The following is a 57,671-nucleotide window of genomic DNA, read 5'->3' on the forward strand; positions in this document are numbered from 1 at the left end:
AACGTGAAGTGCGGAGCGCCTAAGAGCTCTAAACAAGCGACGGTCATGGAATGTAAATCTAGTAAATGCACAAAGTAAAAGAGACCAAGCTATGCTTAGTCTCTTTTTATTTTTTGAGCGAAGTACTTTGTTACAGCACTGCTTTCTCTTTATCGCGTAATAGCTTATCCATTTCATCTCTGTTCGCGACAAAGGTTGCCATCTCTTTCTTAGGAACAGAGCTCGCCATTGGGATGTTTGCTCGCATAGCGTTAACTGGACGGCCGTATTCAATCAATTCATAGTGAAGGTGTGGCCCTGTCACTCGACCTGTTTTGCCGGAAAGACCGATACGCTGGCCTCGAGAAACCTTTTGCCCTTTCTTCACCAGAATCTTACTTAGGTGTAAGTAACGGGTTTTGTATTTGCTGCCGTGCTCAACAACCACGTAGTTACCCGCATAAGGGTGTTTACGAGTCATGATCACTGTACCGTCACCAGTAGAAACGACTGGAGTACCGGTTGGTACGGCAAAGTCAGTACCGTTGTGTGGCGCGACACGCCCCGTTACTGGATGTAAGCGATTAGGATTGAAGCCAGAACTGATACGCCAACGGCTACTTACAGGATAACGCTGGAATGCGCGCTGCAAGCTCTCGCCTTTAGCATTGTAGAATTGACCATCGGTATGAAGGTAAGCTGTGATTTCACGTCCGCGATTGTAAATCTTAATCGCCTCAATTTCGTTCTTGCCCGTTGGTATACCATTGATGCTTTGCGAACGACGAACGACTTCAAATCGATCACCTGCACGAAGATCACGCCCAAAGTTGAGCTGCTCTTTGAGTAAGCTCACAACTTGACTCACTTCTGCCGACGTTAGACCTAATCGACTTGCAGAAGAAGAGAAACTGCCTTGAATAACACCAACCAATGGTTCTTGGCGCCACACGCCAGGAATCGAGATATCGGTAAAGTCATAGCTACCATCACTATTTAGTTGGTAGACCACTTTATCTGCAATAGAAAATTGCAGTTCCATTTTCTCTAACTCGCCTGTCGCATCATCACGCCAAAAGCGGAGCGTGTTGCCCGGCTTTAGTGTATCAAGTGCAAGGTAGTTCAAATCCGTTTCCATTACTTTCATTAACGAGCTGTAACCGAAACCGAGCTGGCTAAAAATAGTGCTTAGGTTGTCACCTGCTTGGATTTGATATTCGAAGTTCGGGGGAGTGACAACTTCGGCAGTTGTCGCATCAAGAATTTTTTCAACGACCTGAGATTCAGGCAGGTTCAATGCGATGGTTTTGGTTAAAGATGACTCTTTGAGAGAGTGAGAAACACCAATCGCAACTAAAACTGGCAAGGAGTATAACAGCAGCGCTCTACGACTTGTCAGATTCGGCAACCGTCTTGTAATTTCATTTGTAGACACGGGAATTACTATCTCCTTTCAAACAAGGCTCATAGCTTATGCATTCCCGTATAAGAAATCACTATGAAATTTCGAGATCTAGCGCAGAAAACACTGAATTTTTACAGAACTCAAAAAAAATTCATCACTGTTGCATATGTAAGTTATTCCCTACACGCTTTAATGTGGATGAATTTAATTGATTTGGCGTATCTGCCATTGCTTGATCGTCACCATGCGCTAAATATGAAAGCGCGATAATGGCATCACTTTCCCATGTAATTTGGGTAAATTTAACGCGGTCACCGACAAAAATACTGTCTAAAAGGACAACTCGGCTCGGCACGGGGTCAAACTTAAACAAGCCAACATAGTTAAACGAACCGCTACCTTGTGTCGTTACAATCATCGGTGCAGTAATCCATGAAACACCCTCAATCTCACGCTGACTAATAAACGCAGTTGGAACGAGTACCTGACCTTTTGTCGCACCTGCGTCATAATCACCTATCAAATAGCCGTTTTCTTTATCCCACTCATCAAGAAAAGTGACCGCTCCCTGCTCTGGTACTTGAATCGTCCATGGGTTGCGTGAAGTAATTCCCAGCGTCTCTTGCACAATAACATTGGTTTCTACTTCCGTTTGAGGGAACTTAGCCATGATCTCTTCATCAGACAAACTAAAGCGATAAACACCCGCGATCACAACCACGACCAATAATACGGTCGGAATAAGAAGAATAAGTGGTATCGGCAGGATTCTTTTGTGAGCCATGAAGACTTCCTTGTTTAAAGGTATAAATGAAAAAGCGAGTATAGCATTGTATACCCAAATGATTTCATCCCTTCAGTGTTTCAAAATTAAACTAAACTGACTGTATCCAAATGATTTTCAAGCCCAGAGTTCATAACTGGCCACTGACACTGCTCTCAGTGTTCCAAATTCATTGGTGTATTGGGAAGAATAGGTAATCACGATGACAACAACCATTCATACATGCGAATGCGCTTGCGGTTTAGTTGAGCTCCGTTGTAAGGGAGAACCCATCCGTACGTCTGTCTGCCATTGTTTTGAATGCCAAAAGCGGACAGGCAGTGTGTTTGGGGTACAGGCTCGCTTTGATAAAGAGCACGTAACTTTAAACGGTGAGGTCACCTGCTATACGCGAATGGGGGATGATGGCAGCGAGGTTCAGTATGAGTTTTGCCCTTCTTGCGGCACGACAATGCGCTTATTGGTCTCTACATTTCCTGAAATCATGATCATTCCCGTCGGTCTTTTTACTGATAAAGAGTTCCACCAACCAACGGTTTCCATCTATGAGCAGAGGAAACATGGATGGGTGAGTTTCGAATGTACAATGGAACACATCAGGTAGGGGAAATCCCCCTCTATGTCGTTATCATGGTCAACGCAAAAGCTCGATAAATGAGATTTTTTTGAGAATGATCAACCGAGTTTTACTGTAAGGGGTTTCGTAACGCGGTGTGAGCGTTATAATCGGCTCCTAACATTTGGTGGGGTTTTATTGTGATTTCCAGACTTCCTCGTTGGGTGGAATATGGCGCGTTTCTACTTGCCCTTCTCGCGGGCTGCGTCAATGCCGTTGGTCTTCTCGGCTTTCAACATCAAGCGATAACACATCTTTCGGGAACCGTAACTCAGCTAGGGAACAGCTTGCTAAAAGGTGTGGATAGCTCCATTCACCTGCTCTTCATCGTATTTAGCTTTTTGATCGGTGCTGCCTTTAGCGGCTTTTTTATTGAGAGCAGTGCGTTAAAACTAGGGCGAAGATATGGTGTTGCACTGTGCATAGAAGGGAGCTTGCTCCTACTCAGTTTGGGCTTTTTGGTGCAAGGGGATTTGTACGGCCAATATCTAGCGTCAGCAGCATGTGGATTACAAAACGCAATGATCACTACATTCAGCGGCGCAGTAGTCAGAACCACACATATGACTGGAATCATCACCGATCTGGGGATTATGATTGGAGAAAGCTTAAGAGGTCGTCAATTTGATCGACGTAAAGCAAAGCTATTCCTATTCATTTTCTTCGGATTCTTGCTGGGCGGTGTCGCAGGAGCCGCACTATTCGTGGTATATGGATTATATACGCTCGTTTTCCCTGCAATATTGACTTTCGCTACGGCTCTGATCTACTGGAGTTACCTTTACGTGCTTAGTCGCCAACAAAAAGCATAAAATCTCGAACCGATTGAGGCCGAATGCTTCAATCGGTTATAGCTCAACTCTCTCACCGCTGCACATCATAATAAACGTTTTATCGTGTTGTAACGCAGCTAAAAAAACCTTATAACAGCTAGGGCTAACAGGGCTTCCGGCAAAAAGTTAGTTAGATCAAAGTCACATTTGTTTAGCGTTTTATTATTCCAGTCACAATGCGCCCCATAATTCTCTGCGCTGCCCGCGCTCCGTGCTACAATTTTCTAACACAAGCAACATATTCGTATACACTTATACGTTATTTGACCAATTACCCGACAAATCGGCTGAATAACTAGATGTATTTAATGAATAGTATTGCAATGGATGCAGTTTGCGGGTACCCTCCGCAAAACTGTGATTAAATACGGATGTTTAGTGAATATTTATGTCATGGAAATGGCAAGTATTGACTAGTAGTAACACGAGACAACTATGCATAACACCACTAATGCTACTGAAGCTCCTAAGGGCAACTTTTGGATGTTTTTCATCCCTTCCCTAATCGGTCTTCTACTCTTTATGGCTCCGATCTCATACGATGGCGGCCTAACTATCCCTGTTGCGGTTATGGCAAAAGTCATCCCGGCAGTATTAGGCGATACCTTGATCGCTATCGTCACCAGTATCATCGCTTTCATGGCAGTCGCTTCTGTTCTTTGCAAAATTTTCAAGCCTGCAGCGATTTTACGTAATGGATTTTTAAACGGTCTTTTCAATCCATCGCCACTATGGCTTGTTGTTCGCTTAATCGGCGGTGCAGCCGTATTAATGACATTCTTCCAAGTGGGTCCAAAAGCGATTTGGGAAGAAAATACAGGTGGCCTTGTTCTTACCGGTCTTCTACCAACTTTGTTTGCGGTGTTCATTTTTGCGGGCCTACTCCTTCCGCTTCTTCTGAACTTTGGTCTTCTTGAGCTGTTTGGCGCGTTACTGAGTAAAATAATGCGCCCGGTATTCAACCTGCCTGGCCGTAGCGCAATTGACTGTATGGCGTCTTGGTTAGGCGACGGCAGTGTTGGTATCTTGCTAACCAGCAAACAGTACGAAAATAAATTCTATACTCAGCGTGAAGCCGCTGTTGTCGGGACAACGTTCTCAGCAGTATCGATCACGTTTAGCTTAGTGGTTATCGCTCAGGTACAGTTAGAGCATCTGTTCCTACCTTTCTACGGCGCAATCTGTTTAGCAGGTATTGTCGCTGCGGTTATCATTCCTCGCTTACCGCCGCTAAGCCTGAAGAAAGATCGTTACATTGATGGCAGCAACCCAGATAAAGATGCTGACGCCGTACCAGAAGGCCACACCACATTCTCATGGGGTATGGATCTAGCACTTAAGCGCGCGGGTCAGGTAACATCTGTTCAGTCGGTATTTAAAGAGGGCGTACATAACGCAATCGACATGGTGTTTGGTGTACTGCCTGTGGTTATGGGTCTGGGTACCGTGGCATTAGTGATTGCAGAGTACACTCCTGTATTTGAAATTCTAGGTCAGCCATTCATTCCATACCTAGAGCTACTGCAAATTCCAGAAGCTGTCGCCGCATCACAGACTATTGTTGTTGGCTTTGCGGATATGTTTATCCCGGCAATTTTAGCGGCATCAATTGATAATGAAATGACACGTTTTGTTATTGCAGCAATGTCAGTAACTCAGCTTATCTACATGTCAGAAGTTGGCGCCCTACTACTAGGCAGCAAAATTCCAGTAAACATTGTAGAACTGTTCGTTATTTTCATTCTGCGTACGCTAATCACATTACCTGTGATTGCTGGTGTTGCTCATCTGATTTTCTAAAATCAAAGCATCAATCAACAAAGGCTCCGCATTGTCGGGGCCTTTTTTATGTCTAAACCTCTATCTACAGCTCTATTCAGATCACTTAATTAGCAAAGGCTCATAACTTACGACGAACAGCTCCAATCACGCCCCCTTTTACGACAGTTAAGTCGCTCTCATCTCACCAATAACGCCAACCTGAAACACTATTCTTTACGCAATTAGTTTCATTATGACGCTTTCATTAACAGAGCGCACAAATCTGATCAAACTCACGGTTTTTGTCGTAACTTACCGTTTTGTTTAAATTTGGTTAAAAGGGACAACAAATAGACTCATGTTTTTGACAAAGATGTCGATAAAAAAGATAACCAAACACAATAGGTTTCTCTTGATGCCGAATTCGCCCGTTTAAAAAGAGGTGAAAGCATAGTGAAGCCAACCGGGAGAATCAGAGGAAAGCTCATGAAATTTAGACATAAGGTTGTCACAGCCTCGTCATTTTTGCTGCTAATTACCGTGTCACTACTGTCGACGCAACAAGTTATGACGATCCGCTCCCAAACGCAGGAGCACATTGACTCGAGTGTGAATGAGATATTGACCAGTGTTGGCAATACCGTGCAATCAGAAATGAATGCTAAAAAGGATCTCGCTCGTTCTATTACTGAAGTTATCGAACTTAATCCAAGTTCACACAACTACGTTCAGAACATTCTAGAGCGACCAACACCAAAAGCCAGCTTTCTTGCGATTGGCTTTGGTTATGAAAGCAATGGCTTCGTGATTGAAAATGACGACGGCTGGGAAGCAGGACCAGACTACGATCCGCGTCAACGTCCTTGGTTCATCGCAGCTAAAAACAAAGGCGATTTGGTCGTAACAGACCCATACGTCGATGCGTCTTCAAAAAACGTCATCATCTCTGTTGGTACACCTGTAAAAGAAAACGGCCAGTTCTTAGCTGGTATGTTTTATGACCTCGAACTAACTACCCTTTCTGACCTCGTCAACCAAGTGAATCTGTTTAATGCTGGTTACTTATTTTTGGTCACCGCAGATGGGACAACCATTGCCCACCCTCAAAGCAAATACAACGGTGAAAAAGTTGGTAGCTACCTACCACAGGTCGATCTTACACAATCAACGCAACACATTGAGATCGATGGCGATCGTTATATGATTAACTTGACTCACATCCCGGGCGAGAACTGGTACGTGGGTTCAGTTATTGATGAAGCTATCGCCTACTCTGCCGTAGGAGAGCTTCGCAACAGCGCTATTATTTATTCAATCATTGCCGTGATTGCTTCTGTTATTGCACTGACTCTGCTCATTCGCACACTCATGCGTCCGCTAGACACATTAAACAACGCGATTAAAGGTGTTGCGTCAGGGAAAGGCGATCTTACACAGCGCCTTGAAACTGATACTGACCAAGAATTCTCAGAGCTTGCTACAAACTTCAATACGTTCATGGAAAACTTGCAACAGCAAATTATTGAGTCGAAGAGTATTTCTGATCAAATTTTGAATGGCACTCAAATCACCGCTGAGGGTGCAAAAGATTCGGCAGGTGCTATTCAAACTCAGCTACAAGAGCTAGAACAATTAGCCACCGCGATGCACGAAATGTCTGTTACCGCGACTGAAGTTGCCAATAATGCGCAAGGCGCAGCAAGTGCAGCCAAAGAAGCTGATCAAGCAACGGTTGAGGGCTCTTCTGTGGTCGGTGAATCGACACAAACGATCAATATGCTTTCCGATAGCATTGACCTTGCTGTCGAAGAAGTGCAAGTGCTTGAATCGGCAACCGCCAACATCGAAACGATTCTAAAAGTCATCAACGATATTGCGGACCAAACGAACTTACTCGCGTTGAATGCCGCGATTGAGGCTGCACGTGCGGGAGAATCTGGCCGAGGCTTCGCCGTCGTTGCTGATGAAGTTCGTACACTGGCGCAACGAACTCAAGAATCAACAACAGAAATTCGTACTATGATTGAGCAGTTGCAATCTGGCGCATCATCTGTGGCAAATGCTATGCATCAAAGCAAGGGTAGCGCTGTAGAAGCCGTAGAAAAAGCAGACTTGGCAAACAACGCGCTACAACGTATTCGTGATGCGATTCAGCGTATTTCTGATATGAACTTACAAATAGCCTCAGCGGCGGAAGAACAAAGCTTAGTTGCGGAAGAGATCAACAACAATACGGTGAATATTAAAGACCTATCGACCCAAGTCGCCGAATCTGCAAATCGAACTAACGATGCTATGCAGGCACAGCAAGAAGATGTACATAAACAAGATCAAATATTAAACCGATTTACAGTCTAGTCTTCACCTAAACAAAAACAGCGAGCCAATGCTCGCTGTTTTTGTTTTTAGACCTCTATCGCAGTGGTATCTAGACTTAGAGCGCCTAGTTTTTAGTGTTGTCGCCACTCGGCTCAAAACTGTTATCACGCTTGCTATGCTGCCTTTCCCACTCTAGTTGAATTCAACATGGATATAGCGGTCATTGGAGCGACGATAATAACGATCATCCACTTTTAAATAGGTGAAATCTCCAATCTTTATGTAGGTACTATTACGAGGAATTCGGTCGTGGTAGTAGTAACTGCGTCTTGGTCGTCGAGACTCCACATAAATAACGTCACGATGTTTATACTTATGTTTATGCTTGTGCTTGTGCTTGCGTTTATGATGATGGTGATGCTCATGATGGTGATCATATCGATGACCATGCCTATGTTTCGGGTCAGCCATCACTTCTGTACTAAACACACCTAAAGACAATATAACGCCAACCATGGCAAAAGATAATTGCTTTGACACAACAGAGCCTCTTATTCATATCAACATCGATATAATAGAAGGGTGAATCACTGTACATGTCAGCCTTTCGCTAAGGAGTTTTACTTAAAAGTCAGAGCTAACCGTGATTATCAGAGAAACGTCAAACTTCAAAAATGCTGATGACTTTGAGTGGCCTGGATTCGGCTATGAATACAAAAAAACCGCCCGTTATACAACGAGCGGCTCAGTTTTTAAATCAGCTAGCGTGATTTTATACTGCTTGGGCAAACAGCAAGAAACAGCCGAACAGGAAGATCATGCTCATTCCCATTACGCCGCCACCAGCTTCATAAATACTGTCATCTTCTACTGGCACTCGACGCACTTTCATTGTCATTGATAATGGGACAAAGACCGCGAGAAACACAAGAATAATCCCCGCGTAGCTAAGAATAGCCAAGAAGTGTTCTGGCGCAAATACAGCACCTAGTAGTGGTAGCACAAAAGTAGTAACAAAAATCACTGGCTTACTTGCTTTCAGTAAGTCTGCATTTTGATCGTATAGCGCCATTGCCACACCTAAGAACGACGTTAGCAGTGCTAACCCAGTGAACATGGATAGGATAAACTCCAAACCTTCGTATTGCTGACCTAATACCGAGATTAACTCTGTTACATTGGAGTATTGAACAAGCTCATGAGGTGGTAGGTTACCGACAACTGCTAACAACCATAATAGGTAACAAACAAGCGGAATAGTTGAACCCACGATAATCATATTACGCAGTTGTGTTTTGCTCGCCTCTTTGTTGTAAGTTACAAGCGATGGGATCACGACCATAAAACCGAAACTGGTGAAAAGCACCGAGCTTGTCTTAATTAGCGCCATCTTATCGTCACTCACGACTTCATCAAGTCCCTCAAACGAGACGCTTGGTGCAAGCGCAAAAAGTGTCAGGATCAACGCCACGATCATGCCTAGGAACAAACCGCGATTAAGCTTATCTACAACTCCTGTACCTGCCGAAACAATGATACCGACTAAAAGAGTAAAACCGACTTGGCTTGCGATCGTAGATGTTGGCAGCCCAATTGAGGCTGTTACTTTTTGTACGAGATCACCCGCACCAATGATATAAGCCATCAATAGACAAACTAACAGGGCGTAAAGCAAGCTGTTGGTTACCAACTGGCCACCTTTACCTAGCGTTTCGCGAGCAATTGCATTCATGCTAGCGCCGCCGCCTACTTTGCAACTGGCCTCAAGAAGGAGCAGCGCAGCGTAAGTCGTCCCAGCCCAGATGAACAACATAAGAAGAGTGCCCCAGAGGAGGCCAAATTGAGCAAGCACCATTGGTATAGCAAGCATACCAGCGCCAAGAGCAGTACCTGCAACGATCAGGGAGCTGCCGACAAGTTTTAGGTTCACGGTTAATACCTCTAAATTCAATCCGTTTATTTCTCGCCAGTTGTGCTACATCCAAAGCACACCCAACAAAACGCTCTACTCAACCAAAATTTGGTTACAAGAACCCTATATGGCTAAGAAAACATGCAGCAAAAGGTGGTTAATTCAATTGCACATGAACACTTGAGAGTCGTTTTGGGCGATGTCATCGTTGATGAAATGCGCACAACTTTGGGTTCGAAGCAAAATTGTTCATCTTAATTCATCAACCCCATTCGTTGTGAATGGATTTGGTTCGAAAAGATTGTAAGGCATAAGCAGGACGATTGAAAAGCAAAAGGTCAATCTTATAGCGATATATTTTAACAACTCTCCTCATTCACCTAAGATGTGTCGTTATTTTCATCACTATTCAGTCTTTTATCGCCTAATGAGAGTAAGAACGTGCTCAACCGCTCAATTTTGGATGGGTGTACAAATTAATTTACAGTTCAAGTAAAGGTGTTAGATTCCAGGGGCGTAGCCTAGATCGGACAATATCGCTATTATTCGCTGCGTACCGACACTGTTCGGTTCACATACCTCTAAACACTGATTTACGGTTCGAAACTATAGGTAAATTGAGTGTCCGAATGCTGGGTGTGGTTCCCCAGCATTTGCATCCTTTCTTTTTGGTGTTATCCAAACTGTCTAAATCTAAGCTAGCTTGCCCATTCTATTAATACGCTTTATCTAACGCTCCGATGATATAAGTTAATGCTGAAACGCCCATATCCGCGACCTGCTTCTCAGTCACACTCATATTTTCATACGCAATCTGCAACTCTACCTCACCTATCGATTCTTTATGAAGATAAAGCTCTTTGTAGTTCATCAACCTCTGTTGAGACTGTCGAGTCAGAGCGACAACATTTTCTTTAGTTACACGATGCTGCTCATTAAGCTCGCTAAATAATTGATCTAAAATGCGTTGCATTTTGCGAATTGAGGATTTTGTCTCTATTGATTTGTATGATTGATACTTTTCCATTGAGTTTATAACTGACTAAAATATGTACATTTTTATTAGATAGCTATTCTTATACTGATTGCAAAACAGGTAAATATGAGATGGTTAAACTGGTCCACTTCTTGCTTTATTTAGGTCAAAACTGTCCTTTCAGGAGAGCACATGCAGGTCGACCCTATTATTGAAGCACTGATTGCGAGAAGAAAAGCGAGTGGCCTCTCCCGTGAACAAATGGCAAACATCGCAGGGATGAGTGTGAAAACGTATCAACGGATAGAGCGTGGAGAATCCGACCTGAAACTTTCCCAATATCGCTCCATACTGCGCTCTCTGCATTTGACCGATCTCGACATCGCATTGGATATAAGAGACGTTCAACATGTAACAGCGGATGATCTAATGGCCGTTGCACGCTTGCTGTCTCCTGAAGCTCAGTCCCTACTTGTTCGCCTGTTATCGCTCGTTATTGAACAGCGGAACACAAAAAGCGGCTCATAACCTTATGACTGATTAAGAGCAATAAAATTCCCGCTCGTCCTATAATATTCTCGAATTATGGCCTTCGTTCCCTTTTTCATTGATTCTTCTTTTCACGCTTTAAATCACAGTCGAGTTGTTTGTTCTACGCCTCCCCAAAACGAATAAAACCCGCAGCTTGGCGGGTTTTAGGACTGTATAAGAAAATACTTCATTTAATGTGTTTGGGATTTTACTTAGTAAAAATCCTTAAACTCTGAAATCTTCGCCTTACCTCTCAGCAATAAGAAGTTCAAGAATCGGCTCGTCGACGTAGTGAGTATCTTCTCTTCTTCCACACCGTGTTTTTCCAGCAAAGCAATCGCCAAATCTAACTTAGAGATCTCTTCACAGAAGTGCGCATCAGATCCGGTACTGAAGTAAACGCCAATCTCTTTGCCCAGCTCGACAATGCGATCACAACGGGAATCACTACCCTTACGGCTTTTGCCTGTCAAAGATGTATTGTTAACTTCAACCGCAACATTGTGCTCTTTCGCGCAGCGCAGCACCTGTTCCATATCGAATGGGTAATTTGGGTTACCTAAGTGACCAAGAACATCCACTCTGCCGCTTTTAATCGCATTTATTAGAGCGGCAGTATGCTCAGCTTCGGTTGCGGGCTTGAATACGGGTTCATGGAAACTCGCAATCACCCAGTCAAGATGTTGGTCAGAAGACGATGGTAAGTCTATCTCCCCTTTCACATTCAGCGTGTTAGCTTCGACACCACGGAGAATACCTACATCGTGTAAAAAACGGGGCAAAATTCTTTGATTGTTGAAATGCCAGTAGTGAGGGGCTCCTGGCATCTCGGGAGCATGATCAGTGGTACAAAGAAGTTTTAGCCCCTTATTCTTGGCAGACAATGCGTTCTCTAAAATGGTGCTGTAGGCATGTCCACTGGCAATAGTATGGGTGTGGCTATCAACGACGATATCCATGGTGGCCTCCTAAGTTGTGGACGAATTATCGAATTTCGAACGAACCGCTTTGATTGAGAAACAGCGTGAGATCCGCTGGAATTGAGTGATTTAAAACCTTATCTACATTTACGGCATCTGAGTTCAAATAAAACTCCAATGCAGCTTCTGGATCTGTGCCACCACGAATCTTACGATTGACTAAACGCTCTTGTAGAAACTCCGCTTGGGTATCAATAAACACAGTGAAATCGGCCAAGCGATGCAGTTCTTTCCATACTGGTTCATTAAGCAGTAACCAATTCCCCTCAACGACAACCACATTCCGATTTACCAAAATGGCGTCGTCGACTGGATCATGCAAATTGCGGTCGTAGTATGGCCATTTTGTATCTTTCATTTTGAGCTGTTTGAGCTTGTCGATAAGCTCCGTCAGATTAAATGTTTGATAGGCTCCCTTAATACTGCGCAGAGGCACGAGCTCGCCATCTCGTTCAATCGTATTGTTGTCGAGGATCTCATTTGGATAGTGGAAACCATCAAAAGGCAGAACCTGAAGCGGCTCTTGGTTTTCATCTTGTTCGGAGAGATATTCCCAGAACGCAGCAAGGGTTGACTTACCGCTGCCCGGAGGGGCACACAAGAACACCACAATGCGTTCCTGCTTCTCATGATAAAGACGGGTAAATTTTTCGATAAGAGGTTGATGGATTCGCTTTACGTCGGCATCAGGAAAGGTAGCTTCGGTTTCAAAACCACTGACGTTTAAATTCACTTTCATGGTGAACCCTTATTGATTGATCTCCCCTTCGATTCTTTCTATCAACATTTCACACGACAGCTTCAACACTGTTTTGATGAGAGATTCGTATCTCATTTGCGAAAAGGACTCAAACGAAGAGAACTTAAGCTGATTGATCGACTCAAGATAAAAGCTGTCTTGCTGAGAAGAGAGTACCGCTTGGTTTTTGATGAAGTCATAAATCACGTCATCCGCGAATTCGACTTTCTCCGGTTGGCTAACCACATACTCCAACACCTGATCGTACAACCCGATATCGGCGTAAGTTTCCAAAGAGATTTTGCCCATCGCAAACATCAGCTTCGATACCACATCGGTTGTTGCTAACGGACCATCTTCTTTCAATAAAGGATCCACAGCATACTCCTTCACAAGGTCGTCTTGAACGAACACTTTCGGAAGCAGTGCTTTTAACTTGAGGTTAATTATTTTGTTAGAAACCTGAAGAAACGCAGTGGCATTTTCGCACTCGTCCAGTTTCTCCAGTAATTCATCTTCACGTGACAACGTATTATGACCTCTCCATTGTGTGGCAGCGCAAAGGCTACCACACAAATTCGTTGCAACTAAACCGTTAAGCTCACGTCATAAAACTCAAGTAACGCTTTTTCTGCATGTGCGTTCCACACATAGTTATTAGCGTTCAAAATTGCGTCTAATTCGGCGAAGAACGGGTCTTGGTCTACCAACGATAAGAAATCATCAATCGCGGTCAATGGCAGGTCAATATGCGGGTAAATCAACTTCTTACCGCCCGGAATATCCAACTGATTCAAAATCGTATGGGGTGCAGCTTGTAAGCCACCAACATGCGTGATCATGAACGATGGATTGATCTTACCTTGTGAGGAAAGCTCTATAGATTCCACCATGTCACCCTTTGAACCACCGGACGTCCCTACAATATGGGTTGATTCGTAATGCACGTTGTAAAAGTTAAACGGCACTTTGAAGTTCTTATCCGTTGGGCCAGCAAAGAAATTCAAGCAACCATCATTGCCAAGTAGCTCATCCGCTTGCTCAAGCACTTGAGCAACCGCCGCGTAGACCATTACATCGTCATAACCATTGCCACCGTTGAGTGCTTTGAGGTACGTGACCGGGTCGTCGATTTGAGCCGTGTTCACGTAGTGCAGTTCTACGCCCTGCTCTTTGGCTTTTGCAACGGGAATGAGGCTTTCAGCTCGGTCTAAACGCGCGGCGTCGATGTCCGTCACCACGATCAGTTTTGGCTTTACAGGGCCGTTGATCGCATAGTCAATCGCACCAATGCCCATTGGGCCAGCACACGCAAGTAGCGCTAATGCTCCGCCCTCTTTGATGCCCATATCGTGCTCGTACACGTATTGCGTGGTGTGGTAGCTCGCATGGTACGCACCGATAATGCAAGACATTGGCTCAGCCAGCGACGCATCAGCAAAGTAATCGCCGTGGTAAGGCAGCACGCAGCCTAGGTCGATAGCGATTTTAGGAATAATGGAATACGTCGCGTTGCCGCCAAATGTCTCATAGCTGTAGCCCGCCGAGTAGCCTGTTGGCAAGCCCATGGCAGGTTGCAGAACAAAGTAATCGCCAGCTTTGAATCGGTCTTTTAGATTCTCACCGACTTCAACAATCACACCTGCGTATTCATGACCTGTCATCACTGGCACTTCGTCAATGTTTTCAGGAACGCGTTTGTGTTTGCTACCTAACAATGCTGCTTTGTAAGTGGATAGACAAATGCTGTTTGAAATGTTTTTAACCAGAAGTTCGTCGGCTGAAATGTTTGGTAAATCAAAGGTTCTTAATTGAACGTTTTTCTCACCACAGATAACCGCTGCCGTTGTTTGTACCATGATTTCTCTCCTAATTGGGGCGATACCTGCCGCCCCAAACTGCATTGTTAGGCTGGTTGCTCAGTCGCGACCGTTTGTTGCTTAATCTTATCCATCAGCTCGTCAAGCGCTGGGTCGTTGAGGAAGTTCTTGATCGTTACGACTGGTAAACCTGTCGCGTTGACTGCACGGCTTTCTAAGCTCTCGTGTGTCACGACGATATCGGCTTCACTCGGGACTTTCTCGATGGCGAAGTTCTTCACTTCAATGTCTATCCCAGCTTGTACCAGCTTGCGTTTGAAGGTCGATGCGCCCATTGCACTAGAGCCCATACCCGCATCACATGCGAATGCGACAAATGAAATTGGCTTGCTCGGCTCTTGCGTCGTCGCAGCTGCAACTGGCTTAACTGCGCCTTCTGCTTTCATCTCTTTCATGTCAGAAACTGATTTCTCAAACTCGCTTTCTTTTTCTTCTGATTTGCTCACTTTCAGAATCGCACTTGCTACCAAGAAAGAGACAATCGTTGCACTTGTCACACCGGCGATGGTCGCAATGAAGCTACCTTTCGGAGTAAGAGCAAGGTAAGAGAAGATAGAGCCTGGACTTGGACCCGCGACCAAGCCTGCATCGAATAGGTTGAAGGTTGCGATGCCTGTTGCCGCACCAGCAATCATTGCCACAATCATGATTGGTTTCATGAGTACGTATGGGAAGTACAGCTCATGAATACCACCAAAGAAGTGAATGATGATGGCACTTGGCGCAGAACGTTTAGACAAACCCTGACCAAACTTCGCGTAAGCCAGCAGCATACCAAGACCTGGACCTGGGTTAGATGCCACCATAAAGAAGATGGACTTGCCCGTTTCTGCGGCCGCTTGCAGGCCTAGTGGGTAGTATATGCCTTGGTCAATGGCATTGTTGAGGAACAGCACTTTTGCTGGTTCGTTAATGATCGCTAACAGAGGCAGGAAACCCGTCGCAACCAACGCTTCGATGCCTGATTTCACAAACAAGTTTGCTGCGGTGACTGAAGGGCCAACAATCTCGTAGGCGAACAAACACAACAACATACCGACGATACCCAACGAGAAGTTGTTGACCACCATCTCAAAACCAGAAGGGATGCGGTGTTGAATACGTTTATCCACTTGCACCACAACCCAAGCACTCAGTGGGCCCATGATCATTGCGCCAACAAACATCGGTATGTCAGCCCCGACAATCACGCCCATCGTACCGATAGCCCCCACTACCGCGCCACGTTTTTCACCAACAATCTGACCACCGGTGTAACCAATCAAAAGTGGCAGCAAGTAAGTGATCATTGGCCCCACAAGTTCGCCAAAGGCTTCGTTTGGCATCCAGCCCGTAGGAATAAAGAGTGCAGTAATAAAGCCCCAAGCGATAAAGGCTCCGATATTTGGCAGCACCATGGCGGTCAAATGACCTCCGAAGGCTTGCACATTAGCTCGCATGTTTGCTTTCACGTTATGTTCCTTTTAGTATGCTTTTATTATGTCTAGCACTTGTTCTTTGGAAGAGGCTTGTGCCAGTTTTGCAATGTTCTCTTCATCCACAAACATCTCGCTCAACGCTTGAATCACCTCAATGTGGGTATCAGAGTCTTTCGCAGCTAAGGTAATAAGAATATTGGCCGGACCGAGATCCGATCCAAAATCAACAGGTGATGGGAAAATATGAATGCCTAAGCCTGTTTTTAAAACACCAGTTTCAGGTCGGGCATGAGGCATTGCCAATCCAGGGCATAACACATAGTAAGGACCGTTTTCTTCCGTTGAACGGATGATTGCATCAGCATAATGCTGGGAGACGTAACCTTTATTTTCTAGGTATTGCGTTGTCTTTTTAACCGCATCTTGCCATTGGTAAGCGCGATCATTAATTACATCTACTAGTTCGTGGTCGATTAACTCGTACAACATATTTAACCCTATCAACAGTTCGTCATCTGATGGGTTAATTATCAATAACAGAGTCCCAACCGCGCAACCGAGCTACTTTTGCGCTTCGAGTCACACTTTAAAGCCTGTCAATTTGTTTAAATGGACAGAGCTCAAAAATCCCACACGTAAAAAATCTACAAATTTTATTTGAGCAACAAGTCAATAGACGAATTTTGAATACAATCACCTTCTCGAAAATATTCTTAAAGTTACATTATTTAAATCAGATCACATTAGACCTATTGACTCGATATAATTCGTGATTAATTTCAAAGTTCATTTCGGGCTGTTTCTTGATCACTCGCGCTCAAACGTAGATAAGCATCACACTTGTTGGCTAGAAAAAATAAAAACGTCACTGGCTTTCACCAAATTGCAGACACAAAAAACCGCCATTCAGGCGGTTTTGATCAGTCCGCAGACCAAACGGATCGTATGTCTGGCCATCCCCAGTTTGTGAGTGCGACATCTTCCAAGACCCCTTGAAAACGTAGCGTCTGAGTATGGTGAAACATCGGTGCAATCCAATATTCGCTAATCAATGTGGACGCAATCGGCTCTAACGCGCTCAGATAATCTTCAAGCGGTGAGAATGCGCGGACATTTTCCATTTGAGCATCCAACCACGCCGCATTTTGCGCCCCTAAGGTGTGGTAAAGCACGGCATTGCTAAAGAAGTTGCTAAACGCAGACGCATGACGGTTATCGTCCAAGTTAATATTGGTGACAACCAGAGTCTCATCAAGCGTACCGTTTTTGGCTTTCTCGCTCAGTTCACGGTAGGAGTACATAACGATCTCGACTCGGCTGCCCGCATGTTTTAGACGCGAAGAAATCGCTCGTGCACACCGGCGTAGTGCCGTGTAATTGTACCCTGCGATGGTGATCAGCTTTGGCAACTTGACCGCTTCTCCAAATGGACGCAACACCGGTTTCCAGTTAGGCAATAAGTTATAAGCAGGTATGCTCCCAAATATAATGTTTTCATTACGCATCACTTCAGCTAGCTGTTCAGGTTGAATCAATTCACTGATGTATCGGCGCTGGGCCTGAGACAAAGCGTGCTTTGCATGATGGTTAAACAGTGCGAACAAACAACCGTCTTCCGTTCGACTGCGTTTACTCGCTGGTGATACTTCACTGTTTGGCGTCGACATATAGTGGCTGCACATGTCATCAGCAGAATCAGGTTCTGGTTGCAATGTGTTTGCGGCAAGCGATGGATTTTCCATCTGTTCATCGTTGACGATCCATATCGTCACAAAATCCGTTAATACTCGACACGCGTAATAGCCATCAAACGCTTGCAGTTTCAAACGGTTTTCACTGTGCTCAACGACGGAAAATGGACCACTCCCCACCACCAACTTGTTGTTCGCAACGTTCACCTGACTCACGGGCTGAATGCCATATTTCACGCCAGAAATAAGTCCAGCAAAACCCAAGTCTGGTCGGTTAAGCTTAAAAACAACCTTCAATGGATTAAGTGCCGTAATGTTGGCAACATGCGCCAGCTCTTTTTCGTAGTATTCCAAAGAGCTTAATTTGGCGAACAAACTGACAACCGTTTCAGCATCAATTGGGTTGCCATTATGAAAAGTCAGACCCGGACGAAGATAAAATGTCCATTCGTACAAGCTGTCATCATAACGCCAATGATGAGCCAACTCTGGCTGCACCTGTCCGTTGTAATCGCTTGAAACCAAACAACAATAAATTTGGCGAAGCAAAAAACGTTCACTACTTCGCTGCAGTTGATGCGGAACCATACGCTCGAACATACGTTTGTAGGTCAGTTGAATGTTGAGCTGACCTTCTTGAACCGATGCGCCTGACGTTGTTTTCAATAAACGTCCAAACGCAACTTCATCCTCATCTAATATCGCGAGCGCTTTCTCATACTTACCTCGCTTAATACGCGCGAGAGCTAAGCTTTCTTTTAAAGCCTCTAACTCGATATTGAGTACGAGGGTCGAACGCTGATTTCTTCCTGCTTTCGGATACCAACTCAACCACATTTTATCCTGCATTTGCGACAACAGGCTGCGCGCATGCCGAGGAGAGGTAAACAATAAATCGGCGATTTCTTGCAATGTAGTTTTCGTTTCATCACCAACATTAAACGAAAGCAAGCGTTGGTAATAACGAAATAAGTTGAGATCAGACACCGCACGTACCTTAACTCTAGGAGGCCATTGAATAGGTGTATTTTACTGAACTTGGCGGTAATAAAATAAGAAAACTTCCAAACACTTTGTTCCCCTTTTAGTAGCATTTCGTACCTATATTGTAGGAAAACCCCACCTATTCGGTCTTATCAGGAATAAAGTGAAGAAATCTACTCTCTTTTTTGCCTCCCCTTTTTTCACCATACTGGTTTGGCGAACAGGAAATATAGAGAATTGCTCATAACCTAACCCCCAAGCAGAACTTAGCTCCTGATACCACACCCCCTATTCGTCGTATCTTTAAGTTCTGCTTTTTTACTGCCAACAGTTGCGCCTTAGAAAAAGCACACGTACACTTAATCGCAATTCGACGATTAACTATAAAGGTCTGCTCATGAGCAACAAATGCAGCAAAACATGCGAAATTGCTTTTGAAGCCACACAAAAACAACTGGATAAAGAGCAAGCACTCGCCGCTCAAGCAAAAGCGCTGTCTCATCCTGCTCGCTTACGCATTCTGCATATTCTTCACACTTTAGACACTATGGGCGGCTGCTTAAACAGCGATTTAGTCTCTGAGTTAGGTTTAGCGCAATCGACCGTATCAGAACACTTACGTATTCTAAAACAGGCAGGGTTTATCAGTGCAGAACCTAACCCGCCAAAGGTTTGTTACCGCATTCAACGTGAAAAACTGAACGCGTTTAACGCTCAATTTTCCGGTTTATTTAGCTAAGACACGTTGCGCGCTTTCCATGCGCGCAAAGATAAACTATAACCTTATATATCGCCTTTCGACGATAAACGAATAGAGACCACTATGACGACTGAAGTTTTCAATAGTGCCAGCGAAAAAATGAGCTTTCTTGACCGCTACTTAACGGTTTGGATCTTTGTCGCAATGGCCATCGGCGTGGGGATAGGCGCAGCCTACCCGCAAGTAGCAGAATGGAACGAAGCAATGTCCGTTGGCAGTACGAACGTACCACTCGCCATTGGTTTGATTTTGATGATGTACCCACCACTCGCCAAGGTGAACTACGGTCTATTAGGAACAGTAACGAGAGATAAAAAAGCCATCACGCTGTCTCTGGTTATGAACTGGATCATTGGCCCAATCCTGATGTTCGTTCTTGCTTTAACCTTTCTTGGTGATCATCCAGGTTACATGGTCGGTATTATTTTGATTGGCCTTGCACGCTGCATCGCTATGGTTTTAGTGTGGAATGATATTGGCGGCGGCAACAAAGAATATGGCGCGGCCTTGGTGGCATTAAATAGCGCATTTCAAATTCTGACTTACAGCGTTATGGCTTGGCTATTTATCACCGTACTTCCACCGTTCTTTGGCTATGAAGGTTTTGTGGTTGATATTTCCATGGGAGACATTGCGGAAAGCGTATTGATTTACTTAGGTATTCCGTTCCTCGCTGGTTTTCTCAGTCGTAAATGGTTAGTCGCTGCAAAGGGTGAGAAGTGGTACAACGATGTGTTTATTCCTCGAATTTCACCCATTACTTTGATCGCTTTGCTCGCCACCATCGTGCTGATGTTCAGCCTCAAAGGAGAGATGATTTTACAGCTACCAATGGATGTGTTCCGCGTGGCAGTCCCACTAGCGATCTACTTCGTATTGATGTTTTTTACCAGCTTCTTTATCGGGAAGAGAATGGGCATCCCTTACGATAAAAATGCTTCCATCGCTTTTACGGCGACGGGCAACAACTTCGAGCTGGCGATCGCGGTTTCCATTGCTGTATTTGGCCTGAACTCCGATCAAGCATTCGCTGGCGTGATTGGTCCGCTAATCGAGGTTCCCGTTCTGATTGCTTTGGTTAACGTCGCACTGAGGATGAAAACCAAATACCAGAGCTAAAATTGGAAACATAAAGATCGAGCCAAACAGCAATATTAAGTACTAACTGACGACAGTTTTTATGTACTCACTGGGCGTTAAACCAAACTTCCCTTTAAATCGTTGGCTAAAACGGCCTTCCGATTGATAGCCACACAACTGCGCGAGTAACGCAACGTTGTATGAACCATTTTGCATCAGGTAGAGTGCGTGATTTAAGCGCACTTCTGCCAGCACTTCGCGATACTGAGTGCCCTCTTGCTTGAGTTTGCGTACCAACGTTGCTCGGCTCATAGCAAAGCGCTCAGCAACAAATTCCAAAGGGTGGTCATCGCCCGGAGAGCGTGACAGATAGCGGCTGAGTTTCTGACTGAACGAGGTATTGGAACTCGAGAAAAGCCGATGCAATAGTCCTCGCTCTGCTAACTGCTGATACAACCCCATCATCCAATAACGTTGCGTCGCTTCACTTAAACTTTCCCGTTCAAAAGAAAACAAGGCATTTAATGTCGCTTGCAGTGCTTTGTCTGTCTCCACCGCTGGGACGTAATTTCCCAATGCATTACTCATACTCAGCTCTAACATTTCATCGCTAGGTACACAGTGAAAACTGAACATTCGTGAGAGAAAACGCCCTTGCTGAGGAAGGTTTTCAAAATTCAGCGAAGCGTTTGCTTCACAAAGCATGATGTTAGGATGAAGAATATCAAACGCTTCGTCTTTCCAAAACAGACGCTTACTCCCTTTAATGATCTGGATAATACTCGGGGAGTGAATCCTGACGTTACGCAGCTTTTGCTGCTGCTCCGCACGAAACAGCGTCACTTGATATTGATGCCCCATCTTCTCCCCTTAAGTATTTAATTATCGCGTGTAAGTCGCGGTTAACTTCGCTTTGTCCAATGCAACACTATTCAACGTAAATCCTACAACCGCCGCTGGCGTGTTCTCATCCAAGTTCAACTTATCACTCGGCAGCGCCCAAACGGTAAACTGGTAGCGGTGCATACCATCTTTTTCTGGCGGACATGCGCCGCCAAAACCAGTAGTACCGTAATCGATACGAGACTCCTTACCGCCGAGCTTACTGATATCAACGCCACGAGGCAGCTCGTTAACTGAGGCTGGAATATCAAACGCTATCCAATGCCAAAAACCACTGCCTGTTGGTGCATCAGGATCGTACGCGGTAATCGCAAAACTTTTTGTACCCTTTGGAACGTCTTTCCACATCAGTTGTGGAGACTGGTTCGCACCATCACATCCCCAACCTGAATATTCAAATGTCTTCGCCATTGGATGACCTTCTTGAATATCTTTGCTCGTTAGTTCAAAAGCATGGGCAGAGCCGATAACCAAAACGCTAAGGGCCAAAACAGACTTGTGAATCGCTTTCATGTGTTTATTCCTTTCAATGAGTTCAATTCAAGTCTATTCATCAACCCAAGCCAAGATACATCAATAAGTATCACAAAATATAAAACCATCGTCTATTTTGATACTTTAAGATTCAAACATAAATTTCTTATTCTCTGAGTTGCATCTGGTTTATGCTAACCAACCGCTCAGAGAACAAGGAAGACAAAATGGAACTGGATATCTACGTCGTTGACGCATTTACAGACACGCAATTTAAAGGCAACTCAGCAGCAGTCCTACCCTTGCAAGAGTGGTTAGAACCAGAGCTAATGCAAAACATTGCAGCGGAAAACAACCTCTCTGAAACCGCGTTTGTTAAAACGATTGGAACGAATCAATATGAAATACGCTGGTTTTCACCACTTACAGAAATCGACTTTTGTGGACACGCAACGCTCGCCGCTTCCATGGTGTTGTTCGATCAACTCGGCGTTACAGGAAGTATTGAGTTTCACACATTAAAAGTGGGCACCTTAACCGTAATTAAGAACGCACTTGGCAAGATTGAAATGACATTTCCGACAAGAGCGCCACACCCCGTCAACGCCATTCCTACGCAATTGATTGAGGGATTAAACTGCGAAATAACACACGTACTGCTTAGCCCACAAGCTTACTTCGTCGTCGTGGAAGATGAGCAAACCGTTTTTGATGTTCAATATCGATCCGACCAACTGAAACAACTCGCCCCTTACGATGTCGTCGTCACATCAAAAGGCAGTCAATACGACTTTGTATCTCGCTACTTTTGGCCAGCTAACGGCGGAGATGAAGACCCTGTCACAGGATCAATCCACGCAGGCTTAGCACCATATTGGGCGCAAGAGCTCGGCAAAGCATCTTTAGTGGCGTATCAAGCATCAGCGCGTGGTGGCGTTCTGTACTGCGAAGTCAAGGAGGATTGCGTCAATGTATCTGGTGATGGTGTGTTGTATATGAAAGGCAAAATTTACGTCTAACTGTACGTTGAAGATTGGCGTTAACTGTTTTTATCCTGAAAGCCTAGCCGCCCGCTAGGCTTTTCTATTTCCTGTTGTTTCAGCGTTAATCGTTACAAAGGTTGTTCGACAATACACACAGGAGAGCCTATCTCACAGTCATAACCCGTTGGGGTAATTTCACCCGTTTGAGGATTGCGACGAAAGCTCACCACATTGTTGGAATGTTGATTGGCAACCAGCAACCACTTTTGATCACGAGACAACACAAAATCTCGTGGAAAAGCCCCTTCACAGTGAATGGCTGCTCGCCTTTTTGGCGTATCGCCAGACACATCAAACACACTGATTTTGTTCTGAGCTCGGCAAGAGACATACAAAAACGTTTCATCTTGCGAAAGACGAATCGCCGCCGCCGCTTGCTGATTCTCTTCCCCTTCTAATAATTCTGTTTGATTCGAGATAAGCCACTTATCTTGGTGCTTAACCAGAACAATCAAGGTTTCTGACAGTTCGCAAACCACATACGCTGTCGACTCTTGTTGGTTAAACACCACATGGCGCGGTCCCGAACCTGCGGGCAAATGAATCACTTGCGACAGTGAAAAATCCGGCGGCTGGGCATCGTAATCATAAATAAGGACGCTATCGCTGCCTAAGTCTACGACAACCAATTGATCACTGTGCTTTAAAAACGTGACTTGATGAGCATGAGGAGAAGTTTGGCGTTCTAAATTCGGCCCGCATCCATCAACGTATAAATCCGCCAATAAACCTAGCGGTTTACCATCGCGATCCAATTGAAATACGCTAACATTTCCAGAGCCATAATTAGCGACCGCCAACAACGGTTTTTTGATATCCAAATGACACGGATAATCGCCATTAATCGGCAAAGAGACGGATTCACTACCGCGAAAAAACGCGAGCTCTGCACCTTCATTTCTATCCATTTCGCTAAAGGTATACAGCCCGTGTTCGGTGGTCGTGAGATAGGACGGATTACGTTGAACTACAACATCGTCAAGCCGAGTCAGTTCACCCGTTTCAGTGTTCAGCAATAGACGCGCAATGCCCGTGCTCGTACTCGGAGGGTTGGTGTAAGTGCCAATATAAAAATGCACGTGACCAGTTGTTGTCATGGATGGCCTTATATGAGTGATTCGTATTATTCAACACCTTGCCCATTGTCATGGCCGACCGCAATCCATTTTACGAATCAACCACTTAAAATGTGAAGTGATTTCTAATTCAGAATCAATTGACAACTTGCAGCCTCAACTAGCCTAGTGTTTATCGCTGGGCATTTAATTTTACTTATCAGGAAAAACCTGACCTCGTTCAAGGTTTTTTCATTCCACCTCGCGACAAGCTTGTTCCAACGCTAAGCCTCTCTATTTAAAAAGAATCGCTTGTAGATAAAATGCTAAGCTCTAAAAAGAAATCGTCATGGATGGCAGTTAGCGACGGGTTGGCGGGCTCAATCAACACGCTCCCGTTCACAAGTTATCTATTCATGCATTACTTCTTCAAAGGAAGCACCGCACTATGAAGCGAATCATTTTTGGCACATTGGTTATTGCCCTTTTAAGCGCCTGTTCAAAAGATAACACGCATCAAGCGCTTGGCACTCTAGAGCGTGACCGCGTAACGTTTACTGCCACATCTAATGAGATAATTAGAGCCCTTCCAGTCAAAGAAGGCAGCTTGGTCAGTGAGGGGGAAGTGTTGGTTCAGCTCGATACTAAGAATCAACAAGCCGTTCTTGCACACGCCGTTGCCGAGCAAGCCAAAGCGGGAGCGTATTTGCTTAAATTGACCAATGGTGAACGCCCAGAAGACATTGCTGCTGCATCGGCTCGCGTAGCCCGAGCGGAAGCGCAGCTCACCGAAGCGCAGAAAAACTATCAACGCAAAGCAGAACTGGTGCGTAAAAAACTCATCAGCCAATCCGAAAAAGATTCAGCTCTTGCGGCAAGGGACTCGGCGAGAGCCGAATTAGACTCAGCAAAAGAAGAGTTCAGTAAGCTCACCGCAGGTTCTCGCCTCGAAGACATCGAACAAGCTAAAGCCGCTTTAATGGCGGCAAAAGCCGAAGTGGCGTTGCAAGAGCAAAAGCTGGCAGAACTCACCATCACGGCCACGCGTGACGGTACGCTCGATAATTTGCCTTACAATCTTGGCGAACGCGTACCAGTGAACGGTGTGGTTGCCGTGATTCAAGCCAACCGCGTACCGTATGCGCGAGTGTATGTTCCTGCTGATTATCGAATCGGGTTTATTCCAGGTAAAGCCGTGACGGTAAATGTCGATGGTCTTGAGAGTCCATTACAAGGCACCGTACGTTGGGTGGCTAGTGAGCCTTCATTCACGCCCTACTTCGCACTAACCGAAGAAGAACGTTCACGGTTGATGTATCTAGCAGAAGTTGATTTACCTGAGTCTGCAAAAACGTTGCCGTCAGGTGTGCCTGCCCAAGTAGATTTGGTGGAGTAAGCCAATGACCGAGTATGCAATTCAAGCTCAAAATGTGGTCAAAAAGTTCGGCGACTTTACTGCTATCAATAACATCACACTCAACGTGCCCAAAGGCTGTATTTACGGATTTTTGGGGCCAAATGGTTGTGGTAAGTCGACCACCATTCGTGTGCTCACCGGCCTTCTCAGCCCAAGTGAAGGCAGTGTGGATGTGCTTGGGTTAGACATCCCAAAACAATCCGAACAACTGCGGCTCAAAATTGGCTACATGACACAAAAGTTCTCGTTGTACGACGACCTATCCGTTCAAGAAAACCTCGAATTTATTGGGCAAATTTTTGGTTTAAGCAGCAAATCGCTGAAAGAGCGGATAGAAGAGCAGCTCACCACTTACGGGTTGGATCAATTGCGAAAACAGCGCGTAAGCGGCATGAGTGGCGGACAAAAGCAGCGCCTTTCACTCGCCGCGGCGACCATGCACAAACCCGAACTGCTATTTTTGGATGAGCCGACATCCGCCGTTGACCCCGAAAATCGACGCGATTTTTGGGAGCAGTTGTTCGACTTGTGCGATCAAGGTACGACGATTTTGGTCACCACGCATTACATGGACGAAGCGGAACGCTGCCACCGTCTGGCAATCATGGAATCAGGCGAAATTCGTGCCGATGGTGAACCCGAACGGTTAATGGAACAAATGGGCGTTAATATCATTGAGGTGAAAGCCGACAAACTTCGTGAACTTAAAGAAAAGCTGATTCAACGTGACGAAGTTCGCTCTGCGGCGCAGTTGGGGATTCGTTTACGCATCCTTATCCACCAGCATGTCGAGCAGCCGATTGAATGGTTAAAGCAGACGTTTCCTGAACTTCAAAACGCTGAAATGAACCACGCTCGCCCAAGCTTAGAAGATGTTTTTGTCAGCGTGACAGGGAAAGGCCGCCAATGATGAAACCTATCGCTCGCATGAAAGCCGTCATGATCAAAGAGATTCGCCAACTTTCCCGTGACCGAATCACATTTGGCATGGTGGTGATGATCCCGCTTATCCAGCTTTTGCTGTTCGGCTTCGCAATCAATACGGACATTCGCAACATTCCGGTAGGTGTTGTTGACCAAAGTGGCAGTACCGCCGGGCGGATCATTACCCAGTCCGTCAAAGTCACTCAAGTGGTGGATATCAAAGAAACCTATGCCACCGCGCAAGAGGCTGAACAAGCGATTCAAGATGGTATTGTGCGCGCAGTGCTGATTTTGCCAAGCGATCTCACACAACGCATGATGCAAGGTCGAGAGCTTGGGCAATGGATTGTAGATGGGTCAGATACCATGATCAGCTCGGCAATATTGTCGTTGCAAACCATGCCATTGACCGATTTTGATTTCGAGATTCGCCCAGCGCCAAGCAAAACATTCGAAGTCGCACTCTACTACAACCCAAGTCGGCGTTCTGCGGTCAACATCGTACCCGGCTTACTCGGTGTGATTCTCACCATGACGATGATTTTGTTCACCAGTGCCGCGATTGTACGAGAACGTGAACGGGGAAATTTGGAGCTATTGATCACCACGCCCATCCACTCGATAGAGCTAATGGTGGCGAAAATCGTACCGTATATCTTTGTCGGCTTAATTCAGGTTTTCATCATTCTAGGGTTGGGACATTGGATTTTCGGCGTACCGATTAACGGTGCAATCAGCCAAATTCTGTTTGGAACCTTGTTGTTTATCGCCGCCAGCTTAACTTTGGGATTGGTCATATCCACCATCGCTACAACACAGCTTCAAGCGATGCAAATGACGGTGTTCATTCTTCTGCCTTCGATTCTGCTGTCTGGATTTATGTTCCCTTACGAGGGCATGCCAGTCGCAGCACAGTGGATTTCAGAAGCCCTGCCCGCCACTCACTTTATGCGCATGATTCGAGGCATAGTGTTGCGAGGAGCGGATCTGATGGACTTATGGCGAGATACCCTTTGGTTGCTCGGGTTTACCGTATTTGGATTGGTCGTCGCGTCACTGAGGTTTAAGAAATCGCTCGATTAAACTTGCCAATTTTTTCTCTTCCGCAGAAACAAAAATAGCCTCGACAATGAGGCTATTTTTGTTTGGATATTCAAATTTAGTTTTACCGGACTTAACTAAGCAACTCACCTTAATAATATTCTCCGTACGAGCAGTCTCGTAAGTCTGAAATACTGTAGTTTTTCAAAGAGTTGATTTTAAAGTTAAACACCACCTGTTTACAGACGACACCTTCACGATCGGTATAGGTAATAAAGCCTTCACTGTAAGCACGTTTGCCATCAGAAGACGTAACATCGGCCACGAGCTCTAAATGCCCTTTGTGCGCCTCTACGCGGTTCATCATTTCAAACACATCCATCCACTCTTCGCGATTTGCCATTTGTATCAACATGGATTTGGCCTGTGTTTCCAACTGCTGCGGATACACGTAATAACGGTTGTAACCAAAGTATGCGCACATCAGTAATAGAACGAGTGCAAATGAGGTTGTTCTTGTCATGCAAGCTGCCTCTTGTTGTTATAAAAATCCTGCTTCGTTAGTTCAGTATAGGAAGCAAGCAAAGTTTAGGTCATGGAACTTGCTCAAATAACAGAGAACAGTCAGAGACAGTCAATTCTATGAAAAGCTCAGTACCGGTTTTACTTATGAAACATGACAAACTCTAAGGGCTTGAACTATGGGATATGTACACCGATCTGGGTTGTCACCATGCGGTGATCTGAGCCTTGAGGAAAAGCAGAGGATTCACGAGAGCAGATGATTCGCTGTCCTTGCTCAGATTTTAGCCACAAATGATCAATACCTATCATCATCGGCTCTGGCACGTTGATGCCTTTGATGTTAGTTGGCCAGCTCGTCACTGGCGCGGTTTGGAAACTCGGGAACAGCGCAGAAAAACGAGGGCTAACCGAGGAGAGATTGAAATCCCCCACAACCAACACCTCTGGCTCAGGATAAAGCGCGGTCAGCGTTTCTATGGTTCGCACCAACGCATTTCTTTGATGCCAAAGCTCGCTGGTTCTTGGTGACGGTGGATGAGCCGCAAACAAAGTGATCGGTGCTTGACCTTTAGGCAACCAAACCGCTCTGATGACCTCTTGTCCATTTGGCGCACGATAAACTGAAACTTCCGTGATGGGGTGTCGGCTAAGAATCATCAAATTTGATGGGTACCCCACGTCACGTTGGCCACCATAATAATGCGGATAGACATCATCCAACATGTGCAAAAGGCTGCCAACACGCGGCGTCAGCTCTTGCATCACCACCAAATCAGCTGGATGCCTCAACAGATGGTTGATGAACTGATTGATGTCCGAGTTTTCGTAAAAAAGATTGAATTGAATGACGCTCAAAGACTGCGAACAAGACGCCACATGGCTGCGCTGCGGCGGAACAAGTAACAAGACAAACAAAATAGCGACAAAGGCAGAAAATGCACTTTGCAACCATCGGCGAGCGATAAAAAACGCCGAGGCTAAAACAACGTAAGTGAACACAATGAAGGCGGGAATCGAGGTAAGATTCTCCGCCCACCAAATATGTTCAATTTGCCTGACCGCCAGCCAAATAAGAGCGGGTAGGAGCAATATGATCCACTTAAAAACGCTCGACACACGCACTGCTCGTTTCGCTATTACATATCATAAGCTTAAATGCAATTTCTCAACTCGCCAGTGCGTGAAGCGTTGATGTCAGACGTGGTGTACCGCCTCCTCGACAGGCTCTGGTTGAGCGGCCGTTTCACTGATTTCAATCTTAACCGCTGCGACTTTGAATTCAGGAATTTTCGCATGCGGGTCCGTTGCCGTAGTCGTCAAGCGGTTGACTGGCGACTCAACGAAATGGAACGGAATAAACACGACGCCTTTTTGCATTCGCTTGGTCACAAACGCATCAATTTCGATGCTGCCACGACGAGTCGACACTTTTAGGCGCTGACCATTGTGGATACCAATTGCTTCGGCATCTTCAACACTGATCATCGCTCTTGGCCCAGCAAGGTTATCCAACCCTTTCGTTTTGCGCGTCATCGTACCGGTGTGGAATTGTTCTAGCACACGCCCTGTTGTAAGCACCAAAGGATACTCTTCGTCAGGCAACTCAGCTGCATAACGGAACGGCACGCCCACCATTTGCCCTTTCCCTCGGGTAAATTGGGTTTGGTGCATGATACGAGTACCGTTTGGATTGTTCTTGTTACTTGGCCATTGAACACCGTTCGGCGTGATCGCGTCCCAACGCAACCCTGCATATTGCGGCGTTACACGCGCGATCTCGCTAGTGATTTCAGAAACGCACTGGTAATGCCAATCGCTGCCCATCGCGTTTGCGATCGCTTGAATGATCCACCAATCTTCTTTCGCCTCACCCGGCGCTTTCACTGCCGCATTAACGCGCTGCACGCGTCGCTCAGTATTGGTGAAGTGACCGGATTTTTCCGCAAATGAACAAGAAGGCAATACCACATCGGCGTACTGCGCCGTCTCGGTGAGGAAGATGTCTTGCACGACCAAAAAGTCGAGTGCTTCCAACCCTTCAATCACGTGTGCTTGGTTTGGATCGCTCAGTACTGGGTTTTCGCCCATGATGTACATCCCGCGAACTTCTCGTTTGCACGCCGCATCGATGATTTCCGTTAGGGTAAGCCCTTGCTCAGAAGGTAAGTTCGGCGCATCCCACTCAATCGCGAATTTCTGACGAACAATCGGGTTATACACTTTTTGGTATCCCGGATAACAATTCGGCAATGCGCCCATATCACACGCACCTTGTACGTTTGATTGACCACGCAGTGGGTTAATACCACCACCCTCAATACCGATGTTGCCACACAACAATTGCAGGTTTGCAATCGAACGAACGTTGTCGTGCCCTGTTGTATGCTGGGTAATACCCATTGAGTAATACACCGCCGTGCGTTTTGCCGTACCAATCATTCGCGCCATCGCGAAAATATCGTCCGCTTTTACGCCCGTCACTAACTCAACGTTGTCGAGGTTGTACGCTGGCGACATCACCTCTTGAAGCAAGGTATCAAAGCCGTCGACGCGCTCTTCGATGTATTCTTGATCGTACCAACCATTTTTGATGATTTGCTGCATCACGCCGTTGAGCAACATAACATCCGTGCCCGGACGATGCGCTAAGTACAGCTCTGCATGTTCAGCCATGTCCACTCGTTTCGGGTCTGCCACAATCAAGCGCGCCCCGTGATGACGAATCGCCTGTTTGATGTGCGAAGCGATGATCGGGTGCGCAGATGTGGTGTCAGAACCGATAATAAAGATCACATCGGAATGCTTAATGCTCGGAATGTCGTTGGTCATCGCACCACTCCCCAACGATGCTTCAAGCCCTGTCACACTTGATGCGTGACACAAACGTGCACAGTGATCAACGTTGTTCGTACCCAGTTCACGACGGATGAATTTTTGAAACGCGTAGTTATCTTCGTTAGTAGTTTTCGCTGAAGAGAATCCGGCCATTGCATTGCTACCAAAATCTTGCTTGATGGTCGAAAGCTTCGAAGCCACTAGCTGAATCGCTTCGTCCCAACTTGCTGGCTGCAACCAACCATCTTTACGAATCAGTGGTGTCGTTAAACGCTCTTCGCTGCTAATGAAATCAAAACCAAAACGGCCTTTCACGCACAGCATACCTTGGTTAACCGGCGAATTCGCCCCTTTTACACAGCGGATTTTGTTTTGTTGCTCATCGACAAACATGGTCAACTTACAACCCACACCACAATAGGTACAAATGGTATCGACGGCTTTTAAATGTTCGGTTCTGCCTTGAGAGCGGTCACGGCTGTCCACCATCGCGCCCGTTGGACATGCCTGAACACACGCCCCACATTGCACGCATTTTGAATCACCCATGAGCGTCAAACCGCTGCAACTTGCGCCTTTTTCATCAGAACGGAATCGTGGACGATCATCTGGTCGTAAAGCTGGTCGGCCATTTTTATCCGACACAAAACTCAACACACCATGTACCGCTTGCTCACGGCATGCTTGAATACACTGACCACAACTAATGCAGCGGTTAGCATCAAATTCAATGAACTCTGAACTGTGGTCTACTTCGTATTTGTGACGAAGATCTTTCGCACGTAAATCGAGCCAATCTTGATGACCAATCACGTTAGCAGAGGAAACGTCCATGGAAACATCGAAATGTTGCTCGGCATGATATTCCGTTGAGTAATCTCGCAAGGCACAGTCAGTATTCGCCTGGCAACCACACTCTAAGCAGCGCGCCGCTTCTTTCATGGCCTCTTCGTTATCAAAGCCCAGCTCCACTTCAGCAAAACTCTGCTCACGCTGCGCTGGGGTCAACTCTGGCATGATTGAACGAGCAACTTTTTGGATATTTTCGAAATGAAGTGGGTCAACCTGCGCCAGTTTTTTCTCTTTACGAGAGTTGAACGCAGGTTTCGGCATGTCCGCCATATCGCCATTGAGGAACAGATCAATCGCTTTTGCCGCAACTCGCCCATCGCCCACCGCTTCAACCGCTGTTGCAGGACCACGACGAAAATCACCGATACTGAAGATATTGCCCGTACCCGTGTGCATGGTTTGAGCATCGGATTCAGATGTGTTCCAACGCGTTAGAGGAATGGAGAGCTCATCGTTTTCTAAGAAGCTGAGATCCGGCTTTTGCGATACCGCTGCAATCACGGTATCAAATGCTTCAGTAAAGAACTCACCCGTTGGTTTCGGACTACGACGACCAGACGCATCTGGCTCACCTAACGCCATTCGTTCTAATCGAATTGCCTTCACGCGGCCGTTTTCATCCGCGATGTTTTCCGCCGGATTCGTTAAGAAATGGAACTTCACGCCCTCATGTTCAGCTTCGACGATTTCGTAGTCTTCGGCCGGCATTTCGTCGCGAGTTCGACGATAGATCAAAGTGGTATCGGCACCCGCACGACGCGCCGTACGCGCACAGTCGATCGCAGTGTTACCACCACCAATCACGGCAACTTTTTTGCCCGTAACGTAGTTTTGCTCTGTCACGTAATCTTTCAGGTAATCAACACCGAGGTAGCAACCGCCCAACTCGCTACCAGGATAATTCATTTCTACCGCTTGAGACGCCCCCACTGCCAAACAGACAGCATCGTAGTCTTCACTCAATTGCGACAACGTGAAATCAACACCAAGCTTTTTGTTGGTTTCAACTTGCATACCGTTGCGGCACATCAGTTCGATTTCTTTGTCTAGAATGTCTTTGGGTAGGCGATATTCAGGAATGCCGTAGCGTAGCCAACCGCCTGCTTTTGGCATGGACTCAAATACGGTGACGTCATAACCTTCATTCGACAAGTAATAACCTGCCGTTAAACCACCGGGGCCACTACCAACAACGGCGATCTTGCGATGCTTCGCTGGTTTTTTCTCTGGGACATACGCTTCATGCGCCGCTAGATCTGCGTCTGCGGCATGGCGTTTGAGTTGGCGAATGGCAATCGGCTCATCCACCAAAGAACGGCGACACTCACTTTCGCAGAATGCCGGACACACACGCCCAATCGACAACGGCATTGGCAGTGTGCGTTTAATAACTTCAATCGCTTTTTGATGATCGTTTTGCGAGATATGGTAGAGATAAGATTGGATGTCTACTCCAGCAGGACACGCCGTTTTACAAGGAGCTTCACAGTCGGCGTAGTGGTCCGTCATGATTCGGTTGAGCGCTTTTCTGCGGTGCTCACTCAGTTGTTCTGATTGTGTGACGACATTGAGACCGCGGTACACTTTGAGATCACAGGCGCGCTTAGTTCCGCCACTTTCCACTTCGACAACACACAAATCACACGGAATTTTCTCGTTACTTTTGTTCATTCCGCACAGTGAAGGGATTTCGACCCCACACACTTTGGCTGCTTCCAGAAGGGTTAGCCCCTCTTCTACAATTCTATATTTTCCATCGATGACAATTTCTATCATACAACCCCCGAAGCAGGCACACTAAACCTTACATACTATAAGGATAAACCCTACCATGGAAAGTTCGTGTGACAAAAAACTCACTAGCGAGATATTTCTTAGCGATTAATATGTCCAATTGGCTTTAAGATGTAGAACTCATTATCTCGAAGTGGGGTCGGTATAATCCTTGACTTTACCCCTAGGGTAACCTTTATTATTTAGTGGTTACTCGATATATAAGCTCATTTTGACTGGAAACCGTATGCGTCTGAAATCATTGCATACAATTTGGCTAACGTTATGTACAACGCTGATACTGCTGGTATCTAGCGTGGTAAATAGTGCGCCTTTAATGAGCCTAAAAATGATGTCGAGTGATGCCATGATGTCTGCTCACATGACGGAAATGGCAAGCGAGAACGATCACTGCGGCTCCCCGAGTATGAGCATGGAGATGGCCTCATCGTTGAGCTCCGACTCTGCAGAGATTACCATGAGCTGTGTTGATGGCTCCGGTATGATCCACAATTGCTGTACAGCATCTTGCTCATTCGTTTTTGTCCCATTACCAGTCACTGACAGCCAGCTCTCCCCATTGGCTTGTCGCGCATCCATTGCCTCAGAAATTACCGCACCAGTGGTACAAGTCACCCATGATTTGTATCGGCCTCCGATAGTTTAATCCATACAAAGCATTCGACCCTGCATCGCTTTGCAGGCAGTTTCTTTGCGCCCAACTGATAGCGTGCTCACCTCAGCTATTCGCTCGTAACTCCATTTGTTACCTGCTATTTAGCGATAAAAAAGTGCGTCATCCGTTTGGCAAATACCAACGCTCTCCCGCTCGGTTCAATCGATCCCGAAACGCAAAAGAGCTTGGTATCAATTTGGATGTAAATTATGGAATTCAACCCAAATCGCTTAGTGGCACCAGTATGCTCACTGGCTCTGGTTGCCCTACCTGCTTTCAATGTGGTGGCACAATCGCCAGCCAATACGAAAGCACAACAAGAAGCGCAAGCTCAATCAATCCAAGCTCAGTCAACCAATGAGCTAGCAAACCTCATTAGCGTTGCGTTGAGTAACGATGGCAACCGTAAGCAGTTCTATGCTCAATCGGAAGCAATGCGTGAAACAGGCGTAGCCAGCGCAACCTTGATGGACCCGAAATTGAAAGTCGGTTTTGGTGGTTTGCCTGTCGATAGCTTCAAATTTGACGAGGATCCGATGACCAATATCTCCGTCGGTTTGATGCAACAGTTCGAACGTGGCTCGACGCTCAATCTTCAACAAAAGAAAGCCAATCAACAAGCCGATGGTTTGTCGTTGCAAGTTCACGCACGGGAGCTTGAAGTGGCAAACAGCATGACTCAGCTTTGGTTGGAGCTGGGCTATCAGCAGAAAGCAGAGCAAATTTTGCTAGAAAACCGTCGGCTCATGACGGAAATGGAAAACTTCATTCAAACCAATTACTCAATCGGCAAAAGCGAAGCGCAAGATTTACTGAATGCACAGCTTCAAGTGAGTAAGTTGGATGAAAAGCTGCAAGCCAACGCACAAATGCAGCGCCGTTTGGTCTCGCAACTCTCAGAATGGTTGGGCTCGGACTGGCTCAATACCTATACCCAAAACGGACGCTCAACACTTCAAGCCAGCAACACACTGACTTGGGCGTCATTAAACCAAAAGTTGTCTGCAAATAACGAAACGACCAAGCACTACCAACAGTTGAGTGAGCACCCGATGGTGAAAATGGCAGACGTAAGTATTTCTGCCAATGAAACTCAAGTGGACATTGCAGAGCAAGCTTACACGCCTCAATTCGGTGTGGAAGTGATGTACGCCTATCGTCAAGCCAACAATATGAAAGGCGAACCTGCATCGGATTTGGTGAGCGCGTATCTAACAATGGACATTCCCCTGTTCACTGGCAATCGCCAAGACCGCAACTTAGCCGCCGCTCAGTATCAAGTGGGTGCTGCTCGCTCACAAAAAGATACGTTACTGACTCAGATGAACGCGAAGGTCAACACATTGCTGGTTGATCGCGCCAACTTGAGTCAGCGTTTAGAGCGTTATCAATCCACCTTACTTCCCCAAGTTCAAGCTCGTATTCACGCGGTAGAAAGGGGTTATCAAAACAACACCGCACAGTTTAACGACGTGATCATGGCAAGCACAGACGAGCTGGCGCTAAAGCTCGAACAGCAACGTCTTATTACCGATTTAAACATCATAAACAGCAACTTAGCGGCTTTATTGGGTGGTTTCGAATATCAAGTATCCGCACCCAACATCACGACTGAAGCAAGCGCGAACTAAAACAAAAACATGAGAGAACCCAAGTTTGGGGACGATGGCGAATTCACACCAATAAACAATCAACATCGCTGTCATGCCTCATGGGGAAAATAGGAATTAGGAATGAGTTCAAATTCAATCAAGATAGCAACCATCGCTCTGCTTGTTGGCGGGGCACTAGGGTTTGGCGTTAATCAGTACCTATCTGGTGCAAACCACGACATGAGCGGCACAGGCGGTAGCGCTGCGAGCAGCTCAAACGAGCCACTCTATTGGGTTGCGCCGATGGATCCAAATTATAAGCGCGACAAACCGGGCAAATCGCCAATGGGCATGGACTTGATCCCAGTGTACGCTGAAGATCTCGCAGGTGAACAAGACAAACCCGGCACGGTAAAAATTGACCCATCAGTTGAAAACAACTTAGGTGTAAAAACCGCTCAAGTCTCTTTAGAGCAACTTTCACCTCGGATTGAAACTGTCGGCTATATCGCGTTTGACGAAAGTCATTTGTGGCAAACCAACGTTCGCGTGGCTGGCTGGGTTGAAAAGCTTTACATCAATGCCGTGGGTGAAAAGGTCAACAAAGGCGATGTGCTGTTCACGCTGTATTCGCCTGAGCTAGTCAAAGCACAAGAAGAGCTACTGAACGCCTACCGAACTGGGCGTAATGGTCTGGTGAAAGGCGCGACAGAACGTTTAGTGACACTGGGTGTTGATCGTTCTCAAATCAGAGCCATCACTCAACGCGGGAAAGCATCGCAAACTATTGAAATTAAAGCTCCGGAAGATGGCGTCATCGCGAGTTTGAACGTTCGTGAAGGTGGTTACCTATCCCCTGCTCAAGCGGTGATCAGCGCGGGCCCACTTGAAAATGTATGGGTGGATGCCGAAGTATTTGAGCGCCAAGCTCACTGGATGAAAGCAGGAAGTAGCGCCACTATGACGCTTGATGCTATTCCAGGCAATGAATGGAAAGGGGTTGTCGACTACGTATACCCTATTCTGGATCCTAAAACTCGTACCTTGCGTGTACGCCTCAAGTTCCCTAACCCGAATGGCGATCTTAAACCTAATATGTTTGCCAACATTGCCCTTCAACCAGTCACTGATAACGCAGTTATGACGATTCCTAAGTCTTCCGTTATTCGATCCGGCGGTATGACCCGAGTCGTGTTGTCTGAAGGCGATGGTAAATACCGCTCAACGCGCATCAAAGTTGGGCGTGAAGCCGACGACAAAATCGAGGTGCTGCAAGGTCTGTCTCAAGATGATCGCATCGTAACCTCTGCGCACTTTATGTTGGATTCGGAATCGAGCCAAACGGCTGATCTATCCCGTATTTCATCACCTACTGAAGCCAAAGTAGAAACAGTTTGGGCTAAGGGTGAAATCACCGATGTGATGAAAGATCACCGTATGTTGACCATTAATCATCAGCCCGTAGCAGAGTGGAATTGGCCGGGTATGGTCATGAACTTTACCCTCGCAGATGACGTTGATGTGGGCACTCTGCAAAAAGGCCAAGCTATCGAGTTTGAAATTCAGAAAACAGAGTCCGGTCAATATGAAGTCGTTGACTACAAAGCCGATGACAGCGTTGTCGTGACTGACGTATGGATTACCGGAGATATCAGCATGTTGATGGCGGATTTTGGGATGATAACTCTCAACCACCTCCCAGTTGCAGAATGGAACTGGGAGGCAGGAGAGATGAACTTCTCTGTAGGTAATGAAGTGGATCTATCCGGATTCAAAGAAGGTCAGAAAGTCCGATTTCTAGTTGAAAAACAAGGAGCTGACTACGTATTGAAGCAACTTGAAGCGGTTGAGGGCTAACTATGATTGGAGCAATAATCCGCTGGTCGATCAAAAACCGTTTCATGGTTTTGATCGCAACCTTAGCGCTTGTTTTAACCGGACTTTACAGTGTAAAGAATACACCTGTAGACGCCATTCCGGATCTTTCTGATGTTCAAGTGATCATCAAAACAAGCTACCCAGGCCAAGCACCTCAAGTAGTTGAAGATCAAGTCACTTATCCGCTAACCACCGCGATGCTCGCCGTACCGGGTGCAGAAACCGTTCGTGGTTATTCATTCTTTGGTGACTCATATGTTTATATCATTTTTAACGATGATACCGACATGTATTGGGCACGTTCGCGTGTTTTAGAGTACCTAAGCCAAGTAGCACCTAAATTACCACCGAGTGCAAAACCGACATTAGGACCAGATGCGACGGGTGTGGGCTGGGTCTACAGCTATGTACTGCAAGATAAAACTGGCAACCATGATCTTGCTGATCTACGCAGTATGCAAGACTGGTTCTTGAAATATGAGCTGCAAACCGTCGATGGCGTCTCTGAAGTCGCAACCGTTGGCGGTATGGTGAAGCAATATCAAGTTCAGATTGACCCAGCTAAGCTACGTGCTTACAACCTGACACTGCAACAAGTGAACATGGCGATCCAAAACGGCAATCAGGAAACGGGCGCCTCTGTTGTTGAAGTAGCAGAAGCGGAACATATGGTTCGCACTACAGGTTACCTAACGAGTATTGAGGATATTGAATCACTCCCTCTCAAAGTGACAGAGAAAGGTACACCGCTCTTATTGGGCGACATAGCTGACATCAACTTAGGTCCGCAAATGCGTCGCGGCATCTCTGAGCTTAACGGCGAAGGTGAAGCGGTTGGTGGCGTTATTGTCATGCGATTCGGCGAAAACGCGAGTGAAGTCATCAGCAAAGTTAAAGACAAACTGGAAGATTTACAGCGCAGCTTACCGGATGGTGTAGAAATCGTGCCTACTTACGATCGCTCCACGCTGATTAACGCTGCCGTAGAAAACTTGTGGAAAAAATTGGCGGAAGAATTCATCGTCGTGGCGATTGTTTGTGCCCTCTTCCTATTTCACATCCGTTCGTCTTTGGTGATCGCGCTGAGCTTGCCCGTCGGTATTTTATCCGCGTTTATCGTCATGCATTCTCAAGGCATTAATGCCAACATCATGTCGCTCGGGGGGATTGCCATCGCCATCGGTGCTATGGTGGATGGTGCCATCGTAATGATAGAAAACGTTCACAAGCATATTGAACGAACGCCTCTCACGGATAAGAACCGCTGGCAAGTGATTGGCAAAGCCGCTGAAGAAGTGGGCGCGCCCCTGTTCTTCTCACTGCTTATCATCACGTTAAGCTTTGTGCCAGTGTTTGCACTGGAAGGTCAAGAAGGCAAGATGTTCTCCCCTCTCGCCTTTACTAAGACTTATGCCATGGCGGCAGCGGCAGGTTTGGCAATTACCCTCGTACCTGTGCTCATGGGTTATTTCATCCGTGGCAACGTATTACCAGAGCATAAGAATCCAGTAAATAGAGGCTTAATTGCGCTGTATCGCCCGTTGCTGAATACCAGCCTCAAGTACCCTAAGAGTATGATCGTTATCGCTTTAGGCCTAATGGCGTCAGCTTACTATCCAACCAGTCAACTGGGTAGCGAGTTCATCCCACCATTGGATGAAGGCGACTTGATGTACATGCCGACTACGTATCCGGGAATCTCGATTGGTAAAGCACGTGAACTAGTTCAGCAAACTAACAAACTGATCAAAACCGTACCGGAAGTCAAAACGGTTTGGGGCAAGATTGGCCGTGCAGAAACGGCTACCGACCCTGCGCCACTCACTATGATTGAAACTGTTATTCAGCTAAAACCTCACGATCAATGGCGTGAAGGCGTGACGACAGAGTCGTTACGCAAAGAGTTCGATGAACTGATTCAGTTCCCGGGACTCACCAACGCTTGGGTAATGCCGATCAAAACGCGTATCGACATGCTGGCGACCGGTATTAAAACGCCGATTGGGATCAAGATTGCAGGCCCAGACCTGAAAGAGATCGAAAAAATTGGTGCTCAGCTGGAACCTATTCTTAATAGCGTTCACGGCACCTCATCTGTATATGCGGAGCGTGTCGCGGGTGGCCGTTACGTAACGATTGATATCAAACGCCGCGCAGCTGCGAGATATGGATTGAGCATCAAAGACGTTCAGCAAGTTATCTCAACCGCTGTTGGGGGTATGAATGTTGGAGAAACCATTGAAGGCTTGGAACGCTACCCGATTAACGTCCGCTATCCGCAAGATTACCGTGACTCTGTGGTTAAACTGCAAAACCTACCACTGGTAACCCCCAACGGCGCACGCATCGCACTCGCAGACGTGGCAGATATTCGTTATGAGGATGGCCCACCGATGATCAAAACCGAAAACGCGCGTCCAAACGGTTGGGTTTTCGTGGATATCGAAGGTCGTGACCTAGGCTCATACGTCGTGGAAGCACAACAAGTAGTAGCAGATCAACTTGAATTACCTGCGGGTTATTCGCTGGCTTGGTCAGGTCAGTACGAATACATGGAACGCGCCAAAGACCGCTTAAGTGTCGTAGTACCAATCACTATTGCGATCATCATGATGCTACTTTACTTCAGCTTTCGCCGTGTAGGTGAGGTGCTGATCATCATGCTGACGCTGCCTTTAGCAATGGTTGGTGGCTTATGGCTGATGCATTATCTGAACTACAACTTCTCTATTGCCGTGGGGGTTGGGTTTATCGCCCTCGCCGGCGTTGCGGTGGAGATAGGCGTCATCATGCTGGTGTATCTCAACCAAGCGTGGCACCACCGAAAACTGGATGCAGAAGAGAAACAACGACCGCTTCAAGCACGGGATCTTACAGACGCAATTCGCGAAGGCGCTGGCTTGCGTGTGCGGCCTGTCATGATGACCGTATTAACGGTAATCATTGGTCTTATTCCAATCATGTACGGCGAGGGGACAGGCTCTGAAGTGATGCAACGCATCGCTGCACCGATGATTGGTGGCATGGCCTCTGCCCTGCTGTTAACGCTGCTTGTGTTACCTGCCATCTTCAAGCTGTGGAAACAGCGTGAAGTGAAATCAACTCAACACCAAGATAAATAACAACGAGCGCCATTATTCAGAAGAATAATGGCGCGATATCTAATTGATAGTAAAGGAAATCAACATGAAAAAGACTCTTATCACTCTTGCTCTAACCATGGTATCGAGTGGCGTATTTGCTCAAATGGATAACTCAAACATGAACCACGAAAATATGGAGCATGGTCAAATGGATCACGGTTCCATGAACATGGATAAAATGCCGATGGATCATGGAAAAATGGACCACGGTAAAATGGATCATTCTGGTATGAGCGGCATGCCAGGCATGTCAGGCATGTCAGCGGTTGGTATGCCTGCAAATGGCGCAAAACCAGACAAAGTCGTTCATGTACTCTTAACGGATGATATGAAAATTACATTCAAAAAAGACGTGACAATTGAACCGGATGATGTGGTTCAATTTGTGGTAATGAATACTGGAAAAATCAATCACGAATTTACCATTGGCTCAGCAGAAGAACAGCTTAAACACCGTGAAATGATGAAAACCATGTCTGGCAATCACATGCATGACTCCGGCAATGCGGTCACAGTTGAACCAGGCAAAGCGAAACAACTCCTGTGGCACTTCCATGGCGATAAAAATGTAGAGTTCGCGTGTAATATCCCCGGTCATGCAGAAGCCGGCATGGTCAAAAAAGTGGAACTGTAGTGAAACCGGATTAACGCATTAACACGGTTCATAGACGTTAAATGTAAATACAAAAGGAGCTGATTCAGCTCCTTTTTATTTCACCCCAAATACTAGATTATCGCATCAAAAACAGCTCTTCATGATAGTAATGTTCTGTATCAAAACGATATGCCTCTAACTCTTTTTTCAGGGTTCGAGAAAATACCTCCGGTCCACAGAAATAAAACTCATAACGCGATAAATCGCCGCATTCCTTCGCAATTTGTTCAACATTAAGTCGAGGTGAAATCGCAGTATCTATCACGTTCAGTTTCACTTGTGCCTGACGCGCGGCATTCCACAGTTCATCCACTAAATGACTATCTAAGCCACGTGTGCAATAAAACAAATGCACTGGCGGATGTCTTTTTAACGCTTTCAATGAAGATAAGATAGCAAAGAACGACGCTATCCCGACACCACCAGCAATCCAAACTTGCGGCTTGTTGACATCAAACTCTAAACGCCCATACGGCCCTTCAACAACAACCTCATTACCCGCTGTCACGCGCTGGTACAAATTGGTCGTGAAATCGCCTAGCTCTTTGATCAAAAAGCGAATCTCTGGATCGTGCTCACCTGAAACAATCGTAAACGGATGCGGATCTTCATTACCAAAGCGAACATAAGCAAACTGTCCGGCTTTGTGCTCTTGCCAAGGCTTCCCTTGGTCGTTGATGCCTGGCGCTAAAACCAGCTCCATAACGCGTGCTTGAGGGAAGTAGCGAGTCGACACCACTTTGGCGGGATAGCGATTCGCTCGTCCGACAAAGCCAAACAAGCTATAAACGGCAGCCGCAGAGCCCATCAATGCAAAACCAAAAGCGATAAAATGAATGGGACCGCCCCAGTACGCGTGCTTGATCAGCAAAACGGAGTGAACAGCAACCATCAAATACACCACAGCCATTAAACGATGGGATAACTTAAACGGTTTGTATTTAACAACCGTCCAGAGTGACACTACCAGCAATGCCAATAGCAAATAAAAGCCCCACTCACCTAAATCCAAGCCTACATCACGCAGTTCTTTAACCCATAACTCCAAACCAACGAAGTTATTGCCTGATGGCCCTGCTCCAGTGTGTTTTACTGGTTTTTCCAACCAACCAGCAGCAACGAGCCACTTCGGCACTTTATACATAAGCCAATGGATCACACCCAAACTGACGCCTGCTATACCTAACCACTTGTGTACTCGATATGCCTTGTCCATGCCATGAACCCATTGCTCTATCACAGGTAAGCGCAGCGCCAGCACCATCGCAATAGACATCAAAGCTAACGACAAAACACCAGAATATTGAATAAGCGCGGAGCGCCATTGGAAGAATTGGGTCGAGGACAGCAGTTGCGGTTCACTCATCCACCACAACACAGACACGGCGGCAATTATCATCCATACAAAATTTCGTACAGTTTTCATGAACATCACTCTCAAATTGACGACAACTCTAGTTTAGTTTTTCTAGCGTAATGCAACGTCAATATTCGTAAAGTTGAGTAAACCCACAATATACCTAAGGTCAATAACAAGCTTGGAGGTATTGCGCAGAATCCTACAAAAAATCGACATGGATTTAACAGTGGTTAGAGTATTCGCTCGTTATAGTTTGCGTAACATCGCCACAGTGCGAACCAAAACCAAAATGAAGAACACGACGCATGAAAAAGTTATTTTTGTTAGCTGGGCTAATGGTTTGCTCAACCCTAAGTTACGCATCCCAACTGAATGAAGACATTTCTCTCATCGAACAACAAACCTCAAGCAGAATTGGAGTCTCGGTTTGGGATACGCAAACCGATGAGCGCTGGGATTACCGCGGCGATGAGCGCTTCCCACTCATGAGCACATTCAAAACCTTGGCTTGCGCCACAATGCTAAGTGATATGGACAGCGGTAAGCTAAGTAAAAATGCGACCGCGAAAGTCGATGAGCGCAGCATCGTTGTGTGGTCTCCAGTGATGGACAAACTCGCAGGCCAAAACACACGCGTAGAACACGCTTGTGAAGCTGCGATGTTGATGAGTGATAATACTGCTGCCAACTTAGTATTGAATGAAATCGGCGGCCCTAAGGCCGTGACAATGTTTCTGCGAACTATTGGTGATAAAGCGACGCGCCTAGATAGATTAGAACCACGTTTGAACGAAGCGACACCGGGAGACAACCGCGACACAACCACACCTAACGCCATGGTAAACACTCTGCGAACCTTGATTGAAGGAGAAACGTTGTCTTACGAGTCTCGCGTGCAATTAAAAATCTGGATGCAGGACAACAAGGTTTCAGACTCGTTAATGCGTTCAGTATTACCAACAGGTTGGTCTATCGCCGACCGCTCTGGTGCGGGTGGTCACGGTTCGCGTGGTATTAACGCAATCATATGGAAGGAAAACCATCGTCCTGTTTACATTAGTATCTATGTCACAGAAACCGAGCTATCACTGCAAGCCAGAGACCAGCTCATCGCGCAAATCAGTCAGTTGATTTTACAGAAATACAAAGATAATTAATTCACTGCGTACATATTTACTTTCCTAAGTTTACCCTCTTTGCCCTTCTCTTCCCTGAAGGGCTTTCCTATTCTTTGGTTCTACCTCAAAAACACCCCTTATTGAGTAATGACTTACTTATAAATAGGTATAACATTTATTCATTTAGGCGTGAGTTAACGCCCACATTAAGCAATTGAACACACATAGATGGCGATAAATAAACCATAATCTTACGTAGAAACGCATTTTTCTTGAAAATAGCTTCGTGTAACTTATTGTTGGTATTTGCAACATCGCAAGGAGATGTCTATTGAGACTTGAAAGAACTTTTAACCCTGATGACTTATCGATGCAGAACATGGAAAGTCCGATCTGTATGCCGATAGGGTTTGTTCACTTTTTAGCTCAATCGGAAACATTGCAGCAGGTGCTTGATACGGTCGCAGAATGGATAAATCGTATATTCAATTCTGACCGCGCGAGTATCACGCTTTATGAAAATGATGATCATCTAAAGGTCTACTCTTTCTCTGGTAATAAAGCGATTCCGGCTGAATTCTTGGTACCTATTCACCAAGCTTTTGTTGGCCGAGTGTTCAAAAAACAACAACTGATGATCTGTGACGATGTCACTCAATCTGATGAGGTCGATTGTGTGATGCTGGCATCCAATGGCATGGGGACGTGTATGGATGCGCCTTTAATGCACGGTAAAGTCTGTTTGGGCACGCTTAATGTTGCACATCACCAAACGCACACTTATACAAACGAACAAGCGGCACAGCTTCAGTGCATTGCTAACTGGATTGCTTTAAACATTGCTCTTCATATACAAATTATGAAAATGGAGCATCTTGCCACAACGGATGATCTGACTGGCATTCCAAACCGCAGAGAATTCATGCGACAAATCGAAAGCCGCTTGACTGAATATCGTACCCAAGGCATTGACTTCCATGTTGCTATTCTAGATTTAGACAACTTTAAGAGCCTTAACGATCGGTTTGGTCATGATGCTGGCGATAAATCGCTGATCCATGCAGTCAACACCATTCAAAGTCATCTACTTGACTGTGACTTACTTGCCAGAGTTGGCGGTGAAGAGTTTGCCATCGTACTAAGAAGCCGTTCATCGCAAGAAGCCCTAAACACATTAGAAACGATTCGCAATGCGCTAGAAACTACGACGATTCAACACTCAGGTCGTGATATGAGCTTTACCGCTAGTATTGGTGTAACTCAAGTCTGTAGCTTGGATGACTCGTTTGAACCACTCGTAAAACGCGCCGACTTAGCCCTTTACAAAGCCAAAGAAACCGGTAGAAACCGTGTTGAGGTTCATAAAACAGAAGAAAACTAGAAAAGAGAGTGATAAAAAGGTAGCGACTTGTTGCGCTACCTTTTATAAATTCTAACCCGCCTAAAATAAGTAATACGAACTTTAAGCCAGTTTAGAAATAAGAGTGAGCAAATTTAATTATGCTTTCTTAAGATCTTTAGCTGGGTAAGTTAGCGTTTTCTCGCCTGCTTTTACGTGTGTGTAAAAACCGCCACTGCTTAAACCTGTAACAACCATTTCGCCAAGATCGATACCTTTAGTCGCTACTACTACGTCACCGATTGAAAACATATTGAATACCTTGTTTATTTAGATTAAGACACTAAGTCGTTGCGCGGTATTTAATATGATATTAGGCAAACCACCTAATTGAATTTTTTATCGTAAAGATTAATTTTTATTTGGCGTGAACTCTAAGTTTCCATATTGAAAAAACCACAATATTTCCCAAAAACAGATGCGCTATTCTTGTTAAATACGTTAAGATTTTCTAGCATCAATTGCGGAGGTTTACTCCGCCTAATTGGAGATAAATGATGAAGAAAGGCCTAAAAATGCGTGCACTAGAACGCTCTGATTTGCGCTTTATTCACGAACTAAATAACAACCGAAATATCATGGCCTACTGGTTCGAAGAGCCTTATGAATCTTATGATGAGCTCGAAGAACTGTACCGAAAACATATACATGATGACGCAGAAAGACGCTTTGTGGTTGAAGATGAAGACGGCATAGTGATTGGATTGGTCGAACTTATTGAGATCAACTACATTCACCGAAGCGCTGAGTTTCAGATAATCATCGCCCCAGAGCATCAAGGACGAGGTTATGCGACAGAGATGATTAATCGTGCATTGGATTACTCCTTCTCGATTCTTAATCTACGTAAAATATACTTATTGGTCGCAGTGGATAATGAAGTCGCTATTCATTTATATAAGAAATGTGGTTTTATTGAAGAAGGCCATTTAGTAGAAGAATACTTTATTAACGGAGCCTATAGCGATGTTAAGCGCATGTATATATTAAAACACCAATATCAGAAAAAGATCGAAGAAAAGAACGCGATTCACTAATTTATTCCATCAAAGTAAAAACGCAGCCATCGTTGCTGCGTTTTCAATTTACTCAAATTGATATTGGTAAGATAATGCGACGCGCCTATCTGCCTCATCTAAATACGTGTTGTTGTCCATGACAAACGTCATTACGTTAAACGAGTGACGTTTATTCACGAGATAACCAAGGCCGATACCACCAAAGAAGCCTTTGTAGTTCTCTCCTTCACTGTTTTCTGAGCCGTAAGTGCCTGCTGTGAAGCTGATTAACGTCAGCTCTTTGGTAAACGATTTCAGCGCAAATGCACCAACGTAACCACTGCTGCCAGAAGAGCTCATCAGATTGAAGCCATTCTCTGCACTTGGAGTGCCCGTAAAATTAGGCTCGCTACAGTGGCTACTTTCTGTACCGTCACATACGGGAACATCACCAGTGTTGTACGTATAGCCTGCCATTGGGAAAATTTGGAAGCCTGCTGGCTCAATCCCGAAATAACTTAACGGCATAAAGGTACCAACGCTGTAGTTGGTTTGATCCGCGCCGTTTACGTATTCATTTTTACCAAAATTGAAATTCACGATACCGACCGGAAACAACCACGAACCACCAATACGCCACTCGCTCGCATCATCATTGATACGCAGGTTGATTTTGCGCGCTTGGTCAAGCGCAAGTGAGCCCGAGAATGAGATGTTTTGATCATCAAAATCGTAGTTGTTTGCGTACGACGCGCCAAATTTAGTGATGACTTTTGTTGGGTCATCCGCCAACTTGTTTTTATTGTCTTTTACTCGATGCTCGGCACCATGAGCCAGCGTACTGACCAACAACGTCGTACACACTAACGCTAGTTTGTTTTTCATTTTTAGTCCTTTGAGATGTTAAATACCCGCACTTAGCCGCGCAGATACTTTTTAAATCATCACTCACTGGGTGTGACAGAAGCGCCCTAACTACCTTAGATAGCGTTACAGCATCCAGTGCAGGTAGTTAGGGTAGAATGGCCTGTAAGGAAGGCGTTTTAGCGATTAGGAATGATTAGTTTTTCCAGTTGTAGCTCATGCTCATGAAGTACAGAGCAGGCTCATCAAAGCCAACTTGTAAGCGTGGCGTTTCCGACGATTCCATCAAGACCGCTTCAAACGCGAAACCAATTGAGTTTTCTGAATCCAATGTGTAATCAATGCCTGTACCAATGCGGTACGCCTTGCCAGTAGGAACGGTAATGTCACCGTTTGATTGGCTTTCATACATGCTGGTATCGAATGCAAAACCGGCATTCCACATCATTTTTTCATTCAGTTTGTACTGAGTACCCAATGCGATTTGGTAAGTGTCTTGTGTCTCTACGTTCAGCGTGGTTGTGTATTCGCTCCAGTCTTGCCAGTTCACGTTCAACATCACCGCTAGGTCATCATTCACTTCGTGGTAAGCACTGAAGATCAGTTGTTGTGGAGCAATGGTGTTACTATTGTCGAATTCAAATTCGGTTTCAGAAGAGTAAGACAGGCCAAGACGCGTGCCTGGTGTTGCCTCATAAAGTACACCTACTCGGCCGTTGACCTGTGTGTCTTGGTCTTCGTCTAAGTATTTTTTATGCATGCCAGAGCTAGCCAACGTCCCTTCAGCTTCTACTTCATACATACCGTACTGAATGCCAAGCGCCGCACCCACAGACCAGTGATCATTGATGCGGTAAGAAGCGGAAGGTTGAATGGTCAAGGCTTGCGTCGTTGCTGTAGGAATATCTAAATGATTATCCAAAAGACCTTCGTACTCGAGGCCAAGACCGTAGTTGCCATACAGACCAATACCCAGCGTCCATTTGTCGTTTACTTGTTGGCTGTAAAATGCCGACGCCATAGGAACAAAACCAATCACGTTGCCAGCATCGCCAGTCATCGTGTCTAGTTGCGCGTCACCGTAAAGGCCAATCAGGTTACCAGAGAAAGATTTACCAGAAACATTCGCCAGACCAGCCGGGTTTGCTGCCATTACTGAGGCATCTTGCGCACGAGCCGCCATACCAGCGGATGCCAAACCAATATCCGATGCTGTAGTTTCGTAAAGGTATAACCCACCCGCTTGCGCAGCAGCACACGTCAGTAGAGAGCTCGCTAAGACGATTTTTGAAAGATTTTTCATGCTAAAACCTATTATTGTTTGGGGAACCCACGCTGCAACGGTGGTTGTATATCAATGAAAGGCATTGGCCAATCGCATACAGCGTGGGGGTGTTGTGGAGTCAGTCGGTTGAAATCAGCGTTATTGCTCGCTCACCTCAAGTTCAGTGGGTTTCTTTCGCTTAAACTTCTCGCGCAGAGATTGCATCATCACGAAGAACACTGGTGTCAGTAACGTGCCTACAAACGTAGAGAGAATCATGCCGCCGAATACCGCAAAGCCCAGTGAGTGACGAGATGCCGCACCGGCACCCGATGCAATCACCAACGGGAATACCCCCCAGATGAAGGCGAATGCGGTCATCTGTACTGCACGGAAACGGATTCGAGCAGCTTCTTTGGCAGAATCAATGATGGATAAGCCCTTTTCTTCTCGCAGAACTTTGGCAAATTCCACGATAAGAATCGCCACTTTGGCGGACATACCGATCAAGATGACCACACCAATCTGCACGTACAAGTCGAACGGTTGTCCCACCAGCAGTAGCGTGCCCATTGCGCCGAGAATCGCGACTGGAACCGCCATCATTACCGCAGCAGGAATGGTCCAACTTTCGTACTGAGCCACCAAGAACAAGTAGGTGAACAGCAAAGACAATGCGAACGCGATTGGTGCCATGTTGCCTGCTTTCATCTCTTGGTAAGTCATGCCTGACCACTCGTACGAGTAACCACTTGGCAAAGATTCTGCAGCCAGTTTTTCAATGGCTTTTACAACATCACCCGAGCTGTAGCCTGGCGCTGGCGCACCGTTCACGGTTGCAGAACTGAACATGTTGTAGTTCGATAAGGTATCAGGGCCGAAGATCGGCTTCACTTTCACTAGCGTTGCCAGTGAAACCATTTTTCCAGAGCTTGAACGAACAAACAGATGGTCGATGTCGTCGATGTTGTCACGATATTGCTCTTCTGCTTGCACTTTCACTTGGTACGAACGCCCAAACAAGTTGAAGTCAGAAATGTAGGCGCCGCCCAACTGTGCTTGCAGTGTGCTGAAGATTTCATTCAACGGTACGCCCATCGAAATCGCTTTATCGCGGTCAATATCGATGTAACGTTGCGGAATGTTCGCACGGAAAATCGAGAACGCACGCGCCACTTCAGGCAGTTGATTGATTTGGGCAACAAAATCAGCGGTTGTTTTTGCCAACTCTTGTGGAGAACGACCCAAGTTGTCTTGCAACACAAGGTTGAAACCATCCACCGCACCCATGCCCTTGATTGCCGGCGTCGCGAAAACGAACGAAGCGGCATCTGGCGTTGAGTTCAGCATTTGGTTAACTTTATTCATCAACGCGCGTTGGTGTAGCTCAGGGTCTTTACGTTTGCTCCAGTTATCCAATTTGATGATCAACATGCCCGAGTTTGGAATCGACGCCATGTTAATTACCGAGAAGCCCGCAACCGAAACCACGTTCTCCACACCTTCCATCTGTTTTAGCTCATCAACGTACTTCTTCATTAATGGTGCCGTACGCTGCAATGCAGCTGCGTCTGGCAAACGCATTTCGACCATGAACACGCCTTTATCTTCGTTCGGTACGAAAGAAGAAGGTACGGTCATGAACGCAAATGCCAGCCCCGCAATAAGCACGCCATAAACACCGACACTCAGCACAATGCGGCGGCTCAAGAAGCCAACTAAGCCTTGATATTTGCGCGTTATTGCTTCAAAACCGCGGTTAAACGCACGCAAAGGCGCAATAGGTTGCGAGTGAGTAGATTTCAACATCAACGCACAAAGCGCTGGCGTTAACGTTAATGCGTTGATCGCAGAGATCAGCACCGACACACAGATGGTGACCGCGAACTGGTTGAACATTCGACCAGAAATACCCGGCAATAGCGCAACCGGTACGAATACCGCCAACAAAATAAGCGTTGTTGCCAATACTGGCCCCGTCACTTCTTTCATAGCTTGGATCGTGGCCGGAATCGGGTCTAAATGCTCTTCATGAATAACCCGCTCCACGTTCTCCACCACGATGATCGCATCGTCCACCACGATACCGATGGCGAGGATCAAGCCAAACAACGAGATGGTGTTAATGGTCATGCCCATCACGCCCATAATTGCGAACGTCGCAATGATGGAAACCGGAATCGCTAAGGTTGGAATGATGGTCGCTCGCCAGTTCTGCAAGAAAACGTACGCAACGAAGGTTACAAGAAGTACCGCAATCACCAGCGTCTCGTACACTTCATCAATCGATGTCTCTACATATTCGGTAGAGTCATAAGCGATGTCGTAGACCAAATCATCTGGGAACGATTTCTCGTACTCTTTCATGGCCTCTTTCACGCGTTCCATCACGTCTAGCGCGTTCGCTGTCGGCAACTGGTACAAGGCCAGAACGGCGGCTGGTTCGTTATTCATACGACCATCAGCTTCGTAACCTTGTGCGCCAACTTCGACACGAGCCACATCTTTCAAGCGAATCAAAGAACCTTTCTTGCTCGCACGGATGATGATGTTCTCGAACTCTTTCGCAGAAGTAAGGCGACCTTTGGTTTGCAAAACATATTGATATTGCTGGTCACCCGGAGCTGGCATACCACCGATCTTACCCGCCGCCACTTGGATGTTTTGCGTTTTAATTGCGCCAATAACATCACTAGCGGAAAGCTTCAAGGTGGCCAGTTTATTTGGGTTCAACCAAATACGCATTGAGTAGTCTTTCTTACCCAGCAGCGTAATGTCACTCATACCTTCGATACGTTTTAGACGCTCAACAATATTGAGATCCGCATAGTTGGAGAGGTAGATACTATCGTGAGACTGTTTCGGAGAACGCAGTGTAATAACGCCCAACATGTCGGAAGATTTCTTCTTAACCGTCACACCGATTTGGTTTACTTCTTGTGGGAGAGAAGACGTCGCTTGCGCCACCAAGTTGTTCACACGAACCTGCGCCATATCGCCATCTGCGCCCACTCGGAAATAGATACGTAGTGTGTATGAGCCATCGTTACCAATCACAGAAGACATGTAAATCATGTCTTCAACGCCGTTGACTTTGGCTTCTATCGGCTGTGCAACCGTCTTTTTAACCACGTTCGCGTTTGCACCCGGATACATGGTGCTCACCGTAATTACCGTCGGAGAGATTTGAGGATACTCAGAAATTGGCAAGACTTTCAGGGCGATCATACCCATCAATGTCATCGCCAGTGAGATCACCAAAGCAAACTTCGGCCGGTGAATGAAAAATTTACTTAACATCAGTACTCACTCAGCCTTGTTCACTCTGTAGTTCAACGTCTTTCACCGTTGCACCCGGACGCACTTTTTGTAGACCATTGACGATGACTTTTTCGTTAGCCGCCAAGCCAGTCAGCACAGCACGTTTCACACCGTAGGTCTGACCGAGTTCAACGTTACGACGAGACACCACGTGATCATCACCAACCACCATGACGTAGTCACCCGCTTGGTCTTGCTGAACAGCCGCCGATGGGATAAGCAAACCATTAATGGTTTTGTTGCGCAGCTTGATGGTCAAGTTGCCATATTCACCCGGCATAAGCGCGTAAGTTGGGTTATCGAATTGTGCTTCTGCTCGAATTGAGCCTGTTTCTAAATCGATCTTGTTGCCAACGGCGTAGATCTTGCCATCAAGTGGATACAATGAGCCGTCTGAAAGCGTCAGTGTTAAATCAACATCCAGTTTGTCATCGTTACGATGAGCCACATCAATGGCACTTCTTACTCGGCGGTAGAGCTTCTCATCCACATCAAAGCCAAAGCGAATTGGGTCGATTTGAGTGATCGAAACAAGAGGAACGAGTTGAATTTTCGAAATACGGTCACCCACTCGGAAGTTGCTGAAACCCACGCGGCCAGAGAAAGGAGCACGCACAGAGCTAAACTCAAGATCGAGCCTTGCTGAAACCAGCGTCGCTTTCGCCTCTTCTACCGAAGCAATCGCTGCGGCGTGCGCGGCAATGGCGTCATCGTATTGCTGCTCACTGATGCTTTTATCTTTGATGAGTTTCTTCACACGTTCTGCATCACGCGTAGTTTGAACGAGTTGTGCTTTTACTTTTTGCAACGACGCTTTTGCATACGCCAGTGCCGCTTTGTAAGGACGGTCGTCGATTTCAAACAGCAATTGGCCTTTTTCGACCATATCGCCATCTTTAAAATGAATCGCGGTTAATTCGCCACCGACTCGAGGCATAATATCAACGTCATTTACCGCTTCAGTTCGACCGATAAAAGTATGATAAGGAGTGATTTTTGTTTCGGTTAGGGTAACGGTTTCAACAGAGGGTGCTTGGGCAGTTTTCGTTGCGATATCGCCAGTTTTGCATCCTGATAGTAATGCAGAAGATATAGCAATAGATACCAACGCAAATTTATATTTGGCTTTCATGATAAACCTACTTTATGTAGAAAGTGCCCTAGCCTAAATATTTAAATATATGGATAAACGCACTTTCTATTCTGGAAATAAACGAGGGAGTTAGAATTGGTAGTTAAATTCGATACGGTGATCACCATCACCGAAATTAACGTGCTCATTCCAGTTTGCAAAGTAACGAATATTTGCGCGAGGATTAATTTGATAAGACAACGCAAACTCATGAGTTAAGATATTATCTTCACCCGCGTAATAAGTATCTTTATATTGACTAGACCCTGATAATGTATGCATATACATTGGGTTGTAGTTAATCCAGATTTTATCGGTTAATTCAATTTTTGAGTACATACCGACAACAGTGAAAGTACCTGGAATTTCATAACCTTTGCCATCACCACTAAAATCATTAGCAATAGTGACACCCGCACCAGCCAAAGGAAATAACTGCAACATGCCAAACTTAGGTAGGCCTTGAATAAAGCTATAAGATGCATCTAATTTATCGTTATCAACATCGTAGTTTACATCCAATTGACGGCCTAGACCTTTTGCGACTTCTACTTGGAAATTACGTAGTCGGAAAGAGTCAATGCTGTCATCAACATTGGCATACATTGGATCGTCATTGTCGCGAATGCCAAATAGCTCACCACCAATGCCTTTCATTTCGATGATGTTCATCGCCATGGTGCCAGGCTGGCTAGATTGGTAAGTTTGACCGATTTTGATGTTCGTGCCTTTGTCAGTAATACCAAAGCCCGCTTGGGTGTAAACCGCAAGTGGGTCAGACATATCTTGTAGTTCTTCGTCATTATTTGTCTGAGCATAAGCAGAAGACGCGAGTTGAAGGGCTGCTGCCATGATAACAACAGACGGTTTCACTAAATTCATAAAACTGTATCCATTTTAATGATTATAAAATTATTCACGTCATGAGGTCATCATAAATAGCAAGCAACACAACTCGCTTTGGATAATATAAATTATCAAAGCAAATTTAATAATGACGAAACATTAGACGTTTTAATTAAAATAAAATAAAGCGTCGTAAAAGTTCAATCACTGCTACTTATATCTTATATAACTTGAAATTTGGTAAGCTTTACGAAGAAGGTAATATTAAAAATTATGAAAATTAAATTATCATTAGAACAAATGATTAATTAAATTTACCATATAAATTAGGAGTGCAATGGTGTTAGGTGATCGCGATCAAGTTTTATTTGTATCGTATATTACTCTTCAGGTAAAGAAGAGAGTTGTAATAAATTGCAAATACCTTAATTTAATTAGCCTTGCGGTCAATTTAGAATAGTTACTCCACAATAAATTGAAAGGAAATCACACTCTGTGATCTCCTTTTATTTTCGAGTGCAAAAGCACCGATGCATTTCGTTAACTAAAAACGCAAACGATTCGCACTATTGCAGTTTCTCTATCCCCATATTGAACAGTGCAAAGCTATAAATATCTGCATTTGTCTCAATTATTTTACGCGTTGGTGTGCCAGCACCATGTCCTGCATTGGTTTCGATGCGAATCAAGGTCGGATTTGAACCCGCCTGTTTTGACTGCAACTCAGCAGCAAATTTGTAAGAGTGAGCAGGAACAACACGATCATCATGATCACCCGTTGTAATCAATGTTGCTGGGTATTCCAGCCCCGCTTTTACATTGTGCACTGGCGAATAACCTTTCAGATATTGGAACATCTCTTTACTTTGCTCTGCCGTACCGTAGTCATACGCCCAACCAGCACCTGCGGTAAAAGTATGATAACGCAGCATGTCCAGTACGCCAACTGCTGGCAGCGCCACTTTAAACAGCTCTGGACGTTGCGTCATAACTGCCCCCACTAACAAGCCACCATTCGATCCACCGTTAATGGCTAACTTGTTTGATGACGTTACCTTTTCATCAATTAGGTATTCAGCCGCCGCAATAAAGTCATCAAACACATTTTGCTTTTGCATTTGAATGCCAGCGTTGTGCCACTCTTTACCATACTCCCCACCGCCACGAATGTTCGCTACCGCGTAAACACCACCAAGCTCCAACCAAGCCGCACGTGTCGGGTTAAAAGATGGTGTGAGGCTGATGTTGAAACCACCATAACCATATAGGATGGTTGGTGCACTGCCGTCCATCGGTGTCCCTTTTTTATAGGTGATGATCATCGGCACTTTTGTTCCGTCTTTTGAGGTGTAAAACACCTGGCGAGAGTCATACAAAGCTGGATCAAATGGCGCTTTAGATTTGTAGTACACCTCGCTATCACCATCTTTGATGTTCAGATGATACGTAGTGCTTGGCATCTTGTAGTTGGTGAAAGAATAGTAGACTTCGGTTTCATCTTTTTTACCCGAGAAACCGTATGCGCTGCCAATATCAGGCAATTTGATTTCTCGGATGAGTTTGCCGTTCATGTCGTATTGCTTCACCATCGAGATCGCATCAACAATATAACTCGCAAACAAATTGCCACCCGCGGTAGAAACGCGTAACACATTCTTTGTTTCAGGAATCAAATCTTTCCAGTTTTTGGGCTGCGGCTGACTCGCATCCACCGTCACGACGCGTTTGTTCGGCGCGTTAAGGTTCGTAACCAAGTACAGCTTCGTGCCTTGGTTGTCTATCACCCAAGTATCAGAACTGGTGTTATCTAAAATGGTTTTAAGCGGGCTGTTTGGCTTACTCAGATCTTTAAAGAACAGTTTGTTACCCGATGTCGATACGCTGGCTGAGATAAACAAGTAGCGTTCATCATCTGACGTATAGCCGCCAACATAACGGTATTTCTCTTCCTCAAAGCCGCCGAAAATCAGCTGGTCTTCACTTTGCTTCGTTCCAAGTTTATGAAAGTAGAGCTTGTGTTGATCTGTCTTCGCGGAGAGTTCACTCCCTTGTAGCTTGTCATAACTTGAGTAATAGAAACCTTGATTGCCGAGCCAACTGATGCCGCTGAACTTAATATCCACCAGCGTTTCACCGACTGGCTTTTTGGTTTCTGTGTCTAACACAATGACTTTGCGCCAATCGCTACCGCCTTCCGAAATGCTGTATGCGACCAAAGAACCGTCTCGTGAAAAGCTCACTCCCGCTAACGATGTGGTGCCATCCTCACTAAAAGTATTTGGATCGAGAAAAATTTCTGCTTCACCATCACCTAGCTGCCGATAAAGCACGTCTTGGTTTTGTAACCCGTCATTTTTATAGAAATAAGTGAACTTACCCTCTTTGAACGGTTGGCTTCGCTTTTCGTAGTCCATGAGCTTAGTGATGCGCTCTTCAATCTGCTCGCGGTAAGGGATTTTCGACAGATAATCGAACGTCACTGCATTTTGTGCCTTCACCCATTCTGCGGTTTCTGGGCTGAGATCGTCTTCCAACCAGCGATAAGGATCACTCACTTTTGTACCAAAGTAGTCATCGACAACATCCACTTTTTGTGTGGTTGGATACGTGATGGCTTTCGGGGTTACTTGTTCAACCGACGACTGCGCCGCTTCATTTGCATGCGCCACAGACAACACACTTCCGAGTGCGAGAGCCGTTGCGAATGCTAGGGTGTTCTTTTTCATGAAATTCCTTTTTATTTTTCTGTTGTCTTTTTGTGCAATACATCAGAACTCTACTATATATCGACAAAATGAATCTAATTTCATTAAACGAGTTGTGAAAGCCATCCTAACTCCCTCATTTCCTGCGAATTCTACATATCGGTAAGTGGAAGTGTAGAGCTTAGGAACAACGCTGGAGAGCTACGATGGCGTTTACTCTCTTTCGTTTAATTCAGTTCGATTTGACGCAAAACCCCAGACTCAGAAGCGAAATCTTGGTCGTGACTAATCAGAACAAATCCACCTTTGTATGAATTTAACGCCTGACTAAGCATTATTTTTGAATCGAGATCGAGATGGTTATCTGGCTCATCAAGCAGCAGCAAAGGCTGGGAGTGTTGATGGCTGACGATCAGCATTGCGAGCTTCATCTTCTCGCCACCGCTCAGTAGGCGCCCCAATCGAAACACAGCATCTCGACGAAAACCGATCCCGGCCAATAAGGTCCTCGCTTCACTTTCCGTCATCTCTTGGCAGCTCTCCATTACGTTTTCAAGTAACGAAAGATTTGGATTCACTGCGCCAAAATGTTGGTCGAGATAATACAAAGGCGTATTCACTTTCAGCTCACCTCTCAGCAACGACAACTCGCCAAGCAACGTCTTTAACAAGGTTGACTTTCCGCAGCCATTTTTCCCTTTGAGATGGACTTTATCGTTCGCAAAAATCTGCAAAGTGATAGGAGTAGAATCCCCAAAAGGCAATATACCTTCTTGTATCGACAACACTTTTCGCGAACGGTTCGGATTATCTGCAAGATAAAGCTTTTGCGCTTTGAGCTGCTCATGTCGCGATAGCAACGCCTGTTCTTTGGCTTGTAAATGCGCTTGTCTGAGTTGCTCATTCTTATTGCGATTTGAGGCGCTGGCGGTCGCGCTATCCTTTTTTCCATCAAGCAAAATTTTGGGCTGACTGCCGTCTTTGCGCAGTTTGTTCCCTTGCGCGGCGCGTTGGTCTGCTTTTTCGCGATTTTTCTGGGCTTGCTCGGCTAATCGTTTTTTCTGTTTATCGACTTGCGCTAACTGCCTCTCGACCGCTTGCAGTTCAGTGCGTTTTTGCTCGGCATACACATCGTAATCTCCACCAAAAACCTGTAAACCTAGGGCCGATAGTTCCCAAATTTCCTCCATTGCTCGAAGCAGCTCACGATCGTGACTAATGAGTAAAATC

Annotated in this window: 47 protein-coding genes (2 of these 47 running past the window's edge); 20 read left to right on the plus strand and 27 right to left on the minus strand. The window is 45.7% G+C overall.

Annotated elements, in window-relative coordinates:
* Positions 1-23: the end of a GGDEF domain-containing phosphodiesterase gene (locus FKN16_RS10710; RefSeq protein ID WP_006742077.1), read on the plus strand. The gene continues 1,798 nt to the left of window position 1, outside the view; only the last 23 of its 1,821 coding nucleotides appear in the window; the start codon falls outside the window, past its left edge; its stop codon occupies positions 21-23.
* Positions 24-130: 107 nt separating this feature from the next.
* On the opposite strand, the gene FKN16_RS10715 is transcribed toward FKN16_RS10710, so the two are convergent.
* Positions 131-1,414, minus strand: a complete 1,284-nt coding sequence (locus tag FKN16_RS10715; RefSeq protein WP_145472100.1) for a peptidoglycan DD-metalloendopeptidase family protein — start codon at positions 1,412-1,414, stop codon at positions 131-133.
* A gap of 124 nt (positions 1,415-1,538) precedes the next feature.
* Positions 1,539-2,168: a hypothetical protein gene (locus FKN16_RS10720; RefSeq protein WP_170902661.1), complete on the minus strand. Its 630-nt coding sequence runs from the start codon at positions 2,166-2,168 to the stop codon at positions 1,539-1,541.
* A gap of 202 nt (positions 2,169-2,370) precedes the next feature.
* Here FKN16_RS10720 and FKN16_RS10725 point away from each other — a divergent pair, with 202 nt between their 5' ends.
* The 4 genes from FKN16_RS10725 to FKN16_RS10740 all read left to right on the plus strand — a co-directional run bounded on the left by FKN16_RS10725 (position 2,371) and on the right by FKN16_RS10740 (position 7,736).
* Positions 2,371-2,772 carry a GFA family protein gene (locus FKN16_RS10725; protein ID WP_012842460.1) on the plus strand — a complete coding sequence of 134 codons (402 nt, stop codon included), beginning with the start codon at positions 2,371-2,373 and terminating at the stop codon, positions 2,770-2,772.
* A gap of 152 nt (positions 2,773-2,924) precedes the next feature.
* A complete protein-coding gene (locus FKN16_RS10730) occupies positions 2,925-3,596 on the plus strand; it encodes a YoaK family protein (protein WP_170902662.1) in 672 nt (223 codons plus the stop codon).
* Between the two features lie 456 nt (positions 3,597-4,052).
* Complete coding sequence (locus FKN16_RS10735) at positions 4,053-5,417, plus strand: YjiH family protein (protein ID WP_041853121.1); 1,365 nt, start codon at positions 4,053-4,055, stop codon at positions 5,415-5,417.
* A gap of 447 nt (positions 5,418-5,864) precedes the next feature.
* Positions 5,865-7,736, plus strand: coding sequence for a methyl-accepting chemotaxis protein (locus FKN16_RS10740; protein ID WP_170902663.1), 1,872 nt, complete (start codon positions 5,865-5,867; stop codon positions 7,734-7,736).
* Between the two features lie 153 nt (positions 7,737-7,889).
* Here FKN16_RS10740 and FKN16_RS10745 read toward each other — a convergent pair whose 3' ends face one another.
* From FKN16_RS10745 to FKN16_RS10755, 3 genes are all read right to left on the minus strand, one after another.
* Positions 7,890-8,237 (minus strand): hypothetical protein, encoded by a 348-nt coding sequence (locus FKN16_RS10745; RefSeq protein ID WP_082244876.1) that lies wholly within the window; start codon positions 8,235-8,237, stop codon positions 7,890-7,892.
* A gap of 232 nt (positions 8,238-8,469) precedes the next feature.
* Entirely contained in the window at positions 8,470-9,627 is a 1,158-nt protein-coding gene (locus FKN16_RS10750; RefSeq protein ID WP_170902664.1) for an aromatic amino acid transport family protein, read from the minus strand.
* Between the two features lie 697 nt (positions 9,628-10,324).
* Complete coding sequence (locus FKN16_RS10755) at positions 10,325-10,636, minus strand: hypothetical protein (protein ID WP_006742087.1); 312 nt, start codon at positions 10,634-10,636, stop codon at positions 10,325-10,327.
* Positions 10,637-10,777: 141 nt separating this feature from the next.
* On the opposite strand from FKN16_RS10755, the gene FKN16_RS10760 reads away from it, so the two are divergent.
* On the plus strand, positions 10,778-11,113 hold the full coding sequence (locus FKN16_RS10760) for a helix-turn-helix transcriptional regulator (RefSeq protein ID WP_005391220.1): 336 nt from the start codon (positions 10,778-10,780) through the stop codon (positions 11,111-11,113).
* A 215-nt stretch (positions 11,114-11,328) separates the two neighbouring features.
* On the opposite strand, the gene FKN16_RS10765 is transcribed toward FKN16_RS10760, so the two are convergent.
* From FKN16_RS10765 to FKN16_RS10795, 7 genes are all read right to left on the minus strand, one after another.
* Positions 11,329-12,075, minus strand: coding sequence for a phosphatase (locus tag FKN16_RS10765; protein WP_170902665.1), 747 nt, complete (start codon positions 12,073-12,075; stop codon positions 11,329-11,331).
* Between the two features lie 25 nt (positions 12,076-12,100).
* Entirely contained in the window at positions 12,101-12,835 is a 735-nt protein-coding gene (locus tag FKN16_RS10770) for a nucleoside/nucleotide kinase family protein (RefSeq protein ID WP_170902666.1), read from the minus strand.
* A 9-nt stretch (positions 12,836-12,844) separates the two neighbouring features.
* A complete protein-coding gene (locus tag FKN16_RS10775) occupies positions 12,845-13,363 on the minus strand; it encodes an MltR family transcriptional regulator (RefSeq protein WP_031780192.1) in 519 nt (172 codons plus the stop codon).
* A gap of 59 nt (positions 13,364-13,422) precedes the next feature.
* Positions 13,423-14,694: a zinc-binding dehydrogenase gene (locus FKN16_RS10780; RefSeq protein ID WP_170902667.1), complete on the minus strand. Its 1,272-nt coding sequence runs from the start codon at positions 14,692-14,694 to the stop codon at positions 13,423-13,425.
* 47 nt (positions 14,695-14,741) lie between these two features.
* Positions 14,742-16,166, minus strand: a complete 1,425-nt coding sequence (locus FKN16_RS10785) for a PTS mannitol transporter subunit IICB (RefSeq protein ID WP_346341421.1) — start codon at positions 16,164-16,166, stop codon at positions 14,742-14,744.
* Between the two features lie 12 nt (positions 16,167-16,178).
* Positions 16,179-16,622, minus strand: coding sequence for a PTS sugar transporter subunit IIA (locus FKN16_RS10790; protein ID WP_005391226.1), 444 nt, complete (start codon positions 16,620-16,622; stop codon positions 16,179-16,181).
* Between the two features lie 431 nt (positions 16,623-17,053).
* Complete coding sequence (locus FKN16_RS10795) at positions 17,054-18,811, minus strand: SgrR family transcriptional regulator (RefSeq protein WP_170902668.1); 1,758 nt, start codon at positions 18,809-18,811, stop codon at positions 17,054-17,056.
* 394 nt (positions 18,812-19,205) lie between these two features.
* Here FKN16_RS10795 and FKN16_RS10800 point away from each other — a divergent pair, with 394 nt between their 5' ends.
* A complete protein-coding gene (locus tag FKN16_RS10800; protein ID WP_047008393.1) occupies positions 19,206-19,547 on the plus strand; it encodes a winged helix-turn-helix domain-containing protein in 342 nt (113 codons plus the stop codon).
* Positions 19,548-19,631: 84 nt separating this feature from the next.
* A complete protein-coding gene (gene arsB, locus FKN16_RS10805; RefSeq protein ID WP_170902669.1) occupies positions 19,632-20,687 on the plus strand; it encodes an ACR3 family arsenite efflux transporter in 1,056 nt (351 codons plus the stop codon).
* Positions 20,688-20,729: 42 nt separating this feature from the next.
* Here the strand turns inward: arsB and FKN16_RS10810 are convergent, their stop codons facing one another.
* Both FKN16_RS10810 and FKN16_RS10815 read right to left on the minus strand, forming a co-directional pair.
* Entirely contained in the window at positions 20,730-21,509 is a 780-nt protein-coding gene (locus FKN16_RS10810) for a helix-turn-helix transcriptional regulator (RefSeq protein WP_170902670.1), read from the minus strand.
* A 21-nt stretch (positions 21,510-21,530) separates the two neighbouring features.
* A complete protein-coding gene (locus FKN16_RS10815) occupies positions 21,531-22,064 on the minus strand; it encodes a YbhB/YbcL family Raf kinase inhibitor-like protein (protein WP_005482606.1) in 534 nt (177 codons plus the stop codon).
* Between the two features lie 188 nt (positions 22,065-22,252).
* On the opposite strand from FKN16_RS10815, the gene FKN16_RS10820 reads away from it, so the two are divergent.
* A complete protein-coding gene (locus FKN16_RS10820; protein WP_170902671.1) occupies positions 22,253-23,044 on the plus strand; it encodes a PhzF family phenazine biosynthesis protein in 792 nt (263 codons plus the stop codon).
* A gap of 92 nt (positions 23,045-23,136) precedes the next feature.
* On the opposite strand, the gene FKN16_RS10825 is transcribed toward FKN16_RS10820, so the two are convergent.
* On the minus strand, positions 23,137-24,165 hold the full coding sequence (locus FKN16_RS10825) for a lactonase family protein (RefSeq protein WP_075110103.1): 1,029 nt from the start codon (positions 24,163-24,165) through the stop codon (positions 23,137-23,139).
* Between the two features lie 406 nt (positions 24,166-24,571).
* On the opposite strand from FKN16_RS10825, the gene FKN16_RS10830 reads away from it, so the two are divergent.
* Genes FKN16_RS10830 through FKN16_RS10840 form a run of 3 tightly spaced genes read left to right on the plus strand, consistent with a single transcriptional unit; the run spans position 24,572 to position 27,547 of the window.
* Complete coding sequence (locus FKN16_RS10830) at positions 24,572-25,519, plus strand: HlyD family efflux transporter periplasmic adaptor subunit (protein ID WP_170902672.1); 948 nt, start codon at positions 24,572-24,574, stop codon at positions 25,517-25,519.
* A 4-nt stretch (positions 25,520-25,523) separates the two neighbouring features.
* Positions 25,524-26,450 carry an ABC transporter ATP-binding protein gene (locus FKN16_RS10835; RefSeq protein ID WP_170902673.1) on the plus strand — a complete coding sequence of 309 codons (927 nt, stop codon included), beginning with the start codon at positions 25,524-25,526 and terminating at the stop codon, positions 26,448-26,450.
* On the plus strand, positions 26,450-27,547 hold the full coding sequence (locus FKN16_RS10840; RefSeq protein ID WP_005498311.1) for an ABC transporter permease: 1,098 nt from the start codon (positions 26,450-26,452) through the stop codon (positions 27,545-27,547). The genes FKN16_RS10835 and FKN16_RS10840 overlap by 1 nt, the downstream gene beginning before the upstream one ends.
* A gap of 109 nt (positions 27,548-27,656) precedes the next feature.
* Here the strand turns inward: FKN16_RS10840 and FKN16_RS10845 are convergent, their stop codons facing one another.
* The 3 genes from FKN16_RS10845 to fdhF all read right to left on the minus strand — a co-directional run bounded on the left by FKN16_RS10845 (position 27,657) and on the right by fdhF (position 33,493).
* Complete coding sequence (locus FKN16_RS10845) at positions 27,657-28,028, minus strand: hypothetical protein (protein WP_005391248.1); 372 nt, start codon at positions 28,026-28,028, stop codon at positions 27,657-27,659.
* A 176-nt stretch (positions 28,029-28,204) separates the two neighbouring features.
* Positions 28,205-29,146 (minus strand): endonuclease/exonuclease/phosphatase family protein, encoded by a 942-nt coding sequence (locus FKN16_RS10850; protein ID WP_170902674.1) that lies wholly within the window; start codon positions 29,144-29,146, stop codon positions 28,205-28,207.
* Positions 29,147-29,224: 78 nt separating this feature from the next.
* Positions 29,225-33,493, minus strand: coding sequence for a formate dehydrogenase subunit alpha (gene fdhF / locus FKN16_RS10855; RefSeq protein WP_170902675.1), 4,269 nt, complete (start codon positions 33,491-33,493; stop codon positions 29,225-29,227).
* Positions 33,494-33,737: 244 nt separating this feature from the next.
* Between fdhF and FKN16_RS10860 the strand changes: the two genes are divergently transcribed.
* The 5 genes from FKN16_RS10860 (at position 33,738) to FKN16_RS10880 (ending at position 41,413) form a co-directional block, all read left to right on the plus strand.
* Positions 33,738-34,157, plus strand: coding sequence for a hypothetical protein (locus FKN16_RS10860; RefSeq protein ID WP_005391253.1), 420 nt, complete (start codon positions 33,738-33,740; stop codon positions 34,155-34,157).
* A gap of 218 nt (positions 34,158-34,375) precedes the next feature.
* Entirely contained in the window at positions 34,376-35,797 is a 1,422-nt protein-coding gene (locus FKN16_RS10865) for a TolC family protein (protein ID WP_170902676.1), read from the plus strand.
* Positions 35,798-35,899: 102 nt separating this feature from the next.
* Positions 35,900-37,615 (plus strand): efflux RND transporter periplasmic adaptor subunit, encoded by a 1,716-nt coding sequence (locus FKN16_RS10870; RefSeq protein WP_170902677.1) that lies wholly within the window; start codon positions 35,900-35,902, stop codon positions 37,613-37,615.
* A 2-nt stretch (positions 37,616-37,617) separates the two neighbouring features.
* Entirely contained in the window at positions 37,618-40,758 is a 3,141-nt protein-coding gene (locus FKN16_RS10875; RefSeq protein ID WP_006742108.1) for an efflux RND transporter permease subunit, read from the plus strand.
* A 64-nt stretch (positions 40,759-40,822) separates the two neighbouring features.
* Entirely contained in the window at positions 40,823-41,413 is a 591-nt protein-coding gene (locus tag FKN16_RS10880) for a cupredoxin family protein (protein ID WP_170902678.1), read from the plus strand.
* Positions 41,414-41,510: 97 nt separating this feature from the next.
* On the opposite strand, the gene FKN16_RS10885 is transcribed toward FKN16_RS10880, so the two are convergent.
* A complete protein-coding gene (locus tag FKN16_RS10885; RefSeq protein ID WP_170902679.1) occupies positions 41,511-42,860 on the minus strand; it encodes a ferric reductase-like transmembrane domain-containing protein in 1,350 nt (449 codons plus the stop codon).
* A 239-nt stretch (positions 42,861-43,099) separates the two neighbouring features.
* Here FKN16_RS10885 and FKN16_RS10890 point away from each other — a divergent pair, with 239 nt between their 5' ends.
* Positions 43,100-43,951, plus strand: a complete 852-nt coding sequence (locus FKN16_RS10890; protein WP_005391263.1) for a carbenicillin-hydrolyzing class A beta-lactamase CARB-57 — start codon at positions 43,100-43,102, stop codon at positions 43,949-43,951.
* Between the two features lie 292 nt (positions 43,952-44,243).
* Positions 44,244-45,293: a sensor domain-containing diguanylate cyclase gene (locus FKN16_RS10895; RefSeq protein WP_031780198.1), complete on the plus strand. Its 1,050-nt coding sequence runs from the start codon at positions 44,244-44,246 to the stop codon at positions 45,291-45,293.
* Between the two features lie 117 nt (positions 45,294-45,410).
* On the opposite strand, the gene FKN16_RS10900 is transcribed toward FKN16_RS10895, so the two are convergent.
* Positions 45,411-45,563: a hypothetical protein gene (locus tag FKN16_RS10900; protein WP_005375418.1), complete on the minus strand. Its 153-nt coding sequence runs from the start codon at positions 45,561-45,563 to the stop codon at positions 45,411-45,413.
* Positions 45,564-45,808: 245 nt separating this feature from the next.
* Here FKN16_RS10900 and speG point away from each other — a divergent pair, with 245 nt between their 5' ends.
* Positions 45,809-46,348 carry a spermidine N1-acetyltransferase gene (gene speG, locus FKN16_RS10905; RefSeq protein ID WP_041853120.1) on the plus strand — a complete coding sequence of 180 codons (540 nt, stop codon included), beginning with the start codon at positions 45,809-45,811 and terminating at the stop codon, positions 46,346-46,348.
* A gap of 48 nt (positions 46,349-46,396) precedes the next feature.
* Here the strand turns inward: speG and FKN16_RS10910 are convergent, their stop codons facing one another.
* The 7 genes from FKN16_RS10910 to FKN16_RS10940 all read right to left on the minus strand — a co-directional run.
* A complete protein-coding gene (locus FKN16_RS10910) occupies positions 46,397-47,194 on the minus strand; it encodes a hypothetical protein (RefSeq protein WP_170902680.1) in 798 nt (265 codons plus the stop codon).
* A gap of 175 nt (positions 47,195-47,369) precedes the next feature.
* Positions 47,370-48,476 (minus strand): outer membrane protein transport protein, encoded by a 1,107-nt coding sequence (locus tag FKN16_RS10915; protein ID WP_170902681.1) that lies wholly within the window; start codon positions 48,474-48,476, stop codon positions 47,370-47,372.
* Between the two features lie 120 nt (positions 48,477-48,596).
* Positions 48,597-51,737 carry an efflux RND transporter permease subunit VmeQ gene (gene vmeQ / locus FKN16_RS10920; RefSeq protein ID WP_170902682.1) on the minus strand — a complete coding sequence of 1,047 codons (3,141 nt, stop codon included), beginning with the start codon at positions 51,735-51,737 and terminating at the stop codon, positions 48,597-48,599.
* A 10-nt stretch (positions 51,738-51,747) separates the two neighbouring features.
* Entirely contained in the window at positions 51,748-52,890 is a 1,143-nt protein-coding gene (gene vmeP / locus FKN16_RS10925; RefSeq protein ID WP_170902683.1) for an efflux RND transporter periplasmic adaptor subunit VmeP, read from the minus strand.
* A gap of 90 nt (positions 52,891-52,980) precedes the next feature.
* Positions 52,981-53,772 (minus strand): hypothetical protein, encoded by a 792-nt coding sequence (locus FKN16_RS10930; RefSeq protein ID WP_170902684.1) that lies wholly within the window; start codon positions 53,770-53,772, stop codon positions 52,981-52,983.
* Between the two features lie 530 nt (positions 53,773-54,302).
* Positions 54,303-56,462 (minus strand): prolyl oligopeptidase family serine peptidase, encoded by a 2,160-nt coding sequence (locus tag FKN16_RS10935; protein WP_170902685.1) that lies wholly within the window; start codon positions 56,460-56,462, stop codon positions 54,303-54,305.
* Between the two features lie 206 nt (positions 56,463-56,668).
* Positions 56,669-57,671, minus strand: the 3' portion of a protein-coding gene (locus FKN16_RS10940) for an ATP-binding cassette domain-containing protein (protein ID WP_170902686.1). The gene runs 569 nt beyond the window's last position; only the last 1,003 of its 1,572 coding nucleotides appear in the window; the start codon falls outside the window, past its right edge — the gene reads right to left on this strand; the stop codon is at positions 56,669-56,671.

The sequence above is a fragment of the Vibrio sp. 11-4(1) genome (assembly GCF_013048625.1).
In the GTDB taxonomy this organism is placed as follows: domain Bacteria; phylum Pseudomonadota; class Gammaproteobacteria; order Enterobacterales; family Vibrionaceae; genus Vibrio; species Vibrio diabolicus.

What these genes read in the sequence shown, in the direction of transcription:
- FKN16_RS10755 (WP_006742087.1), bottom strand. Translation starts at nt 10,636, where the DNA reads ATGGAAAAGTATCAATCATACAAATCAATAGAGACAAAATCCTCAATT.
- FKN16_RS10830 (WP_170902672.1), top strand. Translation starts at nt 24,572, where the DNA reads ATGAAGCGAATCATTTTTGGCACATTGGTTATTGCCCTTTTAAGCGCC.
- FKN16_RS10885 (WP_170902679.1), bottom strand. Translation starts at nt 42,860, where the DNA reads ATGAAAACTGTACGAAATTTTGTATGGATGATAATTGCCGCCGTGTCT.
- speG (WP_041853120.1), top strand. Translation starts at nt 45,809, where the DNA reads ATGAAGAAAGGCCTAAAAATGCGTGCACTAGAACGCTCTGATTTGCGC.
- FKN16_RS10740 (WP_170902663.1), top strand. Translation starts at nt 5,865, where the DNA reads ATGAAATTTAGACATAAGGTTGTCACAGCCTCGTCATTTTTGCTGCTA.
- FKN16_RS10735 (WP_041853121.1), top strand. Translation starts at nt 4,053, where the DNA reads ATGCATAACACCACTAATGCTACTGAAGCTCCTAAGGGCAACTTTTGG.
- FKN16_RS10800 (WP_047008393.1), top strand. Translation starts at nt 19,206, where the DNA reads ATGAGCAACAAATGCAGCAAAACATGCGAAATTGCTTTTGAAGCCACA.
- FKN16_RS10825 (WP_075110103.1), bottom strand. Translation starts at nt 24,165, where the DNA reads ATGACAACAACTGGTCACGTGCATTTTTATATTGGCACTTACACCAAC.
- fdhF (WP_170902675.1), bottom strand. Translation starts at nt 33,493, where the DNA reads ATGATAGAAATTGTCATCGATGGAAAATATAGAATTGTAGAAGAGGGG.
- FKN16_RS10875 (WP_006742108.1), top strand. Translation starts at nt 37,618, where the DNA reads ATGATTGGAGCAATAATCCGCTGGTCGATCAAAAACCGTTTCATGGTT.
- FKN16_RS10840 (WP_005498311.1), top strand. Translation starts at nt 26,450, where the DNA reads ATGAAACCTATCGCTCGCATGAAAGCCGTCATGATCAAAGAGATTCGC.
- FKN16_RS10770 (WP_170902666.1), bottom strand. Translation starts at nt 12,835, where the DNA reads ATGAAAGTGAATTTAAACGTCAGTGGTTTTGAAACCGAAGCTACCTTT.
- FKN16_RS10835 (WP_170902673.1), top strand. Translation starts at nt 25,524, where the DNA reads ATGACCGAGTATGCAATTCAAGCTCAAAATGTGGTCAAAAAGTTCGGC.
- FKN16_RS10780 (WP_170902667.1), bottom strand. Translation starts at nt 14,694, where the DNA reads ATGGTACAAACAACGGCAGCGGTTATCTGTGGTGAGAAAAACGTTCAA.
- FKN16_RS10845 (WP_005391248.1), bottom strand. Translation starts at nt 28,028, where the DNA reads ATGACAAGAACAACCTCATTTGCACTCGTTCTATTACTGATGTGCGCA.
- arsB (WP_170902669.1), top strand. Translation starts at nt 19,632, where the DNA reads ATGACGACTGAAGTTTTCAATAGTGCCAGCGAAAAAATGAGCTTTCTT.
- FKN16_RS10790 (WP_005391226.1), bottom strand. Translation starts at nt 16,622, where the DNA reads ATGTTGTACGAGTTAATCGACCACGAACTAGTAGATGTAATTAATGAT.
- FKN16_RS10870 (WP_170902677.1), top strand. Translation starts at nt 35,900, where the DNA reads ATGAGTTCAAATTCAATCAAGATAGCAACCATCGCTCTGCTTGTTGGC.
- vmeP (WP_170902683.1), bottom strand. Translation starts at nt 52,890, where the DNA reads ATGAAAGCCAAATATAAATTTGCGTTGGTATCTATTGCTATATCTTCT.
- FKN16_RS10935 (WP_170902685.1), bottom strand. Translation starts at nt 56,462, where the DNA reads ATGAAAAAGAACACCCTAGCATTCGCAACGGCTCTCGCACTCGGAAGT.
- FKN16_RS10760 (WP_005391220.1), top strand. Translation starts at nt 10,778, where the DNA reads ATGCAGGTCGACCCTATTATTGAAGCACTGATTGCGAGAAGAAAAGCG.
- FKN16_RS10900 (WP_005375418.1), bottom strand. Translation starts at nt 45,563, where the DNA reads ATGTTTTCAATCGGTGACGTAGTAGTAGCGACTAAAGGTATCGATCTT.
- FKN16_RS10860 (WP_005391253.1), top strand. Translation starts at nt 33,738, where the DNA reads ATGCGTCTGAAATCATTGCATACAATTTGGCTAACGTTATGTACAACG.
- FKN16_RS10810 (WP_170902670.1), bottom strand. Translation starts at nt 21,509, where the DNA reads ATGGGGCATCAATATCAAGTGACGCTGTTTCGTGCGGAGCAGCAGCAA.
- FKN16_RS10815 (WP_005482606.1), bottom strand. Translation starts at nt 22,064, where the DNA reads ATGAAAGCGATTCACAAGTCTGTTTTGGCCCTTAGCGTTTTGGTTATC.
- vmeQ (WP_170902682.1), bottom strand. Translation starts at nt 51,737, where the DNA reads ATGTTAAGTAAATTTTTCATTCACCGGCCGAAGTTTGCTTTGGTGATC.
- FKN16_RS10915 (WP_170902681.1), bottom strand. Translation starts at nt 48,476, where the DNA reads ATGAAAAATCTTTCAAAAATCGTCTTAGCGAGCTCTCTACTGACGTGT.
- FKN16_RS10820 (WP_170902671.1), top strand. Translation starts at nt 22,253, where the DNA reads ATGGAACTGGATATCTACGTCGTTGACGCATTTACAGACACGCAATTT.
- FKN16_RS10765 (WP_170902665.1), bottom strand. Translation starts at nt 12,075, where the DNA reads ATGGATATCGTCGTTGATAGCCACACCCATACTATTGCCAGTGGACAT.
- FKN16_RS10865 (WP_170902676.1), top strand. Translation starts at nt 34,376, where the DNA reads ATGGAATTCAACCCAAATCGCTTAGTGGCACCAGTATGCTCACTGGCT.
- FKN16_RS10725 (WP_012842460.1), top strand. Translation starts at nt 2,371, where the DNA reads ATGACAACAACCATTCATACATGCGAATGCGCTTGCGGTTTAGTTGAG.
- FKN16_RS10880 (WP_170902678.1), top strand. Translation starts at nt 40,823, where the DNA reads ATGAAAAAGACTCTTATCACTCTTGCTCTAACCATGGTATCGAGTGGC.
- FKN16_RS10890 (WP_005391263.1), top strand. Translation starts at nt 43,100, where the DNA reads ATGAAAAAGTTATTTTTGTTAGCTGGGCTAATGGTTTGCTCAACCCTA.
- FKN16_RS10910 (WP_170902680.1), bottom strand. Translation starts at nt 47,194, where the DNA reads ATGAAAAACAAACTAGCGTTAGTGTGTACGACGTTGTTGGTCAGTACG.
- FKN16_RS10720 (WP_170902661.1), bottom strand. Translation starts at nt 2,168, where the DNA reads ATGGCTCACAAAAGAATCCTGCCGATACCACTTATTCTTCTTATTCCG.
- FKN16_RS10930 (WP_170902684.1), bottom strand. Translation starts at nt 53,772, where the DNA reads ATGAATTTAGTGAAACCGTCTGTTGTTATCATGGCAGCAGCCCTTCAA.